This is a genomic window from Thermosipho affectus, from assembly GCF_001990485.1.
In the GTDB taxonomy this organism is placed as follows: Bacteria; Thermotogota; Thermotogae; order Thermotogales; family Fervidobacteriaceae; genus Thermosipho; species Thermosipho affectus.
The window spans coordinates 1-49,952 of the sequence record NZ_LBFC01000009.1; the positions used below are offsets into that span (position 1 = coordinate 1).

44 protein-coding genes are annotated in these 49,952 nt (G+C 31.0%); 37 read left to right on the forward strand and 7 right to left on the reverse strand.

What is annotated here, in order from left to right:
* The first annotated feature begins 47 nt into the window (after positions 1-47).
* On the forward strand, positions 48-317 hold the full coding sequence (locus XJ44_RS02825; RefSeq protein WP_088368848.1) for a hypothetical protein: 270 nt from the start codon (positions 48-50) through the stop codon (positions 315-317).
* Between the two features lie 26 nt (positions 318-343).
* Here the strand turns inward: XJ44_RS02825 and XJ44_RS02830 are convergent, their stop codons facing one another.
* Positions 344-2,137: a heme NO-binding domain-containing protein gene (locus XJ44_RS02830; RefSeq protein ID WP_077197992.1), complete on the reverse strand. Its 1,794-nt coding sequence runs from the start codon at positions 2,135-2,137 to the stop codon at positions 344-346.
* A 21-nt stretch (positions 2,138-2,158) separates the two neighbouring features.
* Positions 2,159-2,875 carry a DUF445 domain-containing protein gene (locus tag XJ44_RS02835; RefSeq protein ID WP_075665552.1) on the reverse strand — a complete coding sequence of 239 codons (717 nt, stop codon included), beginning with the start codon at positions 2,873-2,875 and terminating at the stop codon, positions 2,159-2,161.
* A gap of 53 nt (positions 2,876-2,928) precedes the next feature.
* On the opposite strand from XJ44_RS02835, the gene XJ44_RS02840 reads away from it, so the two are divergent.
* From XJ44_RS02840 to XJ44_RS02860, 5 genes are all read left to right on the forward strand, one after another.
* Positions 2,929-3,633 (forward strand): pseudouridine synthase, encoded by a 705-nt coding sequence (locus tag XJ44_RS02840; RefSeq protein ID WP_233119500.1) that lies wholly within the window; start codon positions 2,929-2,931, stop codon positions 3,631-3,633.
* Positions 3,630-4,613 (forward strand): UDP-glucose 4-epimerase GalE, encoded by a 984-nt coding sequence (galE, locus tag XJ44_RS02845; protein ID WP_077197994.1) that lies wholly within the window; start codon positions 3,630-3,632, stop codon positions 4,611-4,613. Before XJ44_RS02840 ends, galE begins: the two co-directional genes overlap by 4 nt.
* On the forward strand, positions 4,597-7,611 hold the full coding sequence (locus tag XJ44_RS02850; protein ID WP_077197995.1) for a UvrD-helicase domain-containing protein: 3,015 nt from the start codon (positions 4,597-4,599) through the stop codon (positions 7,609-7,611). The genes galE and XJ44_RS02850 overlap by 17 nt, the downstream gene beginning before the upstream one ends.
* Positions 7,608-10,475, forward strand: coding sequence for a PD-(D/E)XK nuclease family protein (locus XJ44_RS02855; RefSeq protein ID WP_077197996.1), 2,868 nt, complete (start codon positions 7,608-7,610; stop codon positions 10,473-10,475). The genes XJ44_RS02850 and XJ44_RS02855 overlap by 4 nt, the downstream gene beginning before the upstream one ends.
* 128 nt (positions 10,476-10,603) lie before the next feature.
* Complete coding sequence (locus tag XJ44_RS02860; RefSeq protein ID WP_075665557.1) at positions 10,604-11,155, forward strand: hypothetical protein; 552 nt, start codon at positions 10,604-10,606, stop codon at positions 11,153-11,155.
* A 31-nt stretch (positions 11,156-11,186) separates the two neighbouring features.
* Here XJ44_RS02860 and XJ44_RS02865 read toward each other — a convergent pair whose 3' ends face one another.
* The 3 genes from XJ44_RS02865 to XJ44_RS02875 all read right to left on the reverse strand — a co-directional run bounded on the left by XJ44_RS02865 (position 11,187) and on the right by XJ44_RS02875 (position 12,420).
* Positions 11,187-11,465, reverse strand: a complete 279-nt coding sequence (locus XJ44_RS02865; protein ID WP_075665558.1) for an HU family DNA-binding protein — start codon at positions 11,463-11,465, stop codon at positions 11,187-11,189.
* Positions 11,466-11,537: 72 nt separating this feature from the next.
* A complete protein-coding gene (locus XJ44_RS02870; RefSeq protein ID WP_077197997.1) occupies positions 11,538-12,011 on the reverse strand; it encodes a shikimate kinase in 474 nt (157 codons plus the stop codon).
* Between the two features lie 10 nt (positions 12,012-12,021).
* A complete protein-coding gene (locus XJ44_RS02875; RefSeq protein ID WP_075665560.1) occupies positions 12,022-12,420 on the reverse strand; it encodes a secondary thiamine-phosphate synthase enzyme YjbQ in 399 nt (132 codons plus the stop codon).
* 134 nt (positions 12,421-12,554) lie between these two features.
* On the opposite strand from XJ44_RS02875, the gene XJ44_RS02880 reads away from it, so the two are divergent.
* The 14 genes from XJ44_RS02880 (at position 12,555) to XJ44_RS02945 (ending at position 23,429) form a co-directional block, all read left to right on the forward strand.
* The gene (locus XJ44_RS02880; protein ID WP_075665561.1) at positions 12,555-12,920 is read left to right on the forward strand and encodes a Fur family transcriptional regulator; all 366 of its coding nucleotides are present in this window, start codon (positions 12,555-12,557) and stop codon (positions 12,918-12,920) included.
* 2 nt (positions 12,921-12,922) lie between these two features.
* Positions 12,923-13,702, forward strand: a complete 780-nt coding sequence (locus XJ44_RS02885; protein WP_408645800.1) for a metal ABC transporter substrate-binding protein — start codon at positions 12,923-12,925, stop codon at positions 13,700-13,702.
* Positions 13,695-14,417, forward strand: coding sequence for a metal ABC transporter ATP-binding protein (locus XJ44_RS02890; protein ID WP_077197999.1), 723 nt, complete (start codon positions 13,695-13,697; stop codon positions 14,415-14,417). The genes XJ44_RS02885 and XJ44_RS02890 overlap by 8 nt, the downstream gene beginning before the upstream one ends.
* Complete coding sequence (locus XJ44_RS02895) at positions 14,404-15,192, forward strand: metal ABC transporter permease (protein ID WP_077198000.1); 789 nt, start codon at positions 14,404-14,406, stop codon at positions 15,190-15,192. The genes XJ44_RS02890 and XJ44_RS02895 overlap by 14 nt, the downstream gene beginning before the upstream one ends.
* Before the next feature lie 8 nt (positions 15,193-15,200).
* Entirely contained in the window at positions 15,201-15,647 is a 447-nt protein-coding gene (locus tag XJ44_RS02900) for a hypothetical protein (protein ID WP_077198001.1), read from the forward strand.
* Between the two features lie 45 nt (positions 15,648-15,692).
* Positions 15,693-16,571: a bifunctional riboflavin kinase/FAD synthetase gene (locus XJ44_RS02905; protein ID WP_233119501.1), complete on the forward strand. Its 879-nt coding sequence runs from the start codon at positions 15,693-15,695 to the stop codon at positions 16,569-16,571.
* Positions 16,561-17,172: an endonuclease III gene (nth, locus tag XJ44_RS02910; RefSeq protein WP_077198003.1), complete on the forward strand. Its 612-nt coding sequence runs from the start codon at positions 16,561-16,563 to the stop codon at positions 17,170-17,172. Before XJ44_RS02905 ends, nth begins: the two co-directional genes overlap by 11 nt.
* The gene (locus XJ44_RS02915; RefSeq protein WP_077198004.1) at positions 17,169-18,302 is read left to right on the forward strand and encodes a DegT/DnrJ/EryC1/StrS family aminotransferase; all 1,134 of its coding nucleotides are present in this window, start codon (positions 17,169-17,171) and stop codon (positions 18,300-18,302) included. The genes nth and XJ44_RS02915 overlap by 4 nt, the downstream gene beginning before the upstream one ends.
* Before the next feature lie 3 nt (positions 18,303-18,305).
* Positions 18,306-18,500, forward strand: coding sequence for a hypothetical protein (locus XJ44_RS02920; RefSeq protein WP_075665569.1), 195 nt, complete (start codon positions 18,306-18,308; stop codon positions 18,498-18,500).
* A gap of 29 nt (positions 18,501-18,529) precedes the next feature.
* Positions 18,530-19,870, forward strand: coding sequence for an NCS2 family permease (locus XJ44_RS02925; protein ID WP_075665570.1), 1,341 nt, complete (start codon positions 18,530-18,532; stop codon positions 19,868-19,870).
* 193 nt (positions 19,871-20,063) lie between these two features.
* Positions 20,064-21,734, forward strand: coding sequence for a hypothetical protein (locus XJ44_RS02930; protein WP_077198005.1), 1,671 nt, complete (start codon positions 20,064-20,066; stop codon positions 21,732-21,734).
* Between the two features lie 12 nt (positions 21,735-21,746).
* A complete protein-coding gene (locus tag XJ44_RS02935; protein ID WP_075665572.1) occupies positions 21,747-22,136 on the forward strand; it encodes a type IV pilus modification PilV family protein in 390 nt (129 codons plus the stop codon).
* A gap of 13 nt (positions 22,137-22,149) precedes the next feature.
* The gene (locus XJ44_RS02940) at positions 22,150-22,602 is read left to right on the forward strand and encodes a hypothetical protein (RefSeq protein ID WP_077198006.1); all 453 of its coding nucleotides are present in this window, start codon (positions 22,150-22,152) and stop codon (positions 22,600-22,602) included.
* Positions 22,603-22,658: 56 nt separating this feature from the next.
* A complete protein-coding gene (locus XJ44_RS02945) occupies positions 22,659-23,429 on the forward strand; it encodes a DUF368 domain-containing protein (RefSeq protein ID WP_077198007.1) in 771 nt (256 codons plus the stop codon).
* A 198-nt stretch (positions 23,430-23,627) separates the two neighbouring features.
* On the opposite strand, the gene XJ44_RS02950 is transcribed toward XJ44_RS02945, so the two are convergent.
* The gene (locus tag XJ44_RS02950) at positions 23,628-26,846 is read right to left on the reverse strand and encodes an O-antigen ligase family protein (RefSeq protein ID WP_075665575.1); all 3,219 of its coding nucleotides are present in this window, start codon (positions 26,844-26,846) and stop codon (positions 23,628-23,630) included.
* Positions 26,847-26,932: 86 nt separating this feature from the next.
* Here XJ44_RS02950 and XJ44_RS02955 point away from each other — a divergent pair, with 86 nt between their 5' ends.
* From XJ44_RS02955 to XJ44_RS02970, 4 genes are read left to right on the forward strand one after another with little or no spacing between them, the layout of a single operon-like run.
* Complete coding sequence (locus XJ44_RS02955; protein ID WP_077198008.1) at positions 26,933-28,123, forward strand: hypothetical protein; 1,191 nt, start codon at positions 26,933-26,935, stop codon at positions 28,121-28,123.
* Positions 28,117-29,880 carry a hypothetical protein gene (locus XJ44_RS02960; RefSeq protein ID WP_077198009.1) on the forward strand — a complete coding sequence of 588 codons (1,764 nt, stop codon included), beginning with the start codon at positions 28,117-28,119 and terminating at the stop codon, positions 29,878-29,880. The genes XJ44_RS02955 and XJ44_RS02960 overlap by 7 nt, the downstream gene beginning before the upstream one ends.
* A gap of 34 nt (positions 29,881-29,914) precedes the next feature.
* Positions 29,915-31,099 (forward strand): CsgG/HfaB family protein, encoded by a 1,185-nt coding sequence (locus XJ44_RS02965; protein ID WP_077198010.1) that lies wholly within the window; start codon positions 29,915-29,917, stop codon positions 31,097-31,099.
* An 11-nt stretch (positions 31,100-31,110) separates the two neighbouring features.
* Positions 31,111-33,132 (forward strand): LPP20 family lipoprotein, encoded by a 2,022-nt coding sequence (locus XJ44_RS02970; protein WP_077198011.1) that lies wholly within the window; start codon positions 31,111-31,113, stop codon positions 33,130-33,132.
* 230 nt (positions 33,133-33,362) lie between these two features.
* Here XJ44_RS02970 and XJ44_RS02975 read toward each other — a convergent pair whose 3' ends face one another.
* Positions 33,363-34,346 carry an LVIVD repeat-containing protein gene (locus tag XJ44_RS02975; RefSeq protein ID WP_077198012.1) on the reverse strand — a complete coding sequence of 328 codons (984 nt, stop codon included), beginning with the start codon at positions 34,344-34,346 and terminating at the stop codon, positions 33,363-33,365.
* A 548-nt stretch (positions 34,347-34,894) separates the two neighbouring features.
* Here XJ44_RS02975 and XJ44_RS02980 point away from each other — a divergent pair.
* The 13 genes from XJ44_RS02980 to flgG all read left to right on the forward strand — a co-directional run bounded on the left by XJ44_RS02980 (position 34,895) and on the right by flgG (position 49,674).
* A complete protein-coding gene (locus XJ44_RS02980; RefSeq protein ID WP_084758741.1) occupies positions 34,895-35,752 on the forward strand; it encodes an ABC transporter ATP-binding protein in 858 nt (285 codons plus the stop codon).
* A 12-nt stretch (positions 35,753-35,764) separates the two neighbouring features.
* Complete coding sequence (locus tag XJ44_RS02985) at positions 35,765-36,562, forward strand: ABC transporter permease subunit (protein WP_075665581.1); 798 nt, start codon at positions 35,765-35,767, stop codon at positions 36,560-36,562.
* Positions 36,563-36,573: 11 nt separating this feature from the next.
* A complete protein-coding gene (locus XJ44_RS02990; protein ID WP_075665582.1) occupies positions 36,574-37,368 on the forward strand; it encodes an ABC transporter permease in 795 nt (264 codons plus the stop codon).
* An 11-nt stretch (positions 37,369-37,379) separates the two neighbouring features.
* Entirely contained in the window at positions 37,380-37,952 is a 573-nt protein-coding gene (locus XJ44_RS02995; RefSeq protein ID WP_077198013.1) for a TetR/AcrR family transcriptional regulator, read from the forward strand.
* Between the two features lie 57 nt (positions 37,953-38,009).
* On the forward strand, positions 38,010-40,004 hold the full coding sequence (locus XJ44_RS03000) for an alpha-amylase family protein (RefSeq protein ID WP_077198014.1): 1,995 nt from the start codon (positions 38,010-38,012) through the stop codon (positions 40,002-40,004).
* Positions 40,005-40,019: 15 nt separating this feature from the next.
* Positions 40,020-42,551 carry a type I pullulanase gene (gene pulA / locus XJ44_RS03005; RefSeq protein ID WP_077198015.1) on the forward strand — a complete coding sequence of 844 codons (2,532 nt, stop codon included), beginning with the start codon at positions 40,020-40,022 and terminating at the stop codon, positions 42,549-42,551.
* 43 nt (positions 42,552-42,594) lie between these two features.
* Entirely contained in the window at positions 42,595-42,954 is a 360-nt protein-coding gene (locus tag XJ44_RS03010; protein ID WP_075665586.1) for a response regulator, read from the forward strand.
* An 84-nt stretch (positions 42,955-43,038) separates the two neighbouring features.
* Positions 43,039-45,765: an isoleucine--tRNA ligase gene (gene ileS / locus XJ44_RS03015; protein WP_077198016.1), complete on the forward strand. Its 2,727-nt coding sequence runs from the start codon at positions 43,039-43,041 to the stop codon at positions 45,763-45,765.
* A gap of 37 nt (positions 45,766-45,802) precedes the next feature.
* Positions 45,803-46,303: a TIGR00725 family protein gene (locus XJ44_RS03020; RefSeq protein ID WP_077198017.1), complete on the forward strand. Its 501-nt coding sequence runs from the start codon at positions 45,803-45,805 to the stop codon at positions 46,301-46,303.
* Complete coding sequence (locus XJ44_RS03025; protein ID WP_077198018.1) at positions 46,300-47,169, forward strand: DMT family transporter; 870 nt, start codon at positions 46,300-46,302, stop codon at positions 47,167-47,169. The genes XJ44_RS03020 and XJ44_RS03025 overlap by 4 nt, the downstream gene beginning before the upstream one ends.
* A complete protein-coding gene (mreB, locus tag XJ44_RS03030; protein ID WP_075665590.1) occupies positions 47,156-48,163 on the forward strand; it encodes a rod shape-determining protein in 1,008 nt (335 codons plus the stop codon). Before XJ44_RS03025 ends, mreB begins: the two co-directional genes overlap by 14 nt.
* 9 nt (positions 48,164-48,172) lie before the next feature.
* Positions 48,173-48,874, forward strand: coding sequence for a flagellar hook-basal body protein (locus XJ44_RS03035; protein ID WP_075665591.1), 702 nt, complete (start codon positions 48,173-48,175; stop codon positions 48,872-48,874).
* A 14-nt stretch (positions 48,875-48,888) separates the two neighbouring features.
* The gene (flgG, locus tag XJ44_RS03040) at positions 48,889-49,674 is read left to right on the forward strand and encodes a flagellar basal-body rod protein FlgG (RefSeq protein WP_075665592.1); all 786 of its coding nucleotides are present in this window, start codon (positions 48,889-48,891) and stop codon (positions 49,672-49,674) included.
* The last annotated feature ends 278 nt before the right edge of the window (positions 49,675-49,952 follow it).

Below are 49,952 nucleotides of genomic sequence, written 5' to 3' on the forward strand. Positions count from 1 at the left end.
GATGAATTAATCGAAAATATTTCTAAACTTAACTAAAAAGGGGGGGTATTATGGATATAACAGTCAGAACGGTCATGGCCATTTTAATCGATAACAGGGAAAAATCTGCAACTAAAGTGCAAGAACTATTAACAGAATATGGATGTTACATCAAAACTAGACTAGGACTTCACGAAGGAGTACCTCAATACTGTTCAAATTCTGGGCTAATCATTCTAGAACTAGTAGATGATGAATCAAAACACGATGAATTAAAGGAAAAGTTAAACCAAATACCCGGTGTAAAATCAGATTTAATGAGACTAAAATTTGACTAAAAAAAAGGCTCCCAATGGGAGCCTTTTTATATATCTATCTTCTCTATATTTTCTTGTATCAATTCTAGCAAACTAATAGTTTTGCTTACGTTATCAAAGACTGTCCTTAATTCCGTCAAAAATCTTTGAATAGATGCACTTATTTCTTCTGCTGTTGCACTACTTTCCTCTGAGATTGCCAACAGATTTTGAATACTATTTGTTATATCTTCCAATTTACTTGCTTCTGTATTTAACGATTCAATCAAAGAATTTAAATGTCCGGTAATATCCGATATCACCTGACTAGATTCCTTACTTTTTTTAGAACTTTCCGAAAGTGCCTTTGTCTGTGCTTTTAAATTTTCATATCCAGAAACAACTCCAACACTCAAATTCTCTATACCGCTTGAAATCTTTGTTAGGAAATCAGATATCTTATTTGCAGATTCTTTACTTTCTTCTGCTAGTTTCCTTATTTCATCGGCAACTACTGCAAATCCTCTTCCAGCTTCCCCGCTTCTTGCTGCTTCAATTGCAGCGTTAAGTGCAAGTAAATTTGTTTGTTCTGCTATGCTCATAACAGTATCGGCAATTTCTTTTATTTCATCTGCTTGTTTTCTAAGTTCTTTACTTTCATTTGCTATTTTTTCAAAATCATCACTTACATTTTCTATGTTAAATGATACATTTTCAACACTCTTTGCCGCAGATATAATATTTTCAACCGCCTCGTTTAAATTTTGCACTATTTCATTTTGAACACTTATCGTTTGTGAAATAGTATCCACATTTGATGTTACTGCATCTGAAATCCTTTCTGCATCATTACTTATTTGAACGGCGGTATCCGCAACCTGTGAAGATAATTCCTTCATCGTATCAATCTGTTCTTCAACAACTTCAATTGATGACATTGTCTTGCTGGAAAAACTCAACAATTCTTCGGTATCACCTTGGAATGATATCAACAACTCTTTGATTTTTTCATTTGCCTTGTTTAACTCATGTGTTATTTTCTCAAAGTTTTCTTCACCAGAAACATATGTAACAGAGGAAAGATCTTCAAATTTTAGTGCACTAAATCCCTTCTTTAAATCTAAAACAATAGGCAAAGACAAAGCAAATGTGGAAAGCGCCACTATTATCGAAGAAACAACCGGTGATAAAAAGCTTGAAGACAGTAACGAAACAATAAATACAATTAACGGAAGGAAAATAACATTACTCTTTAATATATTTTTCAAAATACCAAATGATACCAATCTAAACGACTTTAATTTTATCAACTTTCCGTATGGTTTTGAAGCCTTTATTCTTATTTCCACAAAAGAAGTGCTATTATTTGTACCTTGATCCAGCACTTCCGTAGTTATGGGATCTTTGAAAAAGTCAGAAGCTCCCCTCACTAACCCTAAAAAGTAACTTCTAAAATCCCTATTTGATTGATACCTTACAATCGCAGTTTTTTCGTCTATATATTTGTATATAATCCTTGGAGGCTTTGCCCCCTTAATTCTCCTTGTAAGTGCCCTATGGACCATATCCATAGTGCTCAAAAATGAAAGAATACCATCTTTTTTAAAATACCCTGGATAATACTTATGAAAGCTTTTAATATTTTCATATCCTGTTTCTTCCCAAACTTTCTCAAATGTTTTCCCAGTCTTTTCTGCAAGTTTTCTTGAAAATCTAATTACCATTTCATCATCTACATCATTAATTGGACTTTGGAGTATGTCTAAATCTACGTTGAATTCATTAATAAGAGAATCTACAAGACTTTCACCGTATAGTCTTTTCCAAGTATTTATCCAAATGTTCATAACAAAACTCTTCATACAATCACCTCTCTTAAATCATTAAATCATTTGTATAACACTTATTAAAATCCCAAGTGGAATACCTAAAAGTTCTATATACCGCAACTCTCTCTTTGCTATCCTCAAAATTACAGTTTCCATCTCATCGACTGTGTAATTTTCTATCTTTTCCCTTACAATATCTTTAAAGGGTATTCTTTCGAAGACTTTTTCCAACACTTTTATTATATCATATTCTCCATCCGTTAAATTCTTTTCAATCATTTTGTATATACTTCCTTTACTTTCAAGATCTACTTTTATATCCTTAAAAACATTGTCTAAAACAGAAGAAACAATCCTATCAACAGGTATTAAAGGTATACTTATTTTTGAAGATAAATATCGCAAAATAGCATTTTTTGTATCTTCATTCAAAAGCTTTGAAAAATTTCCAACAATAAAACGCATAATGTCATCTTTGAAATTCAATTGATCTAAATTTCTTTTCATGAAATTCTTAAGAGATTCAGTATTAATAAATTCGTCTTCTATCACCCTTGAAAGATTTTGGGCAATCTCATACTTTTTCCTTGGAATTACCCCTTGAATTCCCAAAATTTTTCTTTTAGGGTTAAAAAGCATCCAAATTGCAAGCATATTTGTAATATATCCTACCAATGCACCTGTTGCAAGAATTCCAAGTGGAGAATGGAAAATAAATTTTGTCAATACAAAAATAGTTAAAAGTATCAAAAAAGGCAAATCAAAAAACATAAAATCCCTCCTTATAATGATAAAATATATTGGAAAGGGGTGAAAAAATTAAGTTGCAAAAGTACCTTCAACTTTGTGGATACGCTCGAAGAAAGGCAGATATAATTATATTTTCTGGAAGGATAAAAGTCAATAACAAAGTGGTTAAAGAACCATGGTACGAAGTTAAAAATAGTGATGTTGTATCTTTAGACAATCAAAAATTAACGTCAAACAACTTTGAATATTACGCTTTACACAAACCAAAGGGATACGTTACTACCCTCTACGATCCAAAGGAAAAGAAAACCATAAAGGAATTTTTCAAAGACAAACCATTAAAAGTGGCAGGACGCTTAGACAAAGATGCAACTGGTGTTTTAATTTTAACTAATGATGGAGAGTTAATAAATATTCTAACTAGTGCAAAATACAGGGTAAAAAAAGTTTATATTGTAAAAGTAAAGGGAAAAATAAACTTCAAAGAACTTTTAACTTTAAAAAAAGGGATATGGGACAACGGCGAATTTTTAAGATTGGAATACTTTGAAATATTAGACGTGGGATTTAATTATTCCACAGTTAAAGTAGAAATGATAAAGGGAAAAAAACATGAAGTAAAAAGATTATTCAAAAACATAAACCACGAAGTGTTAGAGTTAAAAAGAATCTCACATGGACCAATTGATATCTCCTTTGTTCCAAACCCAGGTGATATAAAAGAAATAAAGGGAAAGCTTTTAAAAAAACTATTAAAACTAAAGGAGAGGAAAGCATGAATATTTTGGTTGCAGGAGGAGCAGGATACATAGGTTCACACGTTTGTAAGATGCTAAATGAAAAGGGATATAACGTAATAGTACTTGACAACCTATCAAACGGACATAGAGAATTTGCAAAATACGGAAAATTCATACCAGGTGATATATCAGATAAAAAACTTTTGGATATTATCTTTGAACATTACAACATCGCTGCAGTTATGCATTTTTGTGCATATATAGAAGTTGGAGAGTCTGTAATAAACCCATATAAATACTATGAAAACAACGTTTCAAATACACTTGTTCTTTTAAATTCAATGTTAAAACACAACGTTAATAAATTTATTTTTTCATCCACAGCAGCAGTCTACGGCATGCCAGAGAAAATTCCCATAAAAGAAGATGCCCCCAAAAATCCCATTAATCCGTACGGAAAGAGTAAATATATGGTAGAGGAAATTTTGGACGATTTTGATAAAGCGTATAACCTAAAAAGTATAAGATTTAGATATTTTAACGCAGCAGGAGCAGATGAATCAGGGGAAATAGGTGAAGCACACAACCCAGAAACACACCTTATACCGCTAATATTAGATGCAGCACTTGGAAAAAGAGAAAGTATAAAGATCTTCGGAACAGACTATGAAACAAAAGATGGAACATGTATCAGAGATTTTGTACATGTCAATGACCTTGCAAATGCACACATAAAAGGACTTGAATATCTTTTAAAAGAAAACAAAACCGATTGTTTTAACTTGGGAAGTGGTAATGGTTATTCTGTAAGAGAAGTCATAGAGAAGGTAAAAGAGATAACAAATATAGATTTCAAAGTAGAGGAAATAGAAAGAAGGCCGGGAGATCCTGCATATTTGATTGCAGACAACCAAAAAGCAAAAAAAATACTCTCATGGGAACCAAAATATTCACTAGATGATATCATTAAAACAGCTTGGACTTGGCACAAGGAGAGATATAATGGGCGTACTCGATGAGATTAAAAGCAATATAAACAGAAATTACTTTATTTCCGCATCAGCAGGTACGGGAAAAACTTATACTATTACCCACTACTACGTGGAAATACTAAACGAATACGAAAAAATAAATTATCCAGAAATAGTCGATGAAATAGTTGTTGCCACATTCACAAAAAAAGCGGCTTCAGAAATGAAAGAAAGAATCTTTCAACTTGTAAAAGAGAAAAATTCTCCATATTGGAAGAAAATAAAAAACTATCTGCCACGTGCAATAATTTCCACAATAGATAGCTTTTGTCAACGGATATTAAGAGAGGAAAATGTAAACGCAAAAATAGATCCAAATTTTACCATAATCAGTGATTTAAAAATGAATAAATTAATAGAAAGATCTGTATATTTGACTTTAAAATTTGTCTTTCAACTGTACGACTATGATAAAACAGACATAAACCTAAACATTTCAAAGTTAAGAAAAAAACAAATCGAGATTATACTACAAAGTCTGAAAAAAAACAAAAATAGCATAAAAAAACTTTTTGAAATATATCAAAACATAGACGAAGTAGAAAATTTGTTAAAATATACACTTTCAAATTGGAGAACAGAGATGAAAAATGCAACTATTCTAGAAAAGCTATTTGAAACTGCAAAAGAAGAATCACTAGCCTTAAAAGCCTTTAAAGACATGCTTCTGATTTCAAAAGAAATATATGAAGCTTTTACAGTTGATAATTTTGAATACGACTTTAAAGGTATTTTAGAAAAAACACTAGACATTTTAGAAGATAAAAACATAAGAAAAAAATACCAAAAAAGGTTTAAATATATAATTATCGATGAATTTCAAGATACAAACTACCTACAAAAAGAACTATTCGATAAATTACACACAAAAGAAAATTATCTCTTTTACGTAGGGGATAGAAAGCAATCAATATACAGATTTAGAAATTCAGACGTCTCCGTATTTTTAAAAACTCAAAATGAATTTGAAGAAAATGGTGAAAAAATCTTGGCACTAAAAGACAACTATAGATCAAACAGCGAACTTGTAAAATACTTCAATTTCATATCAAAACACAAAATTTTCAACAAACATATAGTCCAAAAAACAAATAACATAGATAAGTACGAAACATTTAAAGTACTTGAACCAAATATATACAAAAAACTATGGTTTGATGATGAAAAAGACACGTCAAAGCCCACTATTTTTTGCAAAGGAAAAGTTCCTTCATTAAATAACAAAGAAAACGGAAGGATAAAATACGTTATTGTATCACTAGATAAAAAAGAAAAAAAAGAAAAAAAAGAAGCGCTAGTTGCAGCGTATATAATAAAAAAACTCGTTGGAAAAGAATTAACCATTAATGTAAAAAATAAATGTATAGACAAAAAGATCACATACGGTGATTTTGCTATATTAAGATCCAGACTGTCAAATGCAGAAGGCATCTACAAAGAAGTATTTGAAGCGTACAATATTCCATTACACATAGTAGGCGGAAAAAGTTTCTACAAACAACTAGAAATTCAAACAATTTTAAACGCATTATTTGCTGTACAAAATCCAAATAACAACTATTATTTTACAAGATTTTTCTTCTCGCCACTTGTACTAGGAAAGTTTAAAGACTACGAGAAAATTGTAAGCGAAAAAAAAGAAAATGAAACATTATTTGAAGCGGCAAAGAGAATACATAAAAGTCATGCACTAGAAGTACTTGAAAAATACGCACATTTAAAATACTACATAAGACCAACAGAAATTTTAAAGGGATTAATTAAAGACCTAAATTATTTTGAAAAATTAGTCTATTTTAAAGATAAAGAATCCGCTATCTTAAACGTCAAAAAACTTATCTTGGAAGCGGAAAACTTTGATCAACTTGCAGATTCTTTTTCTGAGTTAATAAAGCTAATTCAAAAAATAGGTGATACAAACGAAGCAGAAGCTTCTACAGAAGATGAAACATCAGAAAGTGTCAAATTAATGACCATTCACGCATCTAAAGGTCTCGAATTTAAAATTGTCTTATTAGGCGATCTTTTCGCTAATTTAAACACAAAAAATTCCAAAGATTTAAAATTCTACAACAAGAAAGATAAAAATTATTTTATGTTGACCAAAATAATGGATAACCTAGATAAAAACACACTGGAATTGATAAAGGAATTTTACCTTGATGAGGTATACGATGAAACAGAAGTATTAAGAAAAATATATGTTGCAATAACGAGGGCTTCTGAAATGTTTATTCCAATAATCTTTAACGAAAACAAAGAAAACGTTGCAAAATATCTAAAATTATCAGATGACGAAATAGAAGAATTAAAAAAGGAAATTAAAAGTTTTGAATACGTAGAAATTAATAATGTAGAAATTCCAACAGAACAAAAAAAGCACACAAAGGAAAAAGAAGATATTCCACAAGAAAATTTAAAAGATTTTTCCCATCTATCGTATAAATCGTACATCTCACCCACTACATTATACGGATATCTAGGAAATGAAAACGAGGCAAAAGAAGAGATAACATTGGATTTAAACGAACAAACTTTTAAAGGATCGCAAATTCACAGAAAACTCTCAAACGCAAATACACTCTCACAACTGAGATACCTTGAAGAAACTGGAGAAATAAAGGTGAAACTTTCACATAAAATAGGACATCTTTTTGAAAATTCAAAAATCTTGCCAGAGTGGAGAATAGTAAAGCCTTTTTTCCATAAAAACAGAAAATACATGCTCTTTGGCATACCAGATAAAGTAATCTTTAAAGACAATTTCATATACATTCTTGATTTTAAAAACACAAAAAATTTAGACGATGAAAAATACATATTCCAAGTAAATTTTTATATGTATCTCTTAAAAGATTTTGGAAATGTAAAAGAAGCATACATTATCTCCACTAAAACAGGAGATATGCTAAAAATATCGTATAAAGAAGGATTTGAAGAGATGATAAAAAAAGCTATAGATAATTTTGAGAAGGTGGAAAAATGAAAAGAGCTATAATTACAAAATTAGATGAAAATCACTTTGAATATATGGCAAATGAAATGGAAAAATACTATGACCCATTTTCTTTTTTATTTATCGGACCCACGGGATACTATGTAAGGCAAATATCTGATAAATTTTCAGAAAAACTTGGAAAGACAATAAACCGAGATGCTTTTAGGGTAATAAATCAATATGTTGTTGAAACTTTAAAACTAAACAATATGGACACGGTATTTTTCGACAGGGATTTTTTTAAAGCATTTATAGCTTCTCAAATAGAAGAGTATATTAAAAATGAAAAAGACGATGAATATTTGGAATTTTTAAGGACAGTTTCAAGATCAAAAGGCATTTTAAATTACATACTTGAACTTTTTGAAAAAGCATGGGAAATCAAAGTTTCAAGCGGAGATTTTCTCACACCGTATTACTATGAAATAAATCAATTACTTGAAAAAAACGAAAAAATTTCAAAACTAATCTTAAATCTACTAAATGATACAAGCCTTATTATGCAAAAATCTGGAAATATCTTTGATCAGATAACCACATACAAATGGTACGTTGAAGAATACTTTGAAGAAAAAAAGAAAAATCTTGTTTTAAGTGGCTTTTTCGATATTCCACCCATCTTAAAAGACGTTTTTAAAAAGATGTTTAAAAACTTTGAAAATGTCTATTTTTACGTTTGGGAACAAATAAACGATAGGGCCTTTAATCAACTCAACGACATATACAATTTTTTGAAAAGCGAAGGCTTCAAAATAGAAGAGACAATTCCACATACACTCAAATTAAAAGATAAAACAAAAGTAACTTCCTACAAAAACTCTATTGTGGAAATCTACGAAATAACTGGAAAAATAAAGGAACTCTTAATAAATGGTAAATCACCAAATGAGATAGCAATTGTCGTACCAAATTTTTCAATTGCAAAACAATTCTCTGAAAAATTAACGGAAATTGGTATACCAAACAACGTTAATTTACAATCAAAACTATCGGAGAGTAAAATTGTAAAAATCTTACTCCAACCAATAAAAACCATTTATTACAACTTTGAAACAGAAGATCTTCTAGCATTAATAGAATCTCCATATATAGATACAAGACAACTCACAATAGAAAAGATAGAAAAATTCTTTAGAGAATTCCGTATGTTAGATGAAAAATTTTCAAAAGAAAAAATACAAGAAATATCTGCGCATATAAAACAACTTGAAAAAATAAAAGATGATGATACATACCAAGACAGAATGGAAAAGATAGAAGAATACAAAGTCTTTATAGAAATTCTGGACAATTTGCTCAATTTATTGGAAGAGGTCAAAAACGGTATAACTAATGACTTCATCACATGGTTTATTGAATTCATAAAATTTTCAATAGAAAAGTTTGATATATTTACAAACGATAAATACCTCTTTGAAATAAAAGAAGAAAAAAATGCACTTATAAAATTCATAGAAGTACTAAATAACCTAAAAAGTTATAATTTAAAAATAAACTCTTGGAGAACTTTCTATAAAATACTAACAAGTATTATAAACGTTGAAAAATACAGATTCTCCGAAAGAAAAGAAAATGCAATAGACATATTTGATATAACCCAAGCAAGATTTGTACGGAAAAAATTCAAATTTTTTGTTAATTTCACTGACGCATTTTATCCAAATTTTGATATTAATCCACTTATCTTAAACGTTTTATCTGATCCAAACAAATTAAGATCATTTAATGAGGAGATAGAAAGAAGAAACGTAATACTTTCGTTGATCTTTTCGGAAAATAATCATATATCATTTCCTCATTCAACCCTATCAGGAGAACCCATTTTACCTTCTACATACGCAACTGAATTTGGAGAAGTAAAAGATATTGAAACAAGTTTTTACATAATTCCACAAGCCAGCAAAATATACTCAGAATTTGATAAAAATTTATATAAAGCATTTAACGAAGAAAGAAAGTTAAAATTAAACGTAGAATGGAAAAGTAGTTTAAACGTAAAAAAAGTAAGTCACAGTTTAATCTCAACATATGTTAATTGTCCGTTCAAACTCTTTTTATCGGAAAAAGCAAATGTAAGAAACATAGATAGTGACAAATCCAATCTATACATAGGTATTTTTTACCACAGGGTTCTAAAAAGATATTTTGAAGAAGTTGTTTTTGAATTAAAAAAACTAGTCGAAGAAGTATACGATGAAGTATTTATAGAAGAATTCTTTCAATATTCCATACCAAAGTCGATAAACATAGAAAATTATACAAAAAAACTAAACGAATTTTTAATGCATTTACATGAAAACGTGGAATCTAAAAATATATACCAACTTGAAAAAACATACATGACTAAATTAAGGGGAAATATTTTGGCAGAAGCACGTATTGATAGAATAGATAAAGATAAAGATTCTTATACAATTATAGACTACAAAAAAAATTCAAAAAATAGTGATATGGGTCAACTTCTCTTGTACGACTATATCTTCAAAAGTAATATAAACAAAGATTTTGAAACTACGCTGTTATTTTTGGGAATAGAAGATAGAAAAAGTTATAAAATTAAAAGAATTAAAGAAAAAATTTACTATAACTATTATAAATCAGAAAAAGAAATAGACTACGATATTTACTTATCTTGGCTTGATAGTATACTGGAAAAGCTAACAAGCGGAGATATAACCCCTATATTCGTCGAGCAAAACAACGTAAAACCATTTATGATGTATTTAAAAGATATGGGATTTAAAATACAAAGTAAAAAAAGATTTTGCAAATCTTATGCCGTTTCTTGCCATTTTTACGAAATTTGCAAAAATTTCGAAATCTACAACAACGTAAAATTAGTAGAAAAGTAAACAAAATGCTCCAACACAACAAAATTTCATTTATATTGCCATATTATTAAGCAATGGTTAAATTGTTGATTTATTTTAAAGTTATTGTTATAATCCGATTGTAAATGTACGTTGTGGGGGTGAAAAATATGAAAAAAAGGATATTTGCCGAAGATATTGCTATATGTCTAGCGGGAACAAGAAAAGAACCTTTAAATTATAGGGAAAAATACGACAATTTTTACAGAGCGGCAAAACTTTTCCTTGAAACAAAAGATGAAGAACTTACAAAGCACATCCTGGATGAAGAATTTGAAAATTTATTTCAAATTTTCAAAGAAACAATTTGCAAAACAAAATTTTTCAATTTTATAAATCCTATCCCAAAAGAATTTTCAAAGATTTTTTTGATAAACAATAAAGAATACGAGGTAGTATTAAAAACGGACTTTTACGTAAAAAATAGAAGAAAAACCTTTTATTATTTTATACTACCAGATGCTATGGGGTGGACAGAATCAGCACTAAAACACTTTCACAGACTTGGAAATGACATTATCAACTACACACTCCCACCTGAGGAATCAGAATTTAGAATCATTAATCTTTTTAAAAGAAACATAATAAAAGGAAATAGTGTAAGCTACAGATATCACAGAAAAGTTTCACATATAGTTTCTAAAATGGTTTCAACTTTCTAAAAAATCCCCCCAGTTTTTCGGGGGGAATTACTTATTTGTTTACTTTTTCCTTTAATTCCTTACCAGGTTTGAATTTTGGGACCTTTCTTGCAGGGATTGTTATTTTTTCTCTTGTTCTTGGATTAACTCCTGTCCTTTCCTCTGCTTCTCTTACCTCAAACGTTCCAAAACCAATAAGCTGAACTTTTTCTCCATTTGACAAAGCCTCAGTTATAGTTTCAAAAACCGCATCAATAACTGCTTTGATATCTTTTTTCTTTAATTCTGGCATCTTTTCTGCTACCTTGTTTACAAGTTCCTTTTTACTCATAACTTTTCCCTCCTCACATGTGATAGTTAAAATACGTATATAATATATCATTTTTTTACATCAGAATGCAAATTATTTTCTAAAACTTTTTCTATAGAAATCATCTATGATTTTTGCAATATCAAATTTTGTCTTGTTTTCAGAAGAAATAACAAGATCCGCATCCTTTGAGAATGTAAAATGAAATTTTTCATACAAATCGTCTAAATTTTGAAATTTATCAGAGACCATCTTTATCCTTCTAATAAATTTTTCTTTGGGGACCTTTATGTATACTACCTTTCCCTTGTAGCGATCCTTTTCCGCTATCAAACCAAGGGTAACTATTATCTTTTCATCAAACCTTTTAAACCTTTTTAAAAATTTTCTTTCAAGGTTTTCTAAAGTAACAAACCCATTGGAAAGAAGTATTGCATTAAATCTCTTTCCCGTTTCAAGGTTTAAAATTTCATCAAAATCGATTATATCGTAACCAAAATCTTCCTTTAAAATTTTACCCACAGCCGACTTTCCACTCCCAGGAAGTCCGATTATGTACAACGGCAAAATATCCCCCCTAATCGGTAATTATTTTCAAAAATACCTTTCTTCTCCTTGGACCATCAAATTCGCAAAAATATATTCCCTGCCAAGTTCCTAGTAAAATTTTACCACTTTCTATAATCAAAGTAATACTAGGGGAAACAAGTGTAGACTTCACATGAGAATCTGAATTACCCTCTAAGTGTGTGTATTCCCAATTTGGTGGTACTATTTTGCTCAAAGTCCTCTCTATATCACCTTTTACAGATGGATCTGCATTTTCATTAATGGTAATACCTGCAGTAGTGTGTGGGATAAACACTACACAAATTCCAGATTTTACACCAGAATCTTTTACCACTTTGTTCACTTTTTCTGTGATATCAATCAAAGAATTTCTAGATCTTGTCATAACCTCAAAAGAATAAAGCATTTTTACTCCCCCTTTTTCTCGAATATTATAACACAAAAATTAGTAAATATGCAATTTTCCTTGACTTTTTTTCAATATTTTACTATAATATTTTTTGCAAATAACTTGCATTTGCAAAAATAGGGGTGTGAAAATTGACAAAGTGGAGAAAAGCCATTTGGGATATACTTAAAAATAGTAAAAAACCACTGTGTGCAGAAGAGATTTACAAAATAAATGGCTTTAAACCGAATCTATCGACTATTTACAGGGCGCTTAATTACCTTGAGAAAAAGAATATTATCTCATCTGTATCATTTGAAAATTCCACAAAGTACTTTTTCCCAAAAGAAAGACATATTCATTTTCTATATTGTATTAAATGTGGAAACATTGAAGTTTTTAACGAATGTACGGCAAAAGAAATAAAAATGAAAATCGAAAAACAATTTGACTATCAAATACTAGATCACGTGTTTTATTTTAAAGGAATTTGCAAAAAATGTAGAGAGGAGGAATGATTGTGAAGAAGTTTTTTTTACTTTTCTTGCTATTTTCCTCTGTTATGTTCTCATATGTAGTAGTTACTATAAATCCATATTATTTGTTGGTAAGTGAACTTTTAAAAGGTGTAGACGATGTAAAGCTATTATTACCCCCAAACGTAAATCCACACGTTTATTCCCTAAAAGTAAGTGATGTAAAATTACTAGCAAAAGCAAATTTAATAATTGCAAATGGAAATTTAGAACCAAATTTAGAAAAATACGATAATGTTTTATACGTAAAAAACTACATTCCAGAAGTATTTATAGAACATAAAAATCCTCATTTTTGGCTTGATCCATACTTTGTGAAGTTCTATATCATACCTTCACTTTCTGAAGAATTTTACAAAATGTATAAAGATAACAAAATAATGGAAAATGAAAAAAAATTATTGGAGAAAATAGATATATTTATAAAAGATGCATGGAAAGTATTAAAAACTGACGGATTGGTACTTGTAAATCATCCAAGCTTTTATTACTTTTTCAAGGAATTTGGAATAAAAATAAAATGGTTAGAAGAGGGGCACAACGTATCCATTGGTCTTAAGAAGATTATAAATACCATAAAGGGGAGAAAACTTATCGCATTATTCACTGAAAAACAACAACCTGAAAGTAAAATTAAAGTAATCTCAAAAGAATTAAAGAAAAAATACTATGTTCTTGATCCATTGGGAATAGATGCAAAAAATTTTGTGGATTTATATTACAAAAACCTTGAAATTATAAGGAAGGCGTTGAAAAATGAATAATATCGCCATTTTAGTTGAAAATTTAAATTATAAAATTGGTGAAAAGGAAATCCTAAAAAATATCAATTTTAAGATAAAAAAAGGCGAATTTGTAGGAATTATAGGCCCCAATGGTGCGGGTAAATCCACCCTTATAAAGATAATCGTAGGAGAAATCAAAAACTACACGGGACAGATATCGGTAAATGGAAAAATTGGTTATCTTCCCCAAGTTCAAACTATTAACAGAGAAGTACCTATTAATGCTTTACAATTTGCAAAAATGGGAGCGTATAAGAAAAAGGTAAGTAAAGAACAAATATCAACCCTTCTAAAAAACGTAGGACTAGCTGGAAAAGAAAGACAACTTGTTGGAACAATGTCAGGTGGAGAACTTCAAAGACTTTCACTTGCACGAGCACTTTTATACAACCCTGATATTTTGATCTTAGACGAACCAGAAGCAGGTGTTGATCAAATGGGAAAAGCTAGGTTCTACGAACTTTTGTATAAAGTTAAAGAGAAAAAAAACTTAACAATTTTGATGATTTCACACGATATAGGTATGGTTTTTGAAAAGTGTACCTCTGTAATGTGCTTAAATAAAACATTACATTGCCATGGGCCTACCGAAAAAATCAAACCAGACGAATTAAAAATATTATTCCCGGACTTTGATCTATGGCTTCGTGCAAAAAATCATTACGAAAGGGAGCATGAAAATGGAGATATTTGAACTTGAATTTTTAAGAACGGCATTAATAGCAACTATTTTAGCAGCTATTTCCTCTTCTATTATGTCTCCTACTATTGTTTTTAAAAGAATGGAATTTATAGGAGATGGAACCGCTCATGCGGCTTTTGCAGGATTGGCAATTGCGCTGCTTCTTGGATTAGATTATAGATTAATTTCAATAATTACTGCCATTATCTTTTCTCTACTTATAAGTTATTTCACAAACAAAAAACATATACACGAAAATAGCGCAATTGGTATGTTACTTCCAGTTTTTATGTCCATTGGCGTAATTATCCTTTCAAAAAGTTCAACTTACACCCAAAATATAACAAGTTATCTGTTCGGAGATATTCTACTTGTAAACATGAAAGATGTGTACTTTTTGATATTTGTAGTTATCTTAGAATCACTATTTTTTTTCTTTTATAAAGAGGAAATACTATATTTTCTTGCAGATGAAAAAATGGCTGGATTCTACGGTGTAAAAACACAATTTTTAAGAACGACATTATTAAGCTTAATTTCAGTTGTAGTTGTAAGTATCGTTAAAATATCCGGAGTTATTCTTTTAGGAGCGTTAATTATAATTCCAGGGATTGTTTCAAAAAAACTTGCAAAATCATACAAAGGATTGTTTTTGATATCAACACTATTTAACATTTCCGTTTCATTTATAGGGTTTTATTTTGCTTATCTTTTTGATATTGCACCAGGTCCATCAATTGTACTTGTGTCATTTATATCATTTGTTGTGCTCTCGTTAATTTTTTAATAGTTTTGTTGCTTTTTTCGATCTTGGCATTTCCATTTTTCATAGGTATTGATCTTCCAGAATATCCCGCACCTCAAATCGAGTTGTTTGCAAAAGCAGACTTTGGTATTTTGTATTTCACATTGCCATTTGGTACATATAACGAAGATGGTAGCTTTTATCTAAAAGATAATATTGAACTTAACTATGTAAAAAGTTTTTTAGGAATTGAACTTCAACTTACCCCAAGTTTTTCAAAAAATCTATACATGAAGCTTTCCACTGACATACCACTTATTAAGGCAATCTCGATGAAGCAATTTGACTTTTTAAATTTAAAAGTAGGTTTGGGTTTAAAACTTTCCATACTCAAATTAGAAGCAGGTGTAATTGGAATGGTAAAAAAACTAAAAGATAATTCCTTGGAAATGAAATTTGGAAAAATGTATTACATAGCAAGTGGATTTGCATTTTAAAGGCTCTGGAAACAGAGCCTTTTTATATGGTATAATTTTTTTGAGGTGATTTGTTTGAGAGTATTAACTATCGGAGTTTTTGATGGAGTACACATTGGACATGTAAAAATTTTAAACACTTTAAAAAAAATGGCAGAGACTTTTCAATCTAAACCTGAAATATACACTATAGTATTTCCTATGGAATATTATACTGGTAAATTTGATGGACTTTTGATACCACTTGAAGATAGAATAACATTACTTGAACTATATGGAGATGTATTTACATTAAATCTGGAGGAAATTAAAAATATTGAAGCAAAAGATTTTTTTGAATTTCTATCAAAAAACACAACTGGCATAGTGGTTGGAAAAGATTTTAGATTTGGCAGAAATGCAAAAGGAGATATTAAACTACTTGAAAAACTTTCAAAAGAAGAAGGAATTAAATTAAAAATAGTGGATGATTTAATAGTAGGCGGAGAAAGGGTTAGTAGTACATTAATTAGAAAGTTGATCAAAGAAGGAAAAGTAAAAAAAGCAAACAAACTACTTGGAAGGGCATATCCCATCTATGGTAGGGTTTATAAAGACAAGCAACTTGGAAAAAAACTTGGATTTCCCACCGCAAATATTAGAAGGGGTAAAGAACTTATTATCCCTAAATTTGGTGTTTACCTATGTAGAGTTTATACACCAAAAAGATACTACGGGCTCATTAACATAGGACTAAGACCCACTATTGAGAAAACTAAAAATGTAAAATACGAAGTTTACATTTTAGATTTTGAAGGTAATCTATACGGAAAAGAAATTAGAGTAGAATTACTTGATTTTTTACGAGAAGAAAAAAATTTTTCCTCAATTGATGAATTGATAAAACAAATGCACGAAGACAAAAAAATAGCAAGAAAGATATTGGAGAGAGAATATGAATATTGAAAAAATTGCAAAAAAAATTGTCGAAGAATATCCAAGAATTCACAGTGAAAAAGATCCATTTAAAGTTTTAATTACAACCGTTTTAAGCCAAAGAAGCAAAGATGAAAACACGGAAATAGCAGCTAAAAATTTATTTAAAAAATACAAAACAGTGGAAGAACTTTCAAAAGCTAAAGAAGAAGCCCTTTATGAACTAATTAAACCCGCAGGACTCTACCGACAAAAGGCTAAAAGAATAATAGAAATTTCAAAAATAATTATAGAAAAATTCTCAGGCAAAGTTCCCGATAATCTAAACGATTTAATTTCTTTGCCCGGGGTTGGAAGAAAAACTGCAAACATAGTATTGTACGTTTCTTTTTCAAAACCTGCCCTTGCGGTAGATACACACGTCCATAGGATTTCAAACAGAATTGGCTGGGTAAAGACTAAGACTCCTGAAGAAACAGAATTTGAACTTATGAAAATCCTTCCCAAAAATCTTTGGGGGCCTATTAACGGTTCGATGGTGGAATTTGGGAAAAATGTATGTCTACCTAGAGCACCAAAATGTAATATTTGTCCAATTTATAAGTATTGTAAATGGGAGGGGAAAAAGTGATACCACTATTTGATCTCACAAGACAATACAAGGAAATAAAAGAAGAAATAATAAACGCCATTGACAACGTTCTATCAAGCGGAAGAGTCATTTTAGGTCCAGAAGTAGAAAAACTAGAAAAGACTATAGCTGATTTCATAGGTGTTAAATACGGGGTAGGTGTTGCAAATGGAAGCGACGCCTTGGTTATAGCACTTAGAGCAATGGGAATCCAAGAAGAAGATAAAGTTATCACCACACCTTACACGTTTTTTGCAACCGCCTCATCTATCGTGAGAAATAAGGGAATTCCCATATTTGTTGATGTAGATAAAGAAACTTACAACATAGATTTAAACCAAGTTGAAAATGTACTAAAAAAAGAAAAAGTATTCGGCATAATACCCGTACACCTTTTTGGAAGAACTGTTAACTTGGAGGATTTAAACTTTCTAAAAGAAAAATACGGTATAAAAATATTGGAAGATTGTGCACAATCTATAGGTTCTGAAGGTATCATTAACAATACCGTAAAAAAAAGTGGAAGTATAGGAGATGCTTCCATCTTTTCGTTTTTCCCCACAAAAAATTTGGGAGCATATGGTGATGGGGGATTAATAGTTACAAATGATGAAAATATCTATCAAAATGCTAAATCTCTCAGAGTTCACGGTACAAAAAAGAAATACTTTCATGATGAAATAGGCTATAACTCCAGACTCGATGAATTACAAGCGGCTATTTTAAACGTAAAATTTAAATACATAAAAAAGTGGACTGAAAAAAGGATAGAAATTTCCAAAAAATACGCAAAAGAATTTGAAAAACGCAAATTAGACTTAAAATACCCCAAAACAAGCGGAAAATTAAAGGTTCACGTTTTTCATCAGTATGTGGTTGAATTTGGTTCAAATGAAAAAAGAGAAAAGGTAAAAAGACATCTTGCAAGTAAAGGAATTGGAACTAGCATTTATTACCCTGTTCCTTTGCACCTTCAAAATTGTTTCAAATATCTAGGTTACAAAGAAGGAAGTTTACCCGTTTCAGAAAAACTATCAAAAACAACGCTTGCTTTACCAATTTTTCCTGAATTGTCCTTTGAAGAAGTAGAAATAATTGTAGATGAAATAGAAAAAGCTTTAAGGAGGTAGAATATGGAAAATCAGACACTTGAAGAACTTTTAAAGAGGTATCTAAAAGTAAAGGAAACTATAAAAGAATTAAATAGGGAGAAAAAAGAACTAGAAGAAATGATAGTTGATTTCGTTGAACACATGGATATCGACAATATCGTTGTGGATGGGGTTTTAATTGAATTTACAAGAAAAACAAAAATAAACATAAAGTAACACTCATATCTCAAGGGGGAGGAGAAAGTATGGAAAAATTTTTCAAAATTAGGGAAAGTGGTTCAAGTGTAAAAACCGAGATAGTTGCTGGTATCACTACCTTTCTTACCATGGCATATATTATTTTCATCAACCCAAACATCTTAATCAACGTGATCCCCGGATTAAGCCCAGACAATCCGCTATATGCTCAATTCTTCGGTGCATTTATGGTTGCAACCATTTTAGGTGCTGCAACTGCAACGTTAATAATGGGACTTTGGGCAAATTATCCATTTGCACTTGCACCTGGTATGGGACTAAATGCGTATTTTGCATTTACAGTTTGTGGAAAGCTCGGTATTGACTGGCGTGTTGCACTTGCAGCGGTATTTATTGAAGGTATTCTATTCATACTACTCACAATAAGCGGTGTTAGAGGCTTTGTAGTTAAGGCAATTCCAAATTCTGTTAAAATAGCAACAAGTGCAGGTATTGGATTGTTCATCGCATTTATCGGTCTTAAAAGTGCAGGTATCGTTGTTTCAGACCCCGCAACCTTTGTAACATTAGGTGATATAACATCACATACCGCATTAGTTACTATTATAGGGTTTTTCATTATTTCTATTTTATTTGCACTAAAAGTGCCCGGTTCAATATTAATAGGAATTTTGGCTTCCACATTTATTGGGGCAATCCCCATATTTGGAGTTACAAAATTCCAAGGAATCGTGGGAAAAATACCTGATATATCCCCAACATTTCTAAAACTATTTGAAAAATTCTCTTGGACAGATCTTGCTTCTGGAACTTTCTGGATTGTAGTATTCACCTTCTTCTTTGTAGACTTTTTTGACACACTTGGAACTTTAACGGGACTTGCTGAAAGTGCTGGTTTTATAAAAAAAGGAGAATTTCCAAGAGCAAACAAAGCCTATTTAGCAGATGCCATTGGTACCACAGTAGGTGCATTGTTTGGAACTTCGACTGTTACAACATATATCGAAAGTAGTACGGGTATAGCAGAAGGTGGGAGAACAGGACTTACAGCTGTTACAGTGGCTATTTTAATGCTTTTAATGCTCTTTTTTGCACCTCTTGGATTAACAATTCCTGCCGCAGCAACGGCACCTGCACTAATCTTTGTCGGAGCATTAATGCTAAAAGGTTTAAAATTAATCAATTGGGATGACATAACAGAGGCTATTCCCGCCTTCATTACAATGATTGTAATGCCACTTACCTACTCTATTGCAAATGGAATTGCATTGGGATTAATTGTATATCCAATTGTAAAGACATTTAGCGGCAAAACAAAAGATGTCCATATCCTAAACTGGCTCCTTGCATTTTTATTCATCCTATATTTAATCTTCCTTAGAGGATAAAAAAAGGGGAGGTAGCTCCCCTTTTTTTTTTAAAACTTCAAATGTTACAAATAAATTAAACAAAAAGATAATTTATGTGTATATAGACTTTTTTAATATATACTAATATTTTCATTGCAATATTTTTGACAATCATCTTATTTTTTGTTATATATAAATTAGGATGTTTTTTTATACTGTGGGGGGATTTTTTTTGAGAAAAGGGTCAATTAGTATCATTCTTTTAATGTTACTTGTAGTTTTTACAATATTTTCTGCTGCTACATTTAGCATACTTAAAAACACAGAAAATATGTATTTTAGAAAAATAAAAGAAGAAAACGTCGAATTTATCGCAAATAATCTTTTAGAATTTTCCATTGCAACTGTTAAGATGGGGGTAGATAACTCAAGTAATTTAAGAGAAGATATATTTTCATTTAAAGACTATTCACAAGAAGTCTCCTATATAAAAAATGTAAAGTGGCCTACTCAAACAAAGCAATTTATAGAAAAAAAAGTAGACACAAAAAAGGCAACAATTATATTCTCAAATAACAAAAAATTAAGCACTTCATCATTTGAAAAGCTTTCCCTCAAAGATTATTACAAAGAATTTAAAAAATATATAGAAAGCTTTCCTAATCTTTCGGTATTTTCTGCTGTATATAAAATCAAAAATAGTGGAAAATACCTACTTTACGTTAGAATAAAAAAAGAAAACACTGGATTTAACAAAATTGCCATATTTACCTCCGAAAAGTTAAACAAGTATATTTACTATTCTCAAGAAGAACCGTTAATTTACTTTACAAGCAATGAGATAATATACGGTCCATTAAAGAGTAATGACTATATCAACGTGTACCAATATTCAGGAACCGATCAAAAATTTACCGTACTTGGAACATTAGAAGTTCCTGGGATCAAATACTATAATGAAAGCAACAATACATCAACTACATATGATTCACAACACAATCCAGACATGGTTTACGATTTATTAAAATTAAAAGGAAATCCACCTGTAAAATTTGTAGATTCTGATATAGGTTTTACAAATATTTATAAAGATTATTCTAGTGCTACATCAAAACTTGTACTCCCTTTAGAAGATTTTTTAAATACATCTACAGAGTGTGGAATTAAATTGCCAAATAATGCAATTATTACCTCAAAGGTTGTAAATGGTGAAAATATATTAACTATATATACTAATGGTAAAAGTTATGAACTATCCTGGGAAGTAGGAGAACTTCCAAAAGCAAGAATAAGATACAACGGTAAATCAAATAACGTAAAGTTTAATGGGGTTATAACTTCTGATTACGATATAGAACTGACGGATAATAACCCCCTACAAAAAAGGTTATTTACCTATGATGGAAACTTAACCATATTCTCTAAAAGTAATATCTACATCAACACACGTATAGTACCGTATAAAACCCTATTAAATGTTTCTTTTGATTTGAACAAAGAAATATCATTAGAAAAAACAGAGGAAATTAAAAATTTCGTGTTAAATAACGAAGATTCCTCTTTGGATTTAGTTGCAAAAAACGATGTAATTATAAGATCAAATAAAGATTTTTCAAGAATAAACAACCACAAAATATTTGCAAATATATATTCTTTCAACGGCTCTTTTAGGGTAGAAGACTATCAAAATGGTCAAAAAAACAAGCAACTCTTTATTTTCGGAAGTATTATGCAAAGAAAAAGGGGACCAGTGGGACTTGTTGGGCAATATGTTCCTGGTTATTACAAGTTTTACGTTCATGACTCAAGGGCTTTGCTTGGAAGAATTGGAACAAATGCCACTCCATCAAAGAAACAGAGTATCATGATACTTTATTTGGAGAATGTTATAAATAGGGGATAGGAGGGGGTTTTTTTGAAAAAAGGGTTTAGCCTAACCGAAACACTTGTTTCATTATTGCTTATAGCTTTAATATCAACAGGGGTATTCTCCCTGGTTTCTTTTTCTTCATTTCAAAATGGAAAATTAAAATTTCAAAACAAACTTTCAAATTTCAAACAATTTGTAGTCAATGAAATACTAATACGTGGCGTAAAAGATAAAAGCATAGAATCTCTGCCAAATATACTAAACAAAAAATTTTACGGGACACAAGATCCAAACATATATCCAAAACTCTCAAGGATTAAGGTAGAAAAAGTATATAAAAGTTCAAATATTGTTATTGCAAGGATATTAAAAGTAACGATACTAAAAACCGCAAACAAGACAGAAGAATTTCTAATATTCCAAGGAAGACCATAATGGGGGGGAGAATATGAGCTTTTCAATTTCCGGAATAATCTCTTTTCTTCTTATCTTTGTAATATTATTTGCAACTGTTTTATCTCTTTTTTTACTTTTGACAAAAAATTTAGAAGTTACATTTAAAAATTGCAGTTTAGAACAATGTACAATATATTCTTTTTACACTTTACAACATTTTTTTAAAAATGCAAATGTATCATATGGAGTAAAAGTTTTAGAAAATGAAATTTCATTTATCGTTTCCACGCCTGATGGAAAGGGAAAAGAATATAAATACATATTAGAAAGTGACAATACGGAAAAAGTTATTAAATTATTTGATGGAAAAAAATACTACAAAATAGTTTCAATCCCTGGGGTAATTTCCGTAAAATTTAGCGTTAGAGAAAATCTTCCCACAGTGGAATTTTCATTTGGAAAACACAAAAGCAAGTTTATACTAACCTCTGATATCTCCACGTAGTTTACAACTAACAAAAAAATATGTATAATTAAAGAAAAACTCATGGAGGAGTAGATATGAGAGATTTTTTGCTTGGTATTTTAATGGGTATTGCAAATTTACTCCCTGGAATTAGTGGTGGTACTATTGCGGCAATTTCAGGAAGATACGATATAATATTAAAAGCATTTTCAGATTTATTATCCTTTAAAATTAAAAAAAATTCTTTAAAAACCGTTGCATTTCTTATCTTTGGTATAGCAATATCCATCTTGCTACTTTCTAAAATTCTTTCAAAAGTTTTTGAAAAATATCCAGAATATTCTTATGGTCTTTTCTCTGGCCTCATTATCGGTGGACTTTTTTACCTTTTAAAAGAAATAAAGATAAAAAAAATCTCAAATTTTTCAATAATTACCTTCTCATTTGTTATCACGTATTTTATATTATCTTTCACTCAATCTGTAGAAAAATCAAATACAAATTTGTTTTACTTGTTTGTTAGTGGCATAATAGGTGCAGCCACCATGGTTCTCCCAGGCATTAGTGGCTCTTCCATGTTATTAATATTGGGAATATACAAACAAGTCATAGATGCTATTTCAAGTTTGGATTTTAAAATTTTGATACCCTTTGGTCTTGGCGTTTTATTTGGATTGATACTAATCGTTAAACTCTTAGAAATTTTAATGGAAAAATTCAGAGAAAAAGTTATTTCCTTTTTAATAGGCTTGACCTTAGCAGGTACATTTTTGATCTTCCCAGTCACTACAAAATGGTTTTCATATGTATACTTTGTATTGGGTATTCTTATCTCAAAATATCTAGAAGCAATTTTAAAAGAATAAGTCCTTCCGTTTGGAAGGACTTATTTTTATAATTCAAAATCAATTTTCAAATCTTTTCCCTTAATTTTTTTGAATCTTAATTTCCTCATCTGGAATTGTAATACAAAATTTCATGCCTGTTATAGTAACAGTTGCTCCATCATAACCTTATCTGTGTTAGTGTTGCATTTTCAGATAATTCAACCTCATTTCACCTTATCATTTTGAAATACTTTTAAGGTACTCAAAAATTTCTTCTTTTGTTTTTAAAGGTGTTGCATCAAACAAAACATTACTCCAATCATCTATAACATTTTCCCACATATTATCTGTCATCTTAGAATATGTATCAAGCAATTTTTCTGCATTAAATTTCAAATCGTTTTCTATTAAAGCATAATGTGCTATAAACCTTGCATAAGATTCATATACGCTTACATATGTAGGATTGTTAATAAGATTTTGGATCTTTTCTCTGATGCTTAATATAATATTTGTACTTACACCCATCTTTTGTAATTCTGAAAGGAATTCATTTAAGTGTTTTACAATTATTGCACCCCATACACTGTTTTTAGGAACATCATACCAACTTGAAGGATTCCTTAACACAACCTTTTTCATATAATTTGTTTCAACTGAAAGATAGTTGTAATTTTGAAAATCTCTATTTGCGTTATCTAAAGCTCTTTCAAATTCATCTTTGATCACTTTTATTGCACTATTTGGGATAGAGTTTTCTGTCAAGATATCCTCTATTTTTTTACCGTATTTTTCTTTCAAGTAATTTATCTGATTGTCAAGTGATTTTTTGTACTTTGAAAGTTGTTTCTCTGCCATACCATATGAAGATTTATACACATCTTTAAGTTTCTCAAGTAAGTATATGGCCTCTTGCATCATTCCACTTTTGTAATATTCAAAGGCAGATGCGTGCAAGAAGTCAATTACACCATTTGGTACCCCCCAGACACCTTTTAAGTTCATATACTTTACAGCCTTTATTTCCATATTTGCAAGCCAATAAATAAAATCACTTACAGGTTTAACGGTGGGGGGTTGAAGTTTAAATATCATTCCCGTAAAAAATCTATATATATCTTCTCCGCGCGAAGCCTTTGTAATATTTGGATTTTTCCAATCGGGAAATCTATTCCAACCACCTGGCATATTAATTATCGTCTTTTTGGCATATTCTACGTACTTATCAAATGTAAGTACAACTAGTTTTTTAACTTCTTCTTTATATTGCTTTTCATCTATTAAAGAAAGCAACTTTCTCATCATTATATGTAAACTGTGAAATCTCATCGCAAGTGCTTTATACGTATTTCTTTCGTTAAAACAAAGAAGTGAAGTTTCATACAAACTTATGGAATCTATAAGTGCTTGTGTGGTTGCAAAATCAAATTTATCTAAAATATCTTTGTTTTTTTCAATATAAGGTATAAGAACAGAAAGCCATTTATGTTTGACTTTCACAACCTTTTGGAAATCACTAAATTCTTGATTAAATATCTCCTTGTAGTTATGGTCCAAGTTTTTCTTTAAATTTTCTATTTCAAATTCCTGTACCGCTAGTGTTGCAAGGTAAAAATACGACTTGCCATACGTGTGATTTATCTTTACACTTTTTAGCAATTTTTCCTTTGCTTGGGTATAATATTGCTTAGCTAATGCCGGCATACTAGCTTTTTGCATCTTTATTTTTTCAAGCTGAGCTTTTAACTGTTTCCTTATATTTTCTATCTGTGCAATCCTTTGGTTTTCTATTTCAAATTCATTAAACGGTATATTTTTATTTTTGTATTCTCTTATCTTTTGTTGCTCCCATACTTTTTTATTTAGATAAGAAAACTCACCTTGTTGTTTTTCCAATGCGTCCAGTTTTGATTCAAGACTGGATATATATTCAGAAGCTTTTGGATATTCTTCGATAATTTTTGCAAAAGTAAGGTATGCCGCATTTCCATCTTTAAAATAAACTTCTGATATAAAATGATTCCACCTCAAATAGGTTGAAGAATAAGATACAGTCAAAGCAAGTATTGATATTAATATTGCCTTACCTCCTGTTACTTCTTTTAATTTCCTCTTCGTAAAGTATGGACCAATCGCTAAACTTGCAAATACCGTTGCGGCAAGTGCGTTTGGCAAAAGATGTCCTGGAAAACTAAAGAAACTTTGAATGGCAAATCCCACTATGGAAATGGATAATGAAAGAAAAAGTAGTAGATCATCCCTCTCATCTATTTTTTTTGGAATTGTAAAAAAGTAATACACAAGTATAACTAATAGTAAAACTATTAAAACAAATCCAACGGTACCAGTTTCACCAAGTACTTGAAAATAATCGTTGTGTGCTCTCTTAAAATTATTCCATCCATAGTACAATTCTGGGTGTTTTTTCAAATATTCTCCCATCTTTGAAAGAGAAAGTAACTGGTATGTTCCTATACCACTCCCAAATATTTTGTGATCCTTCCACAATTCAAGTGAGGTAAACCATGACAAAAACCTTTCATCTTTACTCGAAACAGAACTCATAGCTTCAAATCTCTTTGTCATATTTACCTTTCCTTGACCGGTAAGTGGATTTTCCGTGTTGTATATAACTACTAAAAATATAGAAGCAACTATCAATATTGCAAACAACACATTGGTTAACTTCTTTACATTTCTATCAGAGTCACACTTTTTTCCTTTTTTCCAAATAAAGTAAAACACTACATACATAACACTCATGATAATTATCGCAAGATATTCTGATCTAGTCTGCGAAACTATTACCGCGACAAATCCCGTTAAAAAACTAATTAAAGCAAAAATCTTTAAAACTAAAATCTGCCAAAACTTTGTTAAATTCATATTATATGCAAGTAAGAAATAAAGTGCAATAGGAAGAAGCATATCTATGTAGTTTGCCGCAAAAATAACATTCCCAACACTTGCTTTAATTGAAGCCCTTGTAAAAGGTGCACCCACCCTTCCAAGGAAAAAGTCATATCCCGTATAAAAATTTAAAAGTGCATCAATAGAGATTATAAATCCCGTTATCATAAAAACAAAAAGAAGTGAGTTTATTCTATTTTTCTCCTTATACTCACTACTTATATAAAAAGCAACTAATACGTTAAAAAGCACATAAAGTCCTATATCAAAAGATTGTCTAAAGTAAAAGGGATTATACCTTAAAACGTTAAAACTTGAAATTATAGATACAATTGCAAAGAAAAACCAAATTACGTGCGCAGTTGAAATGTAAAATGAAATTTTCTTTTCTTTTATCCATTTGACTGCAAGATATGTAAATAATATGGAAATTGAAAGTGTTAAAATAGCATACTTTGGAACACTAAATTCGTAAGTATATTTTGGACTTGCAAATAACGCTACTAGCACAATAGTAATTTGAAGCAACAAATCTTTAAAAATCAAAACAATCCCTCCTTATATATTTTCTCACTCTATTGAGAATTATACCACCAAATTCTGTTATAATTATTAAAACAAGGAGGGATTATGTGAAAAAACTTATCATACTTTTTTTCATCCCAATAATTATTTTTTCAAAGCCGTTAATAATAATTAACGTACACGCACCGGAATACTCTGAGATTTTCTATGCAAATGTACAAGGTATCTTCGGTGAAAATAAATTTGAAATACTACTAAAAGATGCCTTAAAAAAATTGGGGTTTGAAGTAAAACTTCAGGATCTACTTTCTGGTGAAAATATTATCCTCAGTGAAAACGTACAATCTCCTTTAGTTTTGAATTTGTATTTAAAAAATTTTAGTGTAACTATTCAAAGTAAAGAAAAATTTTTTCTGGAAAATAATGCATCTGGAAACTACATAAATGTAAATGGAAAATACATAAAAGTATACGTTGGAAAATGGTACGATGCAAATGGCGGAAAAGATGGGATTTTTGTAAAAGGATATGATGGAAATCTATACTCTGCAACATCATTTTTCACAAAATTCTACCACATCTTGGAATATTTTATCGTAAAAGGTAAAATATATTACAACTTCGCCGGAAAAGATGGGGAAATAGAAATAAACAAAAAAATTAAAAAATCGTGGTATGAATGGAACGAATCAATCCAAAGTCCTATAAAAAAAGAAAATAGCTTTTTTATAGATCAAATTGCAGAAACAATTGCATATAATCTATTGAATAAACTAAAATACAATATTAAAGCAAATGTAGTTGCATTAAAGGATAATAGAGTAGTTTTAGACGTCGGAAAAAATGACGGAGTTAAATTAAACACGGTATTTAGTGTAGATGAAAAAGCACAGGTAATTGTAAGAAATGTGGAAAAAAATTTTTCAGAAGCAGAAGTTATTTATTTAAAAAAAGGAGAAAAGATAATCCCAAAAGACTTGGCAAAAGAATCTTCCAAAATGGTTTCTTTACCATTTGAACTTGGAATTTATTATTCCACAGAAGGTCTTCTCTTTTCTTTTGGTCTTGTCCAAAAAAATATTCACAACGAAAAAATCGCATTTTTAGATATCAAAACATCGGATTTTAAAATTTCTAGATATGATATGGGATTTAGAATCTTCGATTTTGAAAAGTTTGGAGTATTTTTAACATACTCCATAAATGCCCCTGGAATACTTTTGAGATATCAATTTTTGGACTTTTTCATCAAATTTAACAAAGAAAATTACACGATAGGAGGTGGAATATCGTGGTAAAAAAAGCAATATTTCTTATCTTATTGCTTCCAATTCTTTCTTTTCAAACAGTAATAATAAAATCCGATTATAACTTTAACATAAAAAAAGAGCTTTTTGAAAGCAATAATCTTGTAGTAATAGAAATATTCTCCGTTGAAAAAGAAATTACTTTAAAGAAAGTTATAAATTATATCAAAGATGAAAAAGGGCATTACATAACCTACAATGGAAACTACTATTACACAAATGATAAAAAAAGATATAACCTTCAAGATGATAAGTTTGTAGTTGACAAAAATGGCATTTATGTTTATGCAACCAACTTTCCTTGGGCAAGAGACGAACATCAAAAATACATAATAAGTGATTTTTACAGAAAAGAAATAATAAATAAAAAAGAAGAAAAGTACTATGTTTCAGGTTATTTAACCGAAATAGATTCTTTTTATATAAAATCTTTTACACCTTTTGTGTTTAAAGTAAAAAAATTCGATGAAGTAGAAAAAAAACTCTTAAATTTGAAAAAAAACAAAAACAACTTTTACAGTGACAAATACGATGTAGTTGTAAATTTTTCAAATACTCAAAACAAACTAAAGGCATTTATTATGGAAAAGCTACAACAAGATAAAAGGTACAACATCTACGATAGAGATTACATAAGAGAAATATTAAAAGACGTAGCAATAAAAGACCTATTTGGAGAAATATCGTTTGACTTTCGTGTACCAAAATACATAATCAACATTAAAACCATAAATTTTCAAAAAAGAATAATGAAAAAAGACTTAGTCGACTTTTTTCCCAATGAAATGTCAGGAAGATACCTAATAAGTGGTGAAAAAGTAGAATTGGGAAGATACTACAAAGAAGGAGATGATAACAGCTACATTCTAGATAAAAAAGAAGGTAATTACGTTAAGATATTAAACTTTCCTTGGAGAAAAGAGCGTTTTAAACTTGCAAGTAATTTCTATGATCTGTTTTTTGTAAAAAATGTTGAATATATCAACTACCATCTATCTATTTTACTAAATATCATAGATACAAAAAATGCAAAAATAATTTTCGCTAAAACCTTTAAAGCTTCTATTAATATTCCACAAACATTCTACTCAAAAAGATTGGTAATACGAAATGAAAAGATTGAAAAAATAAACAACCTTTTCAAAGATATCTCAAAAGCCATTAATAAAAAATTAAAAGAAGTCTTCTACTTATCAAGTGTGGTAAAAGATGTAAAGGGGTTAACTGTCTTTCTCTACGACGGAGAAAACATTGGAATAAAAAAAGGGCAAGTTTTTAGAATTTTCAACAATCACCTAACACAAGGATATATAAGAATAAAAGAGGTAGGACAAAATAATTCAAATGGTAATATATTCCGCTCAATTGAACCAATAGGGAAGTACTCACTTGCCATGGAAAGTTTCTACTATCCTTCTAGTCTAAGTTTTTCAATGATTTTTGAATACAATGATATTCCAATGGTAGGTGCAAAAATAAACTTTTTAGACTTATACGGCTCTGAAAATTATTCAATTTTATTTGGTTTCTCACCACAAGTCTATTATATAGGAATTTCCAAAAGAATCTATTCTTTTGACTTTTCAGTAAAATTATTTCTAAAAGAAACCGAATACTACATTTCCCCAGAAATATCAATCACCTCTTTTAAAAGAAAGTCTAAGTTCTTACCAATTGGTAGTGGTATATCGTTAGGGATAAATTTATTAAGCAAAAAGTTAATATTTGGTTATGAATCTTCATTCTAAATTTATGATATAATTTAAATAAGGGGGTGAAAAAATGAAAAAAATTGTATTCTTATTTTTACTCTTTTTTGGAATAGCTTTTGGTATTACTATAAGTGAAAAAACGGGTTTGGTAATCTTACCTGCAAAAGTAGGAAATGGTTGGAATATGGATGAAGCAGATTACTTAATATCACTACTTGAAGAAAAAGCATTATCCCTTGGAAGATTTAGGGTTTTTTCAAGAAATGATTTAGATATGATAGTAAAAGAACGAAACCTTGCAGATCTGGGAATAGTAGAACAAACCTTTGAAGCGGGAAAGATTTTGGGAGCAAAATACGCTGTTTTGCTCACATTAACGGAACTTTCCGCACAATACGAAAAAAACGGCTACACCGCAAGCCTACGTCTTTCCTTAAAACTTTACAATTTAAGCACAGGAGAACTTCTAGCTGCAAAAACCTTTGATAAAAGTACTTACGTTGAAGAAGAAACATCACAAAAGGCTATAAACAGCCTATTAGAATTGATATCTGAAGATATTTGGATTACCTTAAGGGAATTTTTTAAAGTAGAAGCATATGTAAAACGCGTGGAAAACGGGAAAGTATACCTTGCAGGTCTAGATCCAAATATCGTCAAAAAGGGATTTATATTCAAAATCGAAACCTCAGAAGGAGATGTGGTATACGCTAAAGTTATAGGCGTGGATAGAAATGAAAATCTCGTCATTGCAAAAATAAAGTACGGCGGTAACCCATCAGTATATGATCCTGCCTTAGAATATCCTATTTCCAATACTTTTGGAAGTTTTTCGATTGGAATGTACGCTGGAAAAATATCCTTAGGAATCTTTGGATATAGCAAAAATATATTTGCGGATATTGGCATTATTTTATCTTCTGAACTTGGATATGTGCCTGGTTATTCAACTGTCGGTGGAATAATAGAACTTTTTGAAATGGGACAAGTTAGTGTTTCTGGATTTGGAGGATTACAAATTCTTGGAATATATGATACAAACAGTGAAAGTAGTGATTCTTTCTTAAACGTATTTGGAGTTAGCGGTGGAATACAACTAAAGTATGAATTTGAACCAAAAAATGGTGTATTGGTAAACGTCGGATATACTATGTTATTCCCAGGAGACCTTGTAAAATATATTTATGAACAACTATTTGGAATAGATAAAACATCGTTTACACAAATTAGTCTTGGATACTTTATGTCATTCTAAGGAGGAAAAATATGAAAAAAATTACGTATATAATGCTACTCATTTTGGCATTTTTTCTCTTTTCTTGCAACAACACTGAGAGTAAAACTACCACAAATAATGATTTTTCCATTCCATATGGGTTTATCGGCGCTTTTGGAGAAGGCATCTCAGATTCAGAGGGAAAGTCTGAAGAAATAGCTAGAAAAGAAGCTCTAAGAAAGATTTCCGAGCAAATATTTGTTGAAGTAAAAAGCAATTCAACGTTGTACGAAAATCTCATTCAAATAACAGATGATGAAAAAGTAAAAGAACAAATTGAAACAAAATTAGAAAGTGTTATACAAACAAACGTGAGTATTGAACTTGTAAACGTAGACTTTACATTAGTAGATAAAAGGTATGAAAACGGAAAATACTACACAAAAGTTCTAGGATTACTGGATAAAGACACAGCACTAAATACTTACAAAGTATATTTTGCAATAAAACTTGGCCAATCACTTTTAAAAGACAAGATGATATACAGTGCTCAAAGGATAGTAAAAGAATACGAAATACTCTTATCACAAAACAAAACACAAATACCTGCAAATATGTTTTCTAGCTTAACCCAAATCGTATCTGAAATAAAGATTGAATGGGAAAAGGTTAACGAACTATACAGGCAATTATCACAAAAGGAAATAAAGAACACTAATGAAGCACTTAAATTGCTTGAGGGTATAGATAAGATAAAGGAATTTTCAAAAGACTTTCCCGAAAACAAATTAATTTCTTTAAGGGAAAAAGCACAACCTTTTTTAAAAGATGTTGTATTGAAAATAGAAGGTCCTGATAAAGTGTCTGTGGGAATGAGAATAGATTTAACCGTAAAGTTAACTCCAAATATAGATGATATTGTTTTAAAAGTAACATCTAAAAATGGAGATTTTCCAAAAAATATTTCACTAAAAAATGGTAAAGCAATATTAAGCGGTGTAGTGAAGAATAAAAACATAGAAGTGGAAATCTCACTTGGGGGCGTAATTTCCAAAAAATACGCACCTGGAACAACCCAGGGAACTGGTATTTCTTCACAAGAAACAGGTAAATTACTGAGAATTTCTTCCGAAGGTGCAGGCAACACACGTGAAAAAGCAATAGAAAAAGCATTGATACTAGCTGTAAAGAAAGCAATGGGAATGTTATTTGCAAATGATGTAAATTTACTTTTGAGTTTACCCGTAGACGCTGAATTAATCGATTCTCTAATTGGTGTTCTACAATATGAAATAGTCAACGAAGATACAAAAAATGGGATATATCATGTGGTACTCAGCGTAAGCTTTGAAAAAGATAAATTCAAGGATTTAGTAAAAAAGATAATAAATAACAAACCCCTTGGATATGCTGTCTTAGTGGTAAATAACGATCAATATGGCTATATAGAACCATACATTGAACAAAGGCTAATCAACTCCGGTATAAAACTTGTTTCCAAAGAATATTCCAAAAACTTAGTAGGTTACAAAGATCCAAACCTTTTATCAAAACTTGCACTCTTATCCGCAGCCAAATACGTTATAAATGTTAAAGTAAGTTATGGTGAAAAATACTTACAAGGCTATGAACTGTGGTCTGTAAGATTACTACTCAATGTCCAATTAATAGATACATTCTCTGGGCAAATAATAAAAAGTCTTACCTTTGAAGATACAGGAGCAGGTGCAACAAAACAATCTGCTCTTTCCAAAGTGTTAAATAAAGAAAAATTTGTAAATTTCATGAATAATCTAGTAGGTAACTTAAGAAAAGAAGAAGATTTGGCGGAAAATAAAGTAAAACTAATATTTAATGTTTCACGTTCTACCTATGTATTAGTTCTAAAAGATTATTTAAATGAGATGTTTAAAAAAGTAAACTTGATTGAAAGAACACCAAAAAAAGGAGTTTTTGTAATTGAAACATCCGAAAATTTAGAATTAATAATCAAAAAAGTAAAAAACATTCCCAATTTAAATATCAACGTCCTGGAAATAAAAGATAAAGAAGTAGTATTTAATATAAAATAAACACCGCAAATTAGAACAAAAAATCAATTTATAATTAAAAAAACATGGCTTTGGAACTCTACCGGAGCCATGTTTTTTTATCTCTTCCCGCATAGGATAGAAAATTGGTAAAAAATAGACTTTTTTGTATCCTACATGCTCTTTAAGAAATTCAGGTTAGAATAAAAAATGGAAATGGTCCTCCTTTTTTATAACACAACAAGATTTCTTATTTACGTTCTTTCTCTTTCTTACATAGATATATCCAAAACAACACTAAACAACATCATATTTGCTACTTTCTTTGGATTTGTTGGATCGCTTATGTCCACTATTACTAAACCATTAGAATCATCTGCAACATATGCATATCCTTCTAAAACGTATATCCCACATGCAGAACCCTCTGTATCTAAATATCCCACTTTCTTTGGATTTGCTGGATCGCTTATATCTACTATTACTAAACCATTTGTATAATCTGCAATATATGCATATTCTCCTGAAACGTACACTCCATTTGCACTCCCTTTCGTATCTAAACATCCTACCTCCTTTGGATTTGCTGGATCACTTATGTTCACTATCACTAAACCATTAGAACCATCTGCAACGTATGCATATTTTCCTGATATGTATACTTCAATTGCATAACCTTCCATATCTAAATGTCCTATTTTCTTTGGATTTGTTGGATCACTTATATCTACTATTACTAAACCATTTGTATAATCTGCAATATATGCATATTCTCCTGATACATATACCCCACCTGCAATGTTATCTGTATCTAAATATCCCACTTTCTTTGGATTTGCTGGATCGCTTATATCTACTATTACCAAACCATTTTCATAATTTGCAACGTATGCATATTCTCCTAAAACGTATACTTCTCTTGCAAGATCATACGTATCTAAATGCCCCACTTTCTTTGGATTTGTTGGATCACTTATGTCTACTATCACTAAACCATTTTCATAGTCTGCAACGTATGCATATTCTCCTGAGATGTATATTCCCCATGCACTTCCTTTCGTATCTAAACATCCTACTTTCTTTGGATTTACTGGATCTGTTACATCTATTACAAATATTCCTTTACTATATCCAGCCGCATAAATATATTTTGCAGAACTTTCAATTTGTTGATTTGCATTTGTTAAACAACCTTCCAAAAATGCCAAAAATATTATTAGAAGTAATATTATTCCAAGCTTTTTTCCTCGTAACATACTACACACCTCTTTCTTAGAAAATTTCTTGTCATTTTAAGCATACGAAAAATTTCAAACTTTCTACTAATAAATTATAACATTATACTTTGTAATCATTAATCAATAAGATAAAATAAGCGGTAAATTCAGATCGTATATTTTAATGAAAACCTCACTGATTCAAATATTTTCTTAATTTCAAATGGTTAGTCGCAGTCTAAGATAGTATTAAAGGTAACAGGTCACAAAAATTACACCATTTCAAAACTTTGGATTAAAAGATATGAATATCTATACGGTGACATTTTTGAAGAAAAAAGGGAAAACATTTTGATCTCTTTGAATTTTTCTACAAAGTAGTCTCATACATCAATCAATAAAGCGAAAATTTAGATTACGCAAAACCCATATCTTTTCACAAAAAAGAAGCACCACCACCCACGCTACGGATTTAATTCTTTACTTTCCAATTTAAATAGAATTTTTTCATTTGCATTTACGTTAAACGTATGATATAATCTATACTGACCATGTGGTCAGATAACTCTAAAAAAGGGGGCATATATATGATTGTAGTAAAGAACCTGAAAAAGCGCTATGGAAAACGTATAGGTATAGAAGATGTTAGCTTTGAAATAAGAGAAGGAGAAATTTTGGGGCTGATAGGTCCAAATGGTGCGGGGAAAACAACTACAATACGTATATTAACTGGTTTTTTGACACCTGATGGTGGGGAGGCATTAATTTCCAATAAAAAGATGCCAATGGAAATAGATCAAGTAAAAAAGGATATAGGTTACATACCTGGAGAGGTCAATTTCTACGGTGATATGAAAATAAAAGATTTCTTGAAGTTCAACCGTTCTTTTTATAAAAATATAGATTTGGAATATGAAAAATATATAATCAACACACTGGAAATAGATTTGAATAAAAAATTTAAAGAACTTTCCCTTGGAAACAAAAAGAAAGTAGCAATATTACAAGCTCTCGTTCACAACCCCAAGTATTTGATATTAGATGAACCTACAAGTGGACTTGATCCATTAGTGCAACAAAAATTCTACGCATTACTTGAAGAACACAAAAAAAGAGGAGCTGCAATACTATTTTCCTCTCACATATTATCTGAAATAGAAAAATTATGTGACAAATTTTCAATGATAAAAGAAGGAAAGGTGATAATAAGTGGTGAGATTTCAAAATTGAGGGATATTTCTTTAAAACAAGTATTTGTATATGGTTTGAATTTTTGTGAATTCTTGGAAAACTATCCTTATCAAAAAGAGGGAACAAATTACGTTTTTGAGATAAAACAAAATCAACTTAAAGATTTTTTAGGCAACATTTTAAAGTGTGAATTTAAAGATATAGAGATTAAAAGTCAAGCACTTGAAGACATATTTTTAAAGATGTATATATAGGTGGTGATAAAAATGCATATTACAAAAAAAGAGTTAAAATTCAATTTAAGAACTTTTATTCTATGGTGTGTTATAATCTCTCTGTTCGTCTTTTTGTATGCTTCCGTTACAAATATTTTCTTGCAACAAAACAGTTCTGCTCTAAAATTCATTGAAAAACTCCCAAAAAATCTATTAAAGACCTTTAACATAGATATGGAAATTCTGTCAAAACCTGAGGGACTTTTTGGGACAGAAAGTATGGTATTTATGTTCATTTTATTTGGAACATTCTCAATTTTACTTTCCAGTAAGATACTTGCAAGTGAATTTGACGAAAAAACAATAGAATATATTTTACTAAAACCTTTAAAAAGAAAAAAGATTTTCTTTGAAAAAACCTTGGCCATATTCATTTACAACATACTTTTATTTTTTGCTTTTTTTACATTTGAAGTTATATTCTTTAAAACCTTTGTTGAAAAATTCAGTGTAAAAGTTATGTTTGGGTTTGCTCTATACCTTTTATCAATTGCAATTTTCTTTTCTTCAATTGCAATTCTTCTTTCTATTTTCATAAAAAAAAGAAAGGTTGTAAATTCCCTTTCGATAGCCATTTTGTTTTTGTTTTATTTTTTGGATACAGTAACCAAAGGTGTAAAAAATTTTGCATTTTTGAGAAAAATTAGTATGTTTTATCACCTATCCACAATACAGTTAGTAAATCAACATACAATAAACTATATTGCTGTATTTTTTATAATTTTAATATCTTTTGCTTTGATATTAGTATCAAAAAAATCTTTTGAAACACAAGATATTTTGATATAAGGGGTGAAAAAATGCTTTTTTTAAAAGATTTAAAACATAACTTAAAGGTCTTTTTTATTTGGTTTGCCATTTTGTTTATGTTTTCATATATGGTTGCACCATTTATAGATACTGTAATGAACGATTCTGAAGAAATATTAAAATTTGTAAACTCACTTCCAAAATTTATGTTAAAAGCATTTAATATTTCGGAAAGTTTTATAACTCCAGAAGGTTTTTTTGGTGCAAAAGTTATGATGATGGCTCAGATATTCGCCGCAATATTTTCTGTATTACTAGCGTCAAGTATCTTTTCACAAGAATTTGAGTACAAGACTATCGAATATTTACTCATCAAACCTATAAGCAGAAAAAGAGTATATTGGTATAAAACATTCGTGCTTTTTTTGTTCTACAGCACCTTTGCGCTTGCATTTGGGTTAAGCGTTTTGTATTTATTCAACGTTTACGTAAACTTTGAGTATAACGCACGTATATTGTTGGGATTTGCACTATACCTATACGTTGTGGAAACATTTTTTGGATTTTTAACACTACTTTTTTCTGTCTTATTTCAAAAATCCACGTTTTCAATTTCCCTTTCAATTGGATTATTTGTTATAATGTATATAACTGATCTTGTGGGAACTACCATGGAAAAAATGGAAAACATAAGATATTTTAGTATATTTAAATATATTTCTATTGGCGATACTTTAAAGACAAATACTGTTTTCGTTAAAAATTCTATTTGTTTAATACTTATAAGTTTTGTAATGTTAATAATTGGAGAAGTTATATTCAGAAAAGAAGATATAAAGATATAAGGTGGTGATTTATGAAAAACAAAATCATAGATGTTGCAATAAAAGAATTCGCAAAAAAGGGATTTTTTGCAGCTTCTACTAATACCATTTCTACAAACGCCCATGTTTCAAAAGGAGCAATTTTTTATCACTTCAAAAGCAAAGAAAATTTATACTTGATTTGTTTTAAAAGCATTATTAGTCTTTTTGAGAAAGAATTAGATCTTTTCCTTAAAAAAAATCCAAATCTAGATTTTTTTAACCTTATATTAAAATGGAGTAAGAAGAAGATAGAAATTATAAACAAACAAAAATATATACTTGATTTTCTTGAAACCACAAAAAATCTTCCAAAAAGCTTGGAAGAGAAAATTCAAACTATTCTAAGAGAAAATTACACAAAATACATGCCTGTTTTAAGAGAAAAATTTGAAAAAGTAGAATTAAAAGAAGGACTTGATAGAGATTTTACATTTTCAATAGTTTTAGATTTTTTTGACACATTTTCAAGAAGGTACAACAATACAAGCTATATACCTGATAAAATGTTATCAGAATTTGAAAATGTCATAAAAATTATAAAATACGGAATATCAAAATATTAAGTATTTGTGGTATAATTTTTTTGTTAACATTGGAACCGTTTCTATGGAGGTGTGTATATGCTAAAAAATCTTGAAAAATATTTAAAATCAAAGATAACAGGTCACAAAAACTATGCCATTCCAAAACTTTGGATTAAAGGATATGAATACTTATATGGTAACATTTTTGAAGAAAAAGGGGAAAACATTTTTGTTGATCCCTTTGAGTTTTTCTACAAAGTGGTTTCATATATCAATCAACAAAGGGAAAATTTAGATTATGCAAAACCTATATCTTTCCACACAAAAGAAAAAAACTGGGAAAAAAAGGCAATAATGTACGGAACACTTCCAAGAATGACAACTGCCTTTAATCACAAAGGTTTCGGGAATTTTGAAGAAGTAGACATTCTTGGATATAAAGAAGCGGGAACATTTTTAAAAATGATCGCTTTTCTTATGTATTTGAAAAACTTTAATGTTAATACACTATACATGCTTCCAATTAGTAAAAACAGTAATTTATTCAAAAAAGGAAGTATTGGTTCTCCATATGCTGTAAAAAACCCATTAAAACTTGATGAAGGTTACCATGATCCTTTGCTTGAAGATTTCACAGTGGAAGATGAATTTAAAGCTTTAGTAGAGGCTGCACATATTTTGGGTATAAGGGTAGTACTGGACTTTATTCCAAGAACAGCTTCAAGGGATTCCGACTTAATAAAAGAGCATCCAGATTGGTTTTATTGGATTAAGATAGATGACTTATCCGAATACAAACCACCAAAAGTTGAAGAACTTCCCTTTAAAATACCAGATAAAGAAGATATACAATTGTTGTACAGAAACAAAGAAGTGAGAAAACACTTAAAAAAATTTGTAGATTCACCGGATAAACTTGATCCAAAAAAATGGGAAAAAGTAAAAAACATGGATGGCAATATCCTTGTGAATATAATCAAAGAATTTGGAGTTGTAACTCCTCCTGGTTTTTCAGATTGGATTAACGACCCACAGCCCACTTGGGATGACGTTACATTTTTAAGACTTTATCTTGACAATCCAGCGGATGCAAAAGATTACATTTCAAAAGATCAAAAACCATACATTTTATTCGATGTTATAAAATCTAGTAAATTCCCAGGAAATGTACCAAACAAAGAGCTTTGGGAATATATTTCAAATATTATTCCCACCTACCAACAAAAATTTGGAATAGATGGTGCAAGAATAGATATGGGACACGCTCTTCCTGCAAAATTGCAAGAGATGATAATTTCTAAAGCAAAGAAAATAGATCCATATTTTTTATTTATCGCAGAAGAACTTGAAATAGAAAACGACAAAAAATCAAAGGCAGATGGATATGATGTAATTTTAGGAAATTCTTGGTATGTTGCTCCAAGAAAAGATGAAATATACAAATTTATAGAAGAAAAGGCAAAAAAACTTGTTATACCATTTATAGCTTCCGTTGAAACACCTGACACTCCAAGAATAAAAGCAAGGGAATTTGGCAACAAATTAAAATATTTATCTCCGTTTTTACTTTATTTTTCGCCAAATGGTATCCCGTATATTAATTCAGGTCAAGAAATTGGTGAAATACAACCGATGAACCTTGGGCTTGATAACACCATCTGGGGTAAAACTTTGTTACCACCAGATGATGAATTTTACTCAAAACTTGCGTTTTTTGATCACTATGCATTACATTGGAGCAAATACGATAAAGAAACATTTGAGTTTTTAAGAAAGTTACTTTTCATTAGAAAAAAATACGATAATTTCGTCTTAAACGGAGAATTCAAATACGTGTACTTTAACTATCAAGATGGGTTTTTGGCAAATTACTCCTATTGGATAGGGGACAAAGGAATAATCATAGTTGGAAATTTAGACCTTTCCTGGGAAAGAAATGTTGAAATCTATCTAGAAAACACCGTCGGAAAAAATCTAGATGTTAAAAACATAAAAATTTGGAATAGAGATGAAAGCTTTTATCCACCGGAAAAAGTTGTTAAATTAAACCTAGAATCTGGCGGTTTTGCACTTATAATAGTCAACGAATAAAGGAGGGAGTTTTCTATGAAAAAAGTGTTTGTCTTTCTGTTTGTTTTACTTTCATTGATTGCTATTTCCTCAACAACCATTGTTGTCCATTATCACCGCTTTGATGGTAACTACAACGGATGGAATTTATGGATATGGCCTATGAAACCCGTTGCCATGGATGGAAAATCATACGCATTCACGGAAAAAGATGACTTTGGTGTGGTTGCCAAGATAGTGCTTGATATGGACCTTGAACAAGTTGGAATTATCGTACGACTTAACGAATGGCAAGCAAAAGATGTAGCCAAAGATAGATTTATAGACATTAAAGATGGAAAAGCGGAGGTGTGGATTTTGCAAGGAGTTGAAGAAATATACACAAAAAAGCCAGATACAAAACCAAGAGTATTTTTTGCAGCTGCAAAAGCTTCAAACATCATAGAAGCATATTTGACAAATGCGATTGACACAAAAACATTCAAAGGAGTTAAGGTAACGGTCGATGGCAAGGAAAAAAAGGTATCTAAAATTGAAAAGGCAGATCCAACGGACCTCTCTAAGACAAACTATATAAAAATAGTTTTAGAAACACCACTTACAGAAGATGATTTTAGAAAAGATGTTAAATTGTTAATAGAGGGCTTCTCACCGTCTACTGTTTACATGTTAGATATCTTAGATAATTTATACTTCGATGGAAAACTAGGTTATATCTACTCAAAAGACAGTACACTCTTTAGAACATGGTCCCCCGTTTCAAAAACGGCACAAGTTTTACTATACAAAAATGGAGAAGACAAAAAGCCATACAAAGTTGTTAATATGACGTACGTTGGAAATGGTGTTTGGGAAGCAAAAGTTGACGGTGACTTAGATGGTATCTTTTACAAATACAGATTTGAAAGTTACGGTAAAGTTAGAGAAACTGTGGACTACTACTCCAAGGCCGTTTATAAAAATAGCTTAAAAAGCGCCGTGGTAGACCTTTCTAAAACAAATCCAAAAGACTGGAAAAATGATACAAGACCTTACATGGAAGCACTCGAAGATGCCATAATTTATGAAATACATATTGCAGATATGACAGGACTTGATAATTCAGGTGTGAAAAATAAAGCTACTTACTTGGGATTGGTTGAGGAAAACACAACAGGTCCTGGTGGAGTTACAACGGGATTATCACACCTTGTAGAACTTGGAGTTACACACGTTCACATTCTTCCAATGTTTGATTTTTACACAGGAGATGAAGAAAACAAGGATTTCGAAAAAAGTTATAATTGGGGATATGATCCTTACCTTTTTACAGTTCCAGAAGGAAGATATTCAACAGATCCAAAAAATCCATACACACGAATCTTTGAGGTTAAAAAGATGGTTCAAAAATTACACGAAAAAGGTATAAGGGTAATACTTGATATGGTCTTTCCACATACATTTGGAATTGGCCAACTTTCCGCATTTGATCAAACTGTTCCTTATTACTTCTACAGATTAGATAAAACCGGAGCCTACCTAAACGAAAGCGGTTGTGGAAATGTTATTGCAACTGAAAGACCTATGATGAGAAAATACGTTATTGATACACTACTTTATTGGATAAACGAATACCACGTTGATGGATTTAGATTTGATCAAATGGGACTAATGGATAAAAAAACAATGTTGTCACTTGAGAAAAAAATTCATGCAATTGACCCAACAATTATACTGTACGGTGAACCTTGGGGCGGCTGGGGTGCACCAATAAGGTTTGGTAAATCAGATGTAGCAAACACACATATTGCAGCATTCAACGACGAGTTTAGGGACGCTCTAAGAGGTTCTGTTTTCAACGAAAAGGTTAAAGGATTTTTAATGGGGGCAATAGGAAAAGAAACACGCGTAAAAAGAGGGGTTGTGGGTAGTATCCATTATGACTCAAGAATCAAAAGCTTCGCAAGTGATCCAGAAGAAACTATTAATTATGTTGCATGTCACGATAACCATACACTTTGGGATAAAAATGCACTTGCCGCAAAATACGACAAAAAATACAAATGGACAGATGAAATGCTCAAAAATTCTCAAAAACTTGCAGGTGCTATACTCCTAACATCTCAAGGAATACCATTCATACACGCAGGTCAAGATTTTGCTAGAACAAAGAAATTCAACGAAAATTCATATAATGCACCTATTTCTATAAATGGCCTTGACTACCAAAGAAAATATGAATATTTGGATGTCTTTGAATACTACAAGGGACTTATTAACCTTAGAAAACAACACCCTGCGTTTAGAATGACAACAGCAGAAGAAATTAAAAAACATCTAAAAATTCTATCCAGTAGAAAAAGAAGGGTTGTTTCCTTTATAATCCACGACAACGCAAGAAATGACACATGGAAAGACATTTTGGTTATATACAACGGTAATGTAAATTCTATAGAATATGATTTACCAGAAGGTAATTGGAATTTAGTTGTAAACGGCGAAACAGCAGGCACTAAAGTAATAAAGACAGTTTCTGGTAAACTAGTATTAGAAGGAATTTCCGCCTATGTTTTGTACAAGAATGAATAATTGTGATATAATTTAATGTAGTATTTCTCTGAGGGGTGATAGTATGTCTAAAAAAAGAATATTAGTTGTAGAAGACGAAGATAATATGAGACTTTTAATAACAGAAGAGCTCGAAGAAAGTGGATACGAAGTAGATGAAGCAAGAAACGGACAAGAAGCATTGGAAAAATTTAGATCAAAAGAGTACGACCTTGTAACAGTGGATATTGAAATGCCCGGCATGAATGGGCTTGAAGTTGCTGGAAAAATTCGTGAGATGAAAAAGGACGCAAAAATCATTATTTTGACCGCCTATTCCCATTATAAAAGCGATCTTGCTTCATGGGCAGCAGATGCATACGTAGTTAAATCTTCTGATTTAACGGAATTAAAAGATACTATTGCAAAAATAATTAATATGTAAGATAAGCCCTCCCCCAATAAAAGGTGGCGGGAGGGCCACCTTTTTTGTTAATAATACAAGTTAAAATATATGGAGGTGTAGAAGATGGATTACAAAGAAACGTTGAACTTGCCTTCAACCCAGTTTTCTATGAGGGCCAACCTTGTAAAAAAAGAACCCGAAATGTTGAAAAAATGGGAAGAAATGGATGACTACAAATTGGTATTGCAATCAAGAGAGGGTAAACCAAAATTTGTACTACACGATGGCCCTCCATATGCAAATGGAAACATACACATTGGAACGGCTACAAACAAAATCCTAAAAGACATAGTTATCAGGTACAAAACCATGCGTGGATATTATGCACCATACGTACCCGGTTGGGATACCCACGGTCTTCCCATTGAACATAGGGTGTCAGTGGAAATGGGTGAAAAGATAAAGGAAATGTCACCAGTTGAAATCAGAAAAAAATGTAAAGAATTTGCACTAAACTTTGTAGATATCCAAAGGGAACAATTTAAAAGGTTGGGAGTACGTGGTGATTGGGACAATCCATACCTTACACTTGATCCCAAATACGAAATACACATTTTAAACATTTTCAAAACACTTGTAAAAAATGGAAATGTTTATAGGGGAAACAAACCCGTATACTGGTGTCCAACTTGTAAAACCGCACTTGCAGAAGCAGAAGTTGAATACCATGATCATTCATCACCATCTATATACGTAAAATTCGAACTTGAAAAAGACACATATATAGTCATATGGACAACAACTCCCTGGACTCTTCCGGCGAATGTTGCAATTGCGGTACACCCAGATTATGATTATGTAAAAATAAAAGTAAACAACGAATACTGGATAGTTGCCGAAGGTTTATTGAACAAATTTGCCGCTGAAACGGAAATAGAATACACAATTGTAGAAAAATTCAAAGGAAAAGACTTGGAATACAAAAAGGCAAAACATCCTTTTATCGATAGAGACTCTCTTGTAGTGCTTGCAGATTACGTTACACTGGAAGATGGTACGGGATGTGTACACACAGCACCAGGGCACGGTGCAGAAGACTATTTAACAGGGTTAAAATATAACTTACCCGTACTTTCACCAGTAAATGAAGAAGGAGTATTTACAAAAGAAGCTGGAAAATACGCTGGTTTAAAAATATGGGATGCTAATAAAGTAATAATTGAAGACCTCGAAAAAAGTGGTGCATTAATAAAGACACACAAAATAGAACACAGTTATCCACATTGTTGGAGATGTAAAAATCCCGTTATTTTCAGGGCAACTCCACAATGGTTCATTTCAGTTGATAAAAACGGATTAAGGGAAAAGGTCTTGGACGAAATTAAAAAAGTAGAGTGGCATCCAAAATGGGGCGAAAATAGAATCACGGCAATGGTAAAAGAAAGACCAGATTGGACCATCTCAAGGCAAAGAGTATGGGGAACTCCAATACCTGCAATAAAGTGTAAAAATTGCGGAGAAGTCTTTTTAGACGAAAAAGTTATAGATAACTTCATAAAAATAGTACAAGAAAAAGGTACAGATGCTTGGTTTGAACTTTCAGAAGAAGAACTAATACCCAAAGATGTAAAATGTCCAAAATGTAATAGTACTTCTTTTGAAAAGACCTACGACACATTAGATGTATGGATAGATTCTGGTTGTTCTTTTGAAGCGGTTATACGGTCAAATGGTGAAAAATTCCCAGTGGACTTATACCTTGAGGGGGACGATCAACATAGAGGATGGTTTCAAAGCTCTATCTTCATGTCTGTAGCCCATACAAACATGGCTCCATACAAGACCGTCGTCACCCATGGATTTATTAAAGACGAACACGGAAGAAAAATGAGTAAATCTCTGGGAAACGTTATAGATCCAAAAGAAATTGTGGACAAATATGGTGCTGATATCCTAAGACTATGGGTATCAAGCATTGACTTCTTTGACAATATCAGAGTTGGAAAAAATATCATTCAACAACAAGTTGAAGTGTACAAAAAAATAAGAAACACAATAAGATACTTACTTGGTAATCTCAGTGATTTTGAAGAAAAACACATACTCCCATTTGAAAAGCTATTACCACTTGATAAATGGGCACTTGGCAGATTACAAGAAGTAATTTCACAAGTAACAGATCACTTTGAAAAGTTCGAATATTCAAAAGTATATAGCTTGTTAAATAAATATTGTACAGTAGAACTTAGTGCAACTTATCTTGATATTATAAAAGATAGGTTATACGTTGAAGCAAAAGATTCTATATACAGACGCTCAGCACAAACTGTAATGTATTATATACTACAGGCATTGGTTAAAATGCTCGCACCTATTTTGGTATTCACCGCAGAAGAAGCGTATCAATTAAGTCCATTCAAAAAATACGAAACAGTACACTTGGAACTCTGGCCTGAAGTAAAAGAAGAATTCATTGACAAAGAAATTATGGAAGACTTTAAAATGTTATTACTCGTACGTGATGATGTTTTAAAGGCATTAGAAGAAGCAAGAAAAAATAATATAATTGGTCACTCACTAGATGCAAATGTAACACTTGAAGGGGCAAACGAACATGTACAAAATATAATAGAAAAGTACGAAGAATATCTAGCAGAATTCTTTATCGTTTCAGATGTGAAAGTGGGAAGTGGAAATATCAAAGGTGAATTTTCAAGTGTTAAAGTTGAAAAGGCACAAGGTGAAAAATGTCAAAGATGTTGGAAATATAGCAAAGATGTAGGAAAAGATGAAGTTTACAAAGATGTCTGTCCAAGGTGTGCAGCTGTTTTAAAAGGTGAAAGAAAATAAGCGGGGAATTCCCCGCTTTTTTCGAAAGGAGGAGCATATGAAAAAAGTCGCTGTAATAGGTTACTCTGGAGAAATAGACCAAAAACTTGAAAAAATATGTTTTTTGCTTGGAAAAGCCCTTTCAAAAAAATACATCGTCCTAACTGGCGGAAGAGATGGAGTAATGGAAGCAGTTTCAAAGGGAGTGAAAAGTGAAAATGGAACATGTATAGGCATTTTACCGTTTGAAGAAAAGGGCAATGCCTATAACTTTTTGGATATTACAACAGGTCTTGATTTTCAAATGAGATCCTTTATACTATTAAAAAATGCAGACGCGGTAATTTCCGTTGGCGGTGAAATAGGTACAGCAATAGAAATACTAGGGGCATATGCATATGGGAAACCACTAATTTTGTTTAATGAAACCGGAGGATGGACTGATAGCATCCAAAAAGTACTAATAGAAGGTAAATATTTAGATAATAGAAAGATCGTTGAAATCAAAATCGCAAGTAGTATAGAAGAAATACTAAAAATATTGGAGGATTTAATGTGAGATATCTTCCATTAACCTTAGTAGTCCTCTTTTGGGGGCTTTCTTTTATTTCAACAAGTGTGGTGGTAAAGGAAATAAGCCCACTTTTTGCTGCATTTATGCGGTTTTTAATAGCATTGCTGGTTTTATTTATAGTACCTAAAAAGAGAAAAATAGATTTATTCAACATTCATAAAATACTTGCGGGATTTTGGGGAATTACAATGTATTTTGTCGCAGAAAATTTTTCTCTAAAATTTACCACCCCCACAAATGCCGCAATGATAGTTTCTACAGCACCGATTTGGTATATACTTTTTACCCAAATTGTACACAAGAAAAAAACACATATATTTCAATATATTGGCTCCACCATTGCAATCGTTGGAGTAGGACTTGTTATTTTAAACGGTAGATTGTACCTTAACGTTAACCCTATAGGTGATTTGCTTGCATTTGGAGCTGCACTTTCTTGGGTATTTTATACACACCACATTGTAAAACTTTCCGATCATTCATCGATAACTGCCGTCTTTGAAATTACTTTTTGGGGTGTAGTTACTTTAATACCATTTACCTTTGTTGAATATGCATATTTTACTCCAAAGATTATTTTTTCAATTAATGTTGTTTTTGGATTACTTTACCTTGGTATACTTTGCTCTGCTGTGGGATACATTCTCTGGAACAAATCAATTGAAATACTAGGAGATAGAACAACAACAAATGCCGTATATATCATTCCGATTGTAACTGCCATATTTGAAAATATTCTTTTTAAAAGATGGCCAACATTTTTGCTAGTTTCAGGTATAATATTAGTTGTTACAGGATTATATATTTTTGAAAAGTTCGAAGAAAGGAGAGAAAAATATGGGAAAGAATGATTTAGGAATAGACCTTGGAACTGCAAACTTTTTGGTGTATCAAAAAGGAAAGGGAATTGTACTTTACCAACCCTCTGTGGTGGCAATTTCCAAAAAAACGGGTAAAATCATTGCAATAGGTGATGAGGCAAAAGAAATGATAGGTAAAACCCCTGAAGAAAGTATCGTTGCTATTAGGCCAATGAAAGACGGGGTTATAGCCGACTATACTATTATTTCAGAAGTACTTAAGATGTTTATAAAGAAAGTAACAAAGGGATTTTTCCTAAAACCAAATATGGTTATTGGAATACCAGCAAAAACTACAACAGTGGAAAAAAGAGCGGTATTTGATGCAGCTATGAGTGCTGGTGCTAAAAAAGTATATGTTGTATCTGAACCACTTGCAGCTGCAATTGGGGCTGGAATTGACGTTACAAAACCAGAAGGAAATATCATCGTCGATATAGGTGGTGGAACAACGGATATTGCGGTGATAAGCTTGGGTGGAGTCGTTGTGGGTGATTCGGTAAAACTTGCAGGAGATTCCATGGATGACTCAATCGTAAAGAGTGTAAGAAAAATTCTTGGCCTAATAATCGGTGAATCAACAGCTGAAGAAATCAAAAAAAGAATAGGAAAAGCACATCCAGAAGTAGAAGATTTTGAAATGGACGTAAAGGGAAGAGATGCAGTAACAGGACTTCCTAGAACAGACAAACTTAACTCCAATGATGTTTATAAAATTTTAAAACCAATAATTGAAAATTTAATATCTAGAATAAAAGTGGTACTTGAAAAAACACCTCCAGAACTTTCTGCAGATATAATGGAAAAAGGTATTGTTATAACAGGCGGCGGGGCATTGTTAAGGGGTATTGATAAGGCCATTTACGATGAAATAGGTGTACCATGTAAAATCGCAGAAGATCCATTAACATGTGTTGCAAGAGGTACAGGAATTTTACTAGAGGATGAAGAATTATTAAATGAGGTGGCAGTAACATACGAATGAGGTGAAAATATGTACAAAGGAATTTATCTTGCATCCATGGGAATGCTAGCAGATATTACAAAACTTGATACCCTTTCAAACAACATATCAAACGCTGAAACAGCTGGGTATAAATCTGATTCTTTGGCATTTAAAGCATATTTTGATAAAAATTTGTACTCTTTCAACCCTATGCCCCAAGAAAAGAAAGTGGAAATAAAAAAAATAGGTAATTTTGAACAAGCACTCATTCTGGATCAGGTGAAAACCAATCTTTCACAAGGCGTAATAGAGCATACGGGAAATGCATTAGATTTTGCAATTGATGGCGAAGGTTTCTTCGTATTGGAAAATAATGGAAAAAGGTTATACACGCGTGCTGGAAACTTTAAAGTAAATGATGAAGGCTTTTTAGTAAACTCTGATGGAGCCTATGTTTTAGGAAAAGATGGCCAAAAACTTAAGGCAGATGATAATTTAATTGAAAAAATATTGGTGGTTGATTTGGAAAATCCTAAAAAGATAGGTTATACGTTCTTCGAAGGACAAGAAAAAGCAAAGAAGAATTTTAGGATTTTACAAGGTTATATAGAAAAATCAAATGTAAACATAGTACGTGAAATGGTTAAGATGATCGAAGCAACAAGACATTATGAAACTCTATCAAAGGCCGTTACAGTTCACGATGAACTGCTTAATAAATCTATTAACTCTGCGGGAAGTTTAAAATAGGAGGTGTTTAAGAAATGATTAATGGTCTTTACACAGCAGCAACGGGAATGTGGGCTCAACAATTTAAATTGGATACTCTTTCAAATAATATCGCCAATGTGGATACTGCAGGTTACAAAAAGGTAAAGACAGAATTTCAAGACCTCTTGTATGATTACTCTAAAAACGCCGGCGCTGCAACTGCTCAAAATTCGTTACATCCTACCGGCATATATGTAGGACATGGAACAAAATTATCCGCAACAACACGAATCTTTACACAAGGAAATCTTGAGAGAACAGGAAACTCATTAGACTTGGCAGTTTCTGGTGATGGTTTTTTCCAAGTACAACTCCAAGATGGTAGAATAGCATACACAAGAGATGGACAATTCAAAGTAGATGGTAATGGAAGAATAATTACAAGCAATGGTAATCTACTCTCACCTAATATTGTTGTCCCACAAAATGCGGTAGCACTAAGTATATCACCAGATGGTATTGTTACTGCTGAACTTCAGGACGGAACTCTACAAAATTTGGGAACAATTACATTAGTAAGGTTTATAAATCCTTCAGGTCTAAAAGCTATAGGTGATAATTTATACCTTGAAACTCCTGCAAGTGGCGCACCTGTAGAGGGCACAGCAGGACAAGATGGATTTGGAACGATTCTCCAAGGATATGTGGAAAAATCAAATGTTGATATAGTAAAAGAAATGGTAGATATGATAAGTGCAATGAGGGCATACGAATTAAATTCAAGAACCGTTCAAACTGCAGATGAAATGTTAAGAACCGCAAGCAATATGAAGAGGTAAAAATAACTTCTAAAACTATAAAACTAAAAAAATGAAACAATAAAAAGTACCCCCACGGTGATAAAACCGATAAGGGGGTATTTTTTTGCAAAAAAGGATGAAAATCTTACCGTCTTATTTACTTTTATCTTTTAACATAAGTTATTTTTCTTTGTTTTTAATAATATTAAATTTAAAGATCGGAAGAGCGTCGGGTAGGGAAAAGGGTAGATCTCGGGGGGCGCCGGATCATTAAAAAAAAAAAAACAGTTAAAAACACTGAGGTGGTGAGTAGTGTA

What these genes read in the sequence shown, in the direction of transcription:
- XJ44_RS02860 (WP_075665557.1), top strand. Translation starts at nt 10,604, where the DNA reads ATGAAAAAAAGGATATTTGCCGAAGATATTGCTATATGTCTAGCGGGA.
- XJ44_RS02835 (WP_075665552.1), bottom strand. Translation starts at nt 2,875, where the DNA reads ATGTTTTTTGATTTGCCTTTTTTGATACTTTTAACTATTTTTGTATTG.
- XJ44_RS03000 (WP_077198014.1), top strand. Translation starts at nt 38,010, where the DNA reads ATGCTAAAAAATCTTGAAAAATATTTAAAATCAAAGATAACAGGTCAC.
- XJ44_RS03010 (WP_075665586.1), top strand. Translation starts at nt 42,595, where the DNA reads ATGTCTAAAAAAAGAATATTAGTTGTAGAAGACGAAGATAATATGAGA.
- XJ44_RS02890 (WP_077197999.1), top strand. Translation starts at nt 13,695, where the DNA reads ATGAATAATATCGCCATTTTAGTTGAAAATTTAAATTATAAAATTGGT.
- XJ44_RS02855 (WP_077197996.1), top strand. Translation starts at nt 7,608, where the DNA reads ATGAAAAGAGCTATAATTACAAAATTAGATGAAAATCACTTTGAATAT.
- XJ44_RS02850 (WP_077197995.1), top strand. Translation starts at nt 4,597, where the DNA reads ATGGGCGTACTCGATGAGATTAAAAGCAATATAAACAGAAATTACTTT.
- XJ44_RS03035 (WP_075665591.1), top strand. Translation starts at nt 48,173, where the DNA reads ATGTACAAAGGAATTTATCTTGCATCCATGGGAATGCTAGCAGATATT.
- flgG (WP_075665592.1), top strand. Translation starts at nt 48,889, where the DNA reads ATGATTAATGGTCTTTACACAGCAGCAACGGGAATGTGGGCTCAACAA.
- pulA (WP_077198015.1), top strand. Translation starts at nt 40,020, where the DNA reads ATGAAAAAAGTGTTTGTCTTTCTGTTTGTTTTACTTTCATTGATTGCT.
- XJ44_RS02965 (WP_077198010.1), top strand. Translation starts at nt 29,915, where the DNA reads ATGAAAAAAATTGTATTCTTATTTTTACTCTTTTTTGGAATAGCTTTT.
- XJ44_RS03020 (WP_077198017.1), top strand. Translation starts at nt 45,803, where the DNA reads ATGAAAAAAGTCGCTGTAATAGGTTACTCTGGAGAAATAGACCAAAAA.
- XJ44_RS02920 (WP_075665569.1), top strand. Translation starts at nt 18,306, where the DNA reads ATGGAAAATCAGACACTTGAAGAACTTTTAAAGAGGTATCTAAAAGTA.
- XJ44_RS02925 (WP_075665570.1), top strand. Translation starts at nt 18,530, where the DNA reads ATGGAAAAATTTTTCAAAATTAGGGAAAGTGGTTCAAGTGTAAAAACC.
- mreB (WP_075665590.1), top strand. Translation starts at nt 47,156, where the DNA reads ATGGGAAAGAATGATTTAGGAATAGACCTTGGAACTGCAAACTTTTTG.
- XJ44_RS02990 (WP_075665582.1), top strand. Translation starts at nt 36,574, where the DNA reads ATGCTTTTTTTAAAAGATTTAAAACATAACTTAAAGGTCTTTTTTATT.
- XJ44_RS02970 (WP_077198011.1), top strand. Translation starts at nt 31,111, where the DNA reads ATGAAAAAAATTACGTATATAATGCTACTCATTTTGGCATTTTTTCTC.
- XJ44_RS02865 (WP_075665558.1), bottom strand. Translation starts at nt 11,465, where the DNA reads ATGAGTAAAAAGGAACTTGTAAACAAGGTAGCAGAAAAGATGCCAGAA.
- XJ44_RS02940 (WP_077198006.1), top strand. Translation starts at nt 22,150, where the DNA reads ATGAGCTTTTCAATTTCCGGAATAATCTCTTTTCTTCTTATCTTTGTA.
- XJ44_RS02895 (WP_077198000.1), top strand. Translation starts at nt 14,404, where the DNA reads ATGGAGATATTTGAACTTGAATTTTTAAGAACGGCATTAATAGCAACT.
- XJ44_RS02875 (WP_075665560.1), bottom strand. Translation starts at nt 12,420, where the DNA reads ATGCTTTATTCTTTTGAGGTTATGACAAGATCTAGAAATTCTTTGATT.
- XJ44_RS02945 (WP_077198007.1), top strand. Translation starts at nt 22,659, where the DNA reads ATGAGAGATTTTTTGCTTGGTATTTTAATGGGTATTGCAAATTTACTC.
- XJ44_RS02985 (WP_075665581.1), top strand. Translation starts at nt 35,765, where the DNA reads ATGCATATTACAAAAAAAGAGTTAAAATTCAATTTAAGAACTTTTATT.
- XJ44_RS02975 (WP_077198012.1), bottom strand. Translation starts at nt 34,346, where the DNA reads ATGTTACGAGGAAAAAAGCTTGGAATAATATTACTTCTAATAATATTT.
- XJ44_RS02995 (WP_077198013.1), top strand. Translation starts at nt 37,380, where the DNA reads ATGAAAAACAAAATCATAGATGTTGCAATAAAAGAATTCGCAAAAAAG.
- ileS (WP_077198016.1), top strand. Translation starts at nt 43,039, where the DNA reads ATGGATTACAAAGAAACGTTGAACTTGCCTTCAACCCAGTTTTCTATG.
- XJ44_RS02980 (WP_084758741.1), top strand. Translation starts at nt 34,895, where the DNA reads ATGATTGTAGTAAAGAACCTGAAAAAGCGCTATGGAAAACGTATAGGT.
- XJ44_RS02830 (WP_077197992.1), bottom strand. Translation starts at nt 2,137, where the DNA reads ATGAAGAGTTTTGTTATGAACATTTGGATAAATACTTGGAAAAGACTA.
- nth (WP_077198003.1), top strand. Translation starts at nt 16,561, where the DNA reads ATGAATATTGAAAAAATTGCAAAAAAAATTGTCGAAGAATATCCAAGA.
- galE (WP_077197994.1), top strand. Translation starts at nt 3,630, where the DNA reads ATGAATATTTTGGTTGCAGGAGGAGCAGGATACATAGGTTCACACGTT.